The organism is [Ruminococcus] torques ATCC 27756 (assembly GCF_000153925.1).
GTDB lineage: Bacteria > Bacillota > Clostridia > Lachnospirales > Lachnospiraceae > Mediterraneibacter > Mediterraneibacter torques.
The window spans coordinates 1-57,671 of sequence record NZ_DS264347.1; the positions used below are offsets into that span (position 1 = coordinate 1).

Here is a 57,671-nt window from a genome sequence, read left to right on the forward strand (position 1 = left end):
TGGAACGTGGTTCCGTAGTATTAGATGTGACCTATAAAATCCGTGTAAACGTAGAAAAATTCAATCACCATTGAAAAGACAGTTTTGTGTAGTCCGGTCGTAAAACCCAAAATGAGAATACACTACATGCAGATTTGTTTCTGGCAGGAATTTCTCAATTAATAACTGTCATGGTTGCTGATAAAATTCACCAGCATCAATACATACGAAGTTTAAATCCGATCATAGCATAGGACTTACCAATTTCATAAGCCCATGAGGTTTATTTGTTATGCCAAGAAATGAACGATTTTCACTTCCTATCCCAAGAATCGTGCATGACAGGAGCCTTCGCCTGTTTTTAGTCAGGATTGCGGAATATTTCGCATTTACCTATACATACATAACAAAGTGAGCTAACATACCTCAACGCCCTCCTTCCCTTACTCATAAAGGGCTTGGCCTTTGCGCGCCGCAGAGCGGCAGACTTCCTCGATGCGGCATACACATCCTCCCGGAGGGTTTTATGCTGTAAGAAATTAAAATTTGCTACAGCATAAAAAAAAGTGCAAATGAAAATCTTGTCATTCACACTGCAGATGTATATATTTTACCATGAAATAATTTGCTTGTCAAAGAGCAAAACAGTTGACATCATTCCACGTGGGTGTTATGATTTTTTTATATTAGATGAAGCGTTTTGTATAACTCATTTCAGGTTCGCAAAACAATTTTTTTCATATAATAACTAATAAAGGAACGAGATAGAGGTCGCATTTTTCATAAGTACGATGACGGATGTATTCAAGAGCAGAAGAACTCATCAGAAAGGGGAAGATGCCGAAAGGATATGGAGACTTGAACCCTTTTCCTTGGGCATGTCGTCAACAGCGCCATGACTGTCATCGCAAGATGGAGAGCTATCGAAGTATACCGTAAAGTATATTTTGAGACGGCGCATCCTGCCGTTTCTTTTATTTACGCAAAGCACTATCAAACGAACGCAAACATTTAAGGAGGATTTAATTATGTCAATTTTCAAAGGCGCAGGCGTAGCGATCGTTACTCCTATGAAATCAGATCTTGAAGTCAATTACGATAAACTTGCGGAACTACTCGAAGAACAGATTGCAGGAAAAACAGATGCGATCATCATCTGCGGAACGACCGGAGAATCTGCAACAATGTCCGAAGAGGAACACAGCAAAGTGATCCGTTTTGCCATTGAACGTGTAAACCACCGTATCCCGGTGATCGCAGGCACAGGATCCAACTCTACACGCACAGCGATCCAGCTTTCTCAGGAAGCAGCCAAAGACGGTGCAGACGGACTTCTTCTTGTCACACCGTACTACAACAAAGCGACGCAAAACGGTTTGATCGCACACTATACACAGATTTGTAACTCCGTCGATATCCCGGCGATCCTTTATAATGTGCCGAGCCGTACAGGATGTGCGATCCAGCCTACAACTGTAGCTCATCTTGTAAAAAATGTAGATAACATCGTCGGCATCAAAGAAGCTTCCGGCGATATTTCGGTCGGTGCAAAGATCATGCATCTGTGCGACGGAAACATCGACCTTTACTCAGGGAACGATGATCAGGTAGTACCTCTTCTTTCCCTTGGCGGAATCGGTGTTATCTCCGTACTTTCCAACGTAGCTCCGACTTACGTTCACGACATGGTAACAAAATATCTTTCAGGCGATACGGCAGGAAGCTGCAAAATGCAGTTAGACGCGCTTCCGATCTGCGACGCTCTTTTCTGCGAAGTCAATCCGATCCCTGTAAAAGCCGCTATGAACATGATGGGCAAAGAAGTCGGTTCTCTTAGAGCTCCTCTTACAGAATTAGAAGAGCCTCACAAAGAACTGCTGAAAAAAGCAATGACTGAATTCGGTCTGCTGTAAAATTTTCTGTTTTGAATCTTTTTACTGCATATATTCTGCTATAATTAATCATTAAAGAGGTCTGCTCCACTTAGTGGAACGGACCTCTTGCTTTTTCATTGTTTCGATTTTCTTCTGTTCGATTTTCTTTTATTCTATTTTCATCTATTCTATTTTCTTCTGTTCTTTCTGTTCCCTGCCGATAAGATTGCGATCATCCCGCCTGTCAAAATGACAAAGAAAATATAAACTGCCGGATCTGTTTTGTCACCGGTTTTCACAGAAGCCGTTTTGTCTGATTCTTTCCGCGGCTCTTCTGTTTTGCCTGCTGCTTTTATCACCGCCGTTTCTTTATGACCACATACAGTACAGCTCCGCTCTTTTCTTCCGTCCTTTTTCTCTGTCGCTTTCTCTGTCACTTTCCATTCTCCGAATGTATGCTCTGCCACATCAGTTTTATTTTTACAGATCGTACATTCGTGCCAGTGAACCTTTCCGTCCGAACTCCATTTTTCTTCATATTCATGCGGCGTCACCGTACATTTAACAGGATCGCTCTTCGCGCCTAAAGAAGTTAACGTTGTTCCGTCTTTTTCCAGAACCGCAAATACTTCAACAGCGTAGTTTCCGCTTTCTGTAACTTCCAATTCCGCAGAAACAGCTCCATTTAACAACGCTCCGTCTTTGTACCACCGATAAAGATAATTCACCTGCTTTGTATCGTGTTCTGCCGAAGCTTTCAGCCGGATCTTTTTGCCGATGTGTACAGTCTTGCAGTCTGCCGTAACGGTTACATTTTTCGGTGCTGAAAGTTCTTCTGCATTAACAAGTTCATATGTTTTAGATCCGTCTTCATGAACAGTTTCTTTTACGATCATTCCGTCAATTCCGGATGTCACTTCCAAAACGACTCCGGGAGCAACTGTCAATATTACGTTTTCTCCTTCCAAAGCTTCCTGTTTTACAGAAGAGTTTTCGTTAATATATATGTGAATATTTCCGTCTTCCGTATTCGATCCAAGCGCTTCTTCTACTGTATTATAATATGTTGTCTTTCCGTCTCTGTCCGTTGCCGCAGCAGCTACATCCTTTGCAACTTTTACGGTAGTATTGGATTTCATTGTGTCAAGAGTCTTTTTATCCGGATCAAAACGGGTCGTATTATCTCCGCTTGTAATTACTTTGACCGCACCTTTTCCTGCTGCCGGCTGCAAAGATCCGCCTGTCACAGAAATATCTGCTCTCACATCTGATTTTTCTTCTGTATTATAGATCGTGACCGCATTACCGTTTACGCTTTTAAGCGTTCCACCGAGAATATTAACGACAAGAGAAGAATCATTGATGCAGCCGTCGTACATCTGCGCCGATCCAAGAAACGCTGAACCTTCAGGATTTGCCCCACCGTTTTGCGGCTTTTCTTCTTTCCATTCGCCGCTTCCTGTGATGACCGCATTATCCTTGATCGTAATTGTTCCCATTTTTGCTTCGATCCCGGTTCCTCCTTCGATCACCGCATTGCCGCCGATCGTAAGTTGTCCTTCCATCGGCCAGTAAATAGCTGTTCCGCCCGATATATTTTTCAGGCTTCCGCCTGTGATCGCAACTTCCGCTCCTGCCGACTCCTGATTGTTTCCCGAAACCGGAAAATCTTTTGTCTCGATCCTACCGCCTGTAATCTCTACTTGCGCCGATACAGTACCTTCTTCGTTTCTGTTGCTGTTAAACACATCGATCCCGCCGTTTCCTGACAGCACCGCATCCCCCGAAAGAGTCATCTTTGCTCCGATCAACTGAACCGCAGATTTCCCTTCTCCTGCTGCCATAAGATGGGCCGATGCGCCTATATGCACTTCGCCGAACTGTGAAAGAACCGTATTTCTTGCTGATGCCGTCAACGTACCGCCTGTGATGTTCACGATTCCGCCTACATTCTGCACAACTCCCTGACCGGTGATCTCACTGCTTTGGATATTTAAAACCGCGCCGCCGGTATTATTGATCATGATCAGCGGGTACGTTCCCACACTGCCATCAATCTTTCCGCTTCCGACAATATTGAATGTTCCCCGATTCGTAAACATAAAATTGCCTTTGAATCCTGCTGCCGCCGATACAGTAAATCCATTTGTATCTAACGTCACATTCTTTGTCAGCAAGATCGGTTGTGAAACTTCTGCATTTTCTAAAAGCCGCAGTACGTCCCCGTCTTTTGCCGCTGCAAATGCTTCGGTAAGAGTCGGATATATCTGCTCTCCGATCTGAACTTCCCCTGCCGTCCTTTCCTCCGCCTGTACATCGACTGCATCTGAAGCTTCTTCGGCTTTTTCTGTATTCTGCCGTACCGCTTCCAAAACACCCTGTTTTGCCTGATTTTGTCCTTCTGCCTGCACATCCGATTTTTCTTCATTCTGTGTTTCTGCCGTCATATCCGGCATTTCTGCTGATATTTCTTCCTTTTGTGTTTCTGCTGTCACATTCGGCGTTTCTGCTGATATTCCCGCTGTCGGCGCGATATTTTCGCCTTCTTCCACTGTTTCTGCATTTGCCGGAATTCCAGCCGGGATCATCATAGCCGCCACAGTTAAAATAACCAGCCATTTCCTAATAAATTTGTTTTTCATCTTACTCTCCTTTCCCACCATACATAATCGTCATGCATTAAGTGTTTTTTCTTTAATAATACGATGCTTTTTCTGCTTCTTCAATATATTTTCAGTAAATTCCGACTTTATTTACAACAATTAACCATTCTATCTCAAAACGCCTGTTTCATGACCTCTCCTGAAATCCATTTAAGTTATGTTCCGTTTTTATCGAAACTTTTCAAATTTTTTCAAAAAATAACTATATTTTTCTTGACAAATCCGATATGAATAGGTATTATATACAAGTGACTTGCGATAAGAAGTCAAACATACATAGGGGATTGGTCAAATGGTATGATAGGGGTCTCCAAAACCTTTGGTGGGAGTTCGATTCTCTCATCCCCTGTTGACCGAAGAGTCAGAAACCTTGAATTTTCAAGGCTTCTGGCTTTTTCATTTCCCGGGTAATTCCAATGTAGTTAAGTATGTAGTCAAACAGGAATCATTCCTAAAATGAGATAGCATTTTCAATCTGTTTTTCTTTGTTTTTCGTTGTTTTATTGCTGAAATAATATAATTTTTTTGTTGTACTGATATCACTGTGTCCCATTTGTTCTGTAATAAATCCCTCATCTACATCACTATCTATTAAGGTTGTTCCGTAAGTCTTTCGTATCTTGTGCATGGTACGATGTGGGATATGTAATTCATTACATATTCTGGACAGTCTTTTATTAAAAGTATTTCCTCTGATACGTTTTCCGTTATGCTCGAATAAATATGTTCCTGATGTATTCAGTTCCAATATTTGATTCAACGTATCCAGTGCGGTAGAGGATATGATTAAATCCCGATTACCAGCGTCTGTTTTAGCGTGTTCTTTTACAGCTACAATCCATTTATTGTTTTCGTCTCGGTATTTATCTTCGGTACGTCTGATTTTAATAATACGTCCGTGTAAGTCTTCTTTCTTTAGAGTGCTTAGTTCACCGACACGTAAACCTGTCTGAAATGTAAGCAGAATACCAAGATTATAAATATCCGGCTTTGCTTTCAGACGTTGAATAACTACGGGAATTTCATCTTCCATAAACACTTCTTTCTGCTTGTCTATAATCTTCCGTTTAAAAAGATTATTCGGCAATTCCAAATCTCCAAAAAATTCAGTGATACTGATTGCAGTATACTTTTTCTTCTTACCGTATTTGAAGATACCACGAATCAATGTCCGTAATCCGGCATATGCCTTTCTGGTAAGTGTAAGGTCACGAATGGTGCATTTGATAAATACTTCCAAATCATCTTCTGTGACATTTTTAAATTTCTTTTTGGTAATTGAAACAGAAGTGTAGTGGAAAAATCTTTTGTAATCGTTCACGTATCTGTCATAAGACGCTTTCTGTATCTCGCTGAAATCCAGTTTGCGGTTTATCCATTCATAGAAAACATCATCAATATAAATTTCTTCCTGTAGAGCCTTGTAAAACTCTACAATGACATTTTCCAGTTCTTCACGGGTATTTCTGCGTCTGTAAAGTCGTTTTCCGTCTTGTTGTGGAAGATACGTGGAATAAATTTCTTTTCCCGATTTGTCTGTTGTTACTGTAATTGCGTAAACATGCTGTGCAAGTATTTCCTTTCTTTCCATATCTGCTATATCATTCAGCATGGTATCTAAAGAGATTATACCTGTTTGGATTGCGTAATTCAATAAATCTGTATCGTCATAAGCGTTGGGTTCAGTCATAAATTACATCAATATGATAAGGGTATTGTCTCAAAATATCTTTTTTCTCTTTAATTTTTTCTATGTATAGTTAATGCCCTGTATTTTTTAATTTTAAATTTATATTGTCATTTATCTGGTATTATGGGCGAATCATTCAGATATTTCGCTTACTCATTATCAGAATAACTCCTTTCTGTTATTGGTAGTTTGGAAGATTTTTTGTAATCTTCATAAATTTTTATCTGGGTATCATTCATCTTTGCCTGTTCGATTAATACCTGTATATAATCGCAGTTATCCAGTTCTCCGATTTTTGAAAATAATTTTAAAGACGGAGCAACGGAACTTTCTAACCAGTTCCAGATACTATCAAGTGTCTTTTTCTGCGGTTGAATTGTCAGATTTATTTTCTCTATATCTTGCATAAATAATTCCCAAGGGGGATAAGTAGGATAAAGTCTTTTCCGTGAAGTGGATTTGTTTTCCGGCTGTTCAAGAAAACGGATTTTACCATTTAGTACAGACATTGCAATTTCTGCAACATCACGTCTGGCGATTAATTCTTGCACAACTATATTTGCCCGTTCCTGTCGGAATCGCAGTTCATATCTGTTCCAGTTCGGGTCTAATTCTTTGCCAAATTTTTCTGCCTGTTCGTACCCTTTTTCATAGAAAATGATTCGGAAATCACTGTTGCTACTCCCAAGATAAAGCGTGTTTCCTTTATGAACAGGTATTGATTCACTTAATTCACCAGAAGCATTTTCAGAATAATTACGTAACTGACTAGATATTAAGCCTTGCTTTGTTAAACGTATCAGTTCCGGAATGTTAAGATATGGTTTATGGTCATCTATTGCTAAATCAATTCGTGGAAAATTCACATGATACTGACATACCCTTGCGAAGAAATCAAACCATGTTTCTTTGTTTATCACAAGGAAGTTTTCATAATTTCTACAGCCAGAGCCACTCATTAATATCTGAAATCCATTATACTGCATTTTGCCAGTTGGTTTTAGGATCTTGATATTATCAAATCCGGCAACCAGTTCATGTCCGGCAATTCCTTTCCCTTTATTCTGAAGTTCCATAAGTGAAAGAGGAATTTTTAGGATATCCGTTATGACAGTGAATAAATCTACATCTTTCACTGTAATCTGACACCAGTCAATTAAGGCTGTCAGACTGTTTTTTTGTCGTGTTACCCTCCTGTTAGTATAGGAGGGTTTTGAAAGACCTGATTTACTTCTTTCTTCCAAATAATAATCCTCCTTTGCCGATAGTGGCAGAGCCACTATCCCCTGTCTCTTGCTGTCCGTTTGGTACGGACAGCAAGAGACAGGAAGTTCATAGGTTACTATGCATTTTTCTGAGAAATACAACGAATCCCTTTACAAGTTACACGCTCTACCAGTGTAGGATAATTTCCTCTCTGAACATATGGAGCATAGACAGGTGTATCCAGTTCCACTACAGAATATGGTCCGATAGTTGGGATTTCTGTCATTTCCAGTCGAATATCAACACTGTTACCAAGTTTCATACTTCCAAGATGAAGTTTGACCGCTTCGATATCTTCGGTTTTCTTTCTGGTATCTTTGTCATAGCGGTAGCAATAATCAGCTCCCATATAACGAAGTTCCCCGAATACCTCTTTGACCTGTTCTTTTGTTAATGTAATCTGCATAAGCATTATCCTTTCTCCCCGTATCACCGATAGGACAGTTGTCTTAATAAGTAATGAAATCCATGGACATTTAAAGTTTAGTTATTTCTAAACTGCTTAAATCATAGCATTGAGCAAAATGAAAATCAATACAAAGTTTAGAAATTTATAAACTTTTTATTTTCTTTGAAGAGTATTTATGATATAGTGAGTACAGAAATGACAAATTAGCCACACAGAGAAAGTAGAGGATATCGGAATGAATACGATAGCAGAACGAATCAAATTTGCGATGAATGTAAGAAATGTAAAGCAAGTGGAAATGGTACAGAGAACAGGAATTACAAAGGGAGCGTTTAGTTCTTATCTTTCTGGAAATTACAATCCTAAAAAGGATAAACTGGAACTGATTGCTGACGCACTGGATATCAATATTAACTGGTTGATGGGTGAAAATGTGCCAATGGAAAATAGCAATGCTACAGATAATCAGACTACGGGATATGTGTTTTACAAAGAAATGGAATATTTATTGAACGATAAGGATACTGCATATATCGGATTTCAGACACAGTATGGGGCATTAATTCCAAGATATCGGATATATGTAGATGTCAGTTTAAATGAAATGCATATCGTACCTATTTTTTTACGGGAAGATTCAAAAGAATGTTATCAATATCCAAAAGAACTTACTCAACCAGAATCATATGAGATATTTACAAGAGATTTTGCCAGTATTCATATGACACTTGCCACTTCTCAGATATATTATTATGGAATCAATGAAAAGATATTAGAAATGGAAATCTCTTCGTTTGCCTATTCGTCCGAAAAAAATTGTTATGTAACGAGTGATTGTCAGCCTGTCTTGTGTGATGAATTTGTCCGTGAAATAGAAAAGGAAGTGCTTTATCTCCGGAAAGTTTCCAGATAACAGACAAGAGGACTTGCAAGGTTCGTGACCTTTCAAGTCCTCTATATAGCATGGTGGTATTGGATACCGTCCGTTCTGTCAAGGACTGCCCTGACGGCGTATCGGCTTCGCCTTGTTCCTTGACATCACTAGGTAGAAAAAGATAGTATCATAACAAGGATTTTTCCTTTAAACGTTCTCTAATATGTATTTCGGTTAATGGTTCATCAAAATCAACAGTTAATAAAGTTACCCCCTTTTCCCGACATATTCTTGCTTTTCTGAAATCGTGTTCTTTTTGCTTTTTCAACTGTTTTTCACCGCCCCAATGTTTGATTGGATTGTAATGTTGCTGTCCTTGATATTCTATTCCAAGTTTAATTGAATCAATATAAATATCTAATTCTAATCCCTCTAACCATTTAGGACGATAATGTGTTTTAACTTCATAGTCGGGATAAATAGTTTTAATAATATTAGCCAAAGTTGTTTCACTGACCCAAGATTCACCTACATTTTTAAAACCAAATTCTTTTCTTACAGTGTTTTCGATACTTTTTTCAAATTCTCTTCTTGCTTCTTTAGCTTGTGTATACAAAATATCAGAGTTTGGATTAGCTTCACTTTGTTCACTGGCTAATATAAACTTATCCCAATATTTTAATATACTTTGAGGACATTTATCTCTGAGTATTAATTGCTTTTGTATATTAACATGTCCTTCTAACATATAGTCTATACCATATTCTAAATACCGTTGTCGAATATACCAACCATATTGTCGTCTAAATGCAGTTCCATACATTGTTGAACAATATTCTTCTTGTGGTAATTTCCCATTGCATTTGTGACATATTTTACTTTTAAATTTGAATAAAGAAAGTGGATTCCCAGAATTTTTTGATGTTATTTCTTCTATAAGTTCTGGAAATTCGTCCGTTCTTAATACGATTTTTTCGTCTTGATGTCCGAAAATTTCTTGCCTTTTCTTTTCTAGCGCTATATAGTTTTGTATGGCTTGCTTTTCGCAATCACAAAAATAAATATCTTTAGATTCTCTAGATTTTTTAAAAGCGAAGAATCCTCCATATAAATCGGGGTATAAAACATAAGGAAATGGTAAATCTTCTAATGGTTCTTTAGGAATATACTCATAAAATGCATTAGGATTGATTAATTCACTATATTCACCTGCATTTGCTTCCAAAACTTTCTTAAAATGCCACATATCCGTTTTTGTTTCAAATTTTTTCCCATTTAATAGTATGGTGACATTTTTCCATTTCCGAATTTTGGAGATTATGTATTCAATAAAAATAGTATTATCAATATATTCTTTGATGGTATTTATAGTAAAAGAATGGGATTCATTATTTTCCGTATAATTTGGCAATGTTTTAGCTTTGCCAATTATATCATCGTAATATTTCGATTTAGTTTTTTTAAATTCAACATAAACGATATTATTGTTTGATAAATTTTCAGTGTTCCAAAATTTATCCGAAATACAATCTGGTATTTGAGTGTGTTCGTTATATCCCTCTATTGATAATTCCAAAAAATTCATAATATGTTGGTCTCCTTGCTTTATTTTATAGGGCTATTGTAACATTGAACGATAGCAACTGCATACCATCATAAACTATTCAACACAATTTTTTGTTTCCAATTTTCCATCGTCTGATGTATACATGATTTGAAATGTCATACAATTGTGTTGATAATGCCATTCAGTATTATATACTGATATAATAATTTCGTTCGGATAGCCTGTAATATCATAAGAAAAGCGAACATTTCTATACTTATTCCCAACTGCCTTTTCAATGAGTACTTCTGCATATTTTTCTTTGTCCAAGATAAACAGCTTATTAGCAATAACATCGAACTCCTGTTTATAAAAAGTATCAGAAGTACTGACCATAGTGTTGACAGCTTGTTCTTCGCGTCCGTATTGTAAATATCCCAGAAGAGCAACAATACATATCAATATTACCATAATAATATAGCGTTTTTTCATACGACACCTCTCAATTCAGTGTTCGTATACGAACACTATTATAAACGCTATTTTACGCTAATAATAATTACATAGCAAGGAATTATGAAAGAAAGCGGAAAATTCGTGAGATGATTAAATACGATAAATTATGGGAGACAATGAAAGCCAAAGGCATTTCACAATATGATTTGTATACGCATTATCATATGAACCGTTCTCAATTGAACAGGTTAAGACATAATCAGAATGTTGAAGTGAATACCATTGATAAGCTGTGTAATATATTGGATTGTAATGTGGAAGATATTATGACACATTATCCAGACGATAATGTATTTTAGAGGGGATATGAAGTGACGTATGAAAAAGATGACACCATGCTGAACGATTTCTCCTTTCTTGTTTTTTACCACCCATGTAGTCAAAAGGTAGTCAAATGTAGTCAAAACTCAATCGAAGAAATGCTTATTTTACGGGGATTGTGAGGATTTCCCACAGGGTTCGATTCTCTCATCCCCTGCTTTCAGAAACGCCGGAAGCCTTGATTTTTTCAAGGTATCCGGCATTTTTCATTTTCCGGAAAATTCCTATAAGGAATGAAATAAAAAGAAAAATCAAACTATTTATTGACACAGTGCTTAGATTCAATGCAATGATATTAAATCATTCGTTTTCGATAAATCAAATCTAATTTAAAGCAAAGACAAACAATAGATAAAAAAACAGCGAACAGCGCTTAGCAAGGAGGAACATGGGATGGGAGAGATAATAAAATTTCTTATATATGCTATTTCTATGTGCGCCATAGAGCTCGTGATCAATTCTTTATATAACCGAAAAAGTATCACTGACAATGCCGGCCGGAATGAATTCCATTATGTGCTTAAAATCCCCGGAGCATTAAAATATACATGCATGGCTTTCTTCATTTTAGGATTATGCATGTTTTGCATCTTTTTTGTATTTAAACTACAGAATAATCCAACTGTAACAAACGGACACCTATGGATGTGTTTGGGGGTAATGGCAATCGGTCTTCTTGGCATAATCCGGGCAAGCAAATGGAAGATCGCGGTAAACGGAAATCAGATGGAGATACAACGTTTATTTCGGAAAAGTATAGTTTTACAGATAAGTGAAATTGAACGTGTGGAAATCGGGAAAAAGAACCAACTACTTTTATACGCCAGCGGTAAAAAACTGATAACGATTGATTTTCTTACCGAGAATTATGAATACCTGGAAGAGACATTAAAAAGAAACGGGAAGTATTGACCGGCTCTGCGTATTTCCTCGCAAGCCGATCCAACTTCCCGCCTTAACATTTCAAAAGTGTAACCTTTCAGGGATTACAGCTTTTACAGGGGCTGTACCCATCCTCAAGCAGCTTAGATCTTTTTCCTTTATATGGTTTCTTGTTTTTCTCTTTCATATCTTTCACCCCCGCACAATCCGGCCTGTGGAATTTATGTGTACTCGTATTTAAAATATACTCGCTCTCTACAGACACTTTTCCGGCGCCGGATGTCCCCGCCGCCTCTTTTTCATCGTCATCTTCTGCTCTGTTATCTCCTGTTTTATAGTCAATGATAATATCCGGCTGTATATTGTACACATAAACATTAAACTTGATTCCCTTTCCGCCATCTTCTACAGATTCCGCTTCCATCTGTACTCCTGAAGCAACAAGATTTTCATTTTCAAATATAGGCGTTACACGATACATCACATGATTATCTGTTTCATGCACATATTCTGCCACAAGATTTTCAAAAGGGAGCATTCCCTCTGTATTCATATACCGTGTTCCGGTAATCAGATTTTCTTCATTTGCATTTTCTCCGGACAACTGATACGCGATCAAATGGCAGCGATTATACAGCGATCCTCCCTCCACATTTTCATACCGAACAGACTGCCATCCCGTCGGCTTTACACTGCTGATATCACCGCGCTTTTCATCAGGCATCAGTTCTTCTCCCACGCACGCTTCTGCCGTCTGACATCTCCCGTAGCTGTCCAAAGGACTGTACTGCTCATAAACTGTCGTCGTCATCTCGTCCTCTGTAAACGCCGGCTCGTTTCCGTCCAATATCACGTATGGTTCTCCTTCATATTCCGGCACTTCAACAGCAGAATCATAACTTTCTTCACTATATGCAGAATCAAAAATTTCTTTCTGAAGATTCTGCCATCCCTGCTGCCTGCCAACCCCGTTACCGCCTGTACCGCCGCCAAGCGCCAGTTCGGCAATGACTGCCGCTCCTGCTAACAGCGCACATGTACTCGTAATAATAATCCCTTTTTTCTCTTTGCCATCTTTGATACTCCCATTTTTCCCGATCAGATATATTTTTTGCAATACCTGTTTTATCTGCCGGCTGTTCTTCTTCGTTTATACGAAATCTTATTTATGAAAAATCATTGTATCACAGAAGATTCTTTTCTGCAAAATCAGATCATGACAATACTGCATCTTGCAAATTTTTCATACACTCGTTATTATTGAAGTACATAAAATTTACGGAAAGCAGGAATACACTATGGCAAATCAATGTTTTGACCAAAAACAAGAATCACTCGAACCGGAACAAGAACCTTCCGACAAAAACGAACTCTTCCACTGGATACTGACACTCGCAATCGCAGTTATCATTGCCCTTTGCGTCAACCGTTTTGTCCTTGTAAATGCGGAAATTCCTTCCGGTTCTATGGAGAATACGATCATGACCGGAGACCGTGTTTTCGGAAACCGGCTTGCTTATATATTCGGCGAACCGAAACGGTTCGATATCATTATCTTCCGATACCCGGATGACGAAAAGCAGCTTTTTATTAAACGCATCATCGGACTTCCCGGTGAAACAGTGGAAATCCATGACGGACAGATCTTCATCGACGGCTCGAAAACCCCTCTTAAAGATGTAACGACAAAAGAATTTATGCAAGGTTCTTTCGGTCCTTATACTGTACCTGACAACTGTTATTTCGTCATGGGGGATAACCGAAACAACTCAAAAGACTCCCGCTACTGGGAACATACTTTTGTTACGGATGATGAAATCGTCGGAAAAGCTTTCCTACGGTACTGGCCTCTCAACAAAATCAAATTCCTCTGATCAAATCCCGCTTAAGCAGATCTCACTCAATCGGATGGACTTCTTCAATCAAAAGTCCATCCAGTTTTTTCATGTCTTTCTGACGGATTCCGTAATTCCCGCGCCCTTCTTTTTCTATATGCAGTACAACATCTTCCGCTCTTCCATAAAGCATTCCCACCTCTGCCTGTTCTTTTAGCACCTCATAATAAATCTGATAAATCTTTTCCTGCATTTCTTCATCCGTAGGCATCTGCGCGCCTTTCGTCACATGATCTGTAACTTCTTTCGCATACTGCTCTGCACGACTCAAAAACAGATCATATGTATCAGTAAAAAGTGTGATCGGTTTTACTTTCACCGAAACGATATATGTTCCGTCTTTTTCCTTTTGCGCCTCCCCTACTGTATAATTTACTTTTTTTGCAATTTCACCGAAGAGTTCTCTGTATTTTCCTTTTAACGAATCCGGCATATCAGATGCATCAAACCCCTGCATCGTCGCATCCAGATTCTTTTCAAATACTGCTTTTGCCTCCTTTTCAGACACATCTGCCACTTCCTGATACAAGGTTGTCTTATTTTTATAAGACACATCAAGCACAGCCTGCACATACTTTGATGCATCAAACCTGTTCACATACAGATAAACGCCAACTACAGAGGCCAGAATCATAACCCCCACAGAAACACCTATCAATATTTTCTTTAAGTTACAACCCTTTTTATTCATACTTTTCCCTCCTGTCATTTCGCCACAGTATAACATCTTCCAAATAAAAAAAAAGAAGAACTCTGTCATATAGACAAAAATTCTTCTTTCTATTATCCATCACTTTATTATTTCAATATACACTTCACTCTCACATAAGAAGCCGTCTCCTCATCTGTCACTACCGCCTCTGCGTTTTGGGTGTGATCTGTCGGATAGAGAATCTGCTGCACATCAAATGCTTTCGGGATCAGCTTTTCTTTCCATTGATCTACTTCCTCAGGTTCTTCATAAAAATGCACATAACTTCCGCCGCTTACATTCGGCAAAACCGCAGAAGTTTTCTTTATTTCTACAGATTCAACAGGATAGTCTTTTATCTGTTTTTCCGGATCAATCCCCCGGCTTTCAAGGAAATCGCATGTTTTTTCAAAAAACGGATATACGATAAGCTCGGTTTCTTCTCCGTCTGCCGGAGACGAGATTTCAAGAATTCCGCATGGACAGGCTTTCGTAAGCTGCTCCATCTGAAATCGGAACACGTCTTCTTTGTACCGCTTTAAAAGCTCCTCTTTTTCCTCAGCTTCTATTTTCATAGTCTGCGAGAAAACGCCGTCTTTCCAACTAAACTTATCTTGTCCCACTTCCTCAAGCGAAACTCCTTCATAAGCAAGCGTCTTATACTCTTTTGTTTCATAAACGGAGGAAAACTTGCGCAGACTTTCTTCTGTCACCGGATAAGTCCGATAATGTCTGCTCCCGCCTTCTGTTTCATAACAAACAGTCGCTTTCGTCACCGATTTTTGTTCTTCCGCATCTCTGCCGTTCACAGCAACCGCCAAATCTTTTGCCCATTGAAGCGTCATTTTTTTACCTTCTCCCGTCATACGGAAGCGATATAAATACTTTTCTGTCACCGTATTTTCCTGTCCGTCGAGCATTTCATATTCATCGCGGCTCATTCCCACTCCCTCGATCACAACGCTTACCGCTTCCGCTTCTTTCGGAAAATATCCGTCATAAAAACGTGCGCCAAACATCATAGCAGGGCCTATACAGGCGGCGGCAATACTTACTGCCGCAAACTGCCCCTTCCTCCGCAGAAGACTAACCCCCTGCTTCTTCACAGCCAGTTCTATCAGGTACTGTACAAAAAAAGCTGCCGCCGCCCCACACAGCGCTTCCACAAACCCGAAAAGTAAACTGTCTGTTTTCGTCAATTCCGCTGCAAATGCCGCAAACCACGCTCCTGCCAAAACGGAAAGCAATATTTCTGTCAGTCTTTGCACATTGCGAAACATAAACGGTGTTCCTACATATTCCGGTTTTCTTTTCTTCTGAGCAGCAGAAAACAAAACGAACAGAACAGCCGCCCATACAACAGCAGCGATTATGTAAGGCGCCGGAAGCGGATACTGCAGAGCTATCCTCTTCTCATATATTCCAAGTCCCGCCAGCCGTTTTGCCAATCCAAACGGAGATAGTATATTATTTAGTTTTTCAAGCAATTCAATTTTGTAATAAGTAACAAAATAATGTTTTGCAAACACTTTGATGACATTTTCAATAAATAAAGAAGAATACGCAATGATCGAAACACAGAGTGAGACTGCACATATAAAATTGCCGCATACCGAAACACATAAAATCCCTATATGATAGAAGATTAAAAAAGCAAATCCAAACGCAAGAATACTTTTCGCGGTATAACTTCCGACAAAAGGAGCAAATTCCGGATCGACCATCGCCTGCCATATTCCACATACGGAAATCATGAGCAAAAACGGAAGAAAGAAATGGATCACCCCATGCGTATATCTAGACCAAAAGATCATTCCTTTTTTCACCGGAAGACTGTAATAAAAATCCTGTTTCTTCTGCTGCAGCAAATAAAAGAACTCCAGAAAAGAAAACAGGACGCCCAGTCCCATACTCAGCCAAAGCAGAACTGTATTTCCAATCCCGAAAAACGTATAGGAAGTATCAAGACTTAAACGCATTACAAGAAGGACAGTATATATAAAAAATGTTGTCCATCCAAACAACGCGGTAAGGTGTCCTCTTCCGGCTTCTTTCAGCCAACTACCGAAGCACTTTACGGATGTCATACTCTTTTCCCTCCATTTCGGCAATAAAAATCTCTTCTAACGTCATCGGCACTTCTTTCATAAACACAGGCGAAAAACTGTTCAGCCGGGCCATTGTTTCCGGCTGCATACGAACGATAAGCGTCACAAAATATCCATCCGCATGAAAACGAATAAGATCGACCGCCTTTTTTACTTCTTCAAGATCGGTCTGTTCCGAAAATACACACTGATATTTGCATATATTTCCGGCCTGATGCCTCATATCTTTCGAGGTCAGGACTCCTCCTTTATGAAGGATCGCGATACTGTGGCATATATCCTCAAGTTCCCGAAGTTTATGAGATGCCACTACCACCGTAAACTTCCGTTCTTTCATTTCCTGACGAAACAGGTTTTTCATCACTTCCGTCACGATCGGATCAAGACCGTCGAACACTTCATCACAGAGAAGGTATTTTGTTCCGGCACAAAGGGCAAGGATAAGAAATGCCTGACGTTTCATACCTTTTGAAAATGTACGAAGTGGGCGCTTCGTTTCCAGATTCAATTTCCCCGCCATATAAGCCGCCGCCTCAGCATCCATGCGAGGATAATATTTCTTATAAAACAAAATCATTTCTTCCATAGAGGCGTTCGGAAAAAAATAAGGATCATCCGGCAAATAAAAAATCTCTTCAGATACGTCTCCGGATGTGATATTTGCACCGTCAACGACAATGCTGCCGTCATCGGCTTCCAGCACTCCCGCAATCATACGAAGGAGCGTTGTCTTCCCCGCTCCGTTCGTTCCGAGCAGGCCGAGCATCTCTCCTTCCGGAATATTTAAAGTAATATTATTGACCGCACATACATCATCAAAATTTTTCACAAGTTCTTTCACGCAGATCATCTGAATCCCCTTTTCTTAAACAACCTCCCACGGGTCTTTCTTTCCGGCTTCACGGAGAATACAGCTTTCTATCGAATGTTTTACCATATCGCTCACAGCCTGATCGGTATAAAACGCCATATGCGGCGTGACGATCACATTCGGGAAACCACGCAGAACATACAGATCTCTTTTGGACAATATATCTGATTTCCTGTTGTAATAATACATTCCAAGTTCATCTTCGATCACATCCAGACCGGCTGCGCCGACTTTCCCGGATTCCAAAGCTTCGATCAATGCCTTTGTGTCGATCAGACTTCCCCTCGCTGTATTGATAATAACGACACCGTCTTTCATATTTTTCATCGCAGACGCATCGATAATATGGAAATTATCTTCCGAAAGCGGCATATGCAAAGTAATCAGATCACACTTTTCATAAATCACCGAAAGATCCGCATACTCCGCGAACTGTTTTACCGCTTCATTCTCATATTTATCGTACGCATAAATCTTACACCCGAAACCGTGCAGATCCCGGATCACCGCTTGTCCGATCCTCCCCGTACCGAGAACTCCTATTGTAAAATTAGGAAGCTCACGTCCTTGAATCCCCGGCAATGAAAAATCATTGATCTCCGCCCTCTGCATGATCCGTTTCATTTTTCGGATCGACATCAAAATAAGCATCATCGTATAATCCGCCACACATTCCGGCGAATAGGATACGTTGCTCACGCGTATTCCGAGCTGCCGCGCCGCCTCCAGGTCAATGTGATCGTATCCGACTGTCCTTGTCGATATCATCTTCACCCCGAACTCACGGAACTTTTCCAAAAGAGGTCGGTCGATCTTCGTTGTGATAATGCTTACATATTCATACCCTTTTACAAGATATGCATTTTCAAGCGATGGCGCCTCTTTGCAGATACCAAGCTCCACATGATACTCTTTTGAAAATTTTTCAAAATATTCCGCCTCGTCAAACTCTCTGTAATTATATACAAAAATTTTCATTCTCATCACCTCGCACAATAATATTTGCCTTATTTTACTCCCCTTTTCTCGAAATGTCTACCTCTGTTTTGTTCATACTTTTCCCTGCCTTTTCATATAAATATGACAAAACTTAAGAGGTTTATCTACTATGTTTTCAAACATATCTAAAAAAACTTTTTTCTTACTTCCCGCTCTTTTTCTCTCATCCTATGTGATCGGAGCCGGAGCCGGAAGCCTCACCTCTGCCGCTGCCGAAGGAAACTGGGGATTAAGTTTTCATGAAGAAAACACACCGCCGACAGCTAATGCTTCCACAGATGAACTTGCACAGTATGACGCTTATTATATGCAAGATACAGATGAAAAAATACTCTATCTTACATTTGATGCAGGATACGAAAACGGAAACACAGAAAAATTTTAGACGTATTAAAAAAGCATGACGTATCCGCTGCTTTTTTCGTTGTCGGAACATATATCGAGTCAAATCCCGAACTCGTCAAGAGGATGTGCAAGGACGGACACATCGTAGGAAACCATACATGGCATCATCCTGATATGTCGCAAATGTCAACTCTTGAATCATTTCAAAAAGAATTAACGGATGTAGAGAAAATATATAAAGAAACCACCGGAAAAGATATGGTTCGTTTCTATCGTCCTCCGCAAGGAAAATACAGCAAAGAAAACTTAAAAATGGCTCAAGATCTCGGATACAAAACTTTTTTCTGGAGTCTTGCCTATGTCGACTGGTACGATACAGATCAGCCTACAAAAGCAGAAGCGTTTGATAAACTGCTCAAACGCATCCACCCAGGCGCGATCGTCCTGCTCCACAGCACATCAAAAACAAACGCCGACATCTTAGATGAATTACTGACAAAATGGAAAGAAATGGGTTATCAGATCAAGCCTTTAACCCAACTTCCTTAAGTTTTCGCTTATCCAAGCGCCACATCAAGTATCATCATCAGAACAAAGCCTGCCGCCACTCCGATCGTTCCGATATTGGAATGTTCTCCGGCCTGAGATTCGGGAATGAGTTCTTCTACAACGACATAGATCATGGCTCCTGCCGCAAAAGACAAAAGATAAGGAAGGAGAGGCACGGCGATTCCGGTCAGAAAAATGGTGATCACCGCCGCAATCGGTTCTACAATGCCGGACATTGCCCCGTATAAAAATGCCTTTCCTTTTGACAATCCATGACTTTGCAGAGGCATGGATATAATTGCCCCTTCCGGAAAGTTTTGAATTGCAATCCCAATCGAAAGCGCCAGCGCGCCGGCAAGAGAGATTACCGAATTTTCTGTCATTACTCCCGCAAACGTCACTCCGACCGCCATCCCTTCCGGAATGTTATGAAGCGTTACCGCAAGGACAAGCATCGTCGTTTTTTTTAACTGAGACGGAACTCCTTCCGGCTTCTCTTCCGTAAAGTGGAGGTGTGGGATCAATGTATCCAAAACAAGAAGAAAACCCATTCCAAATAAAAAGCCGACTGCCGGAGGCATCCATGAAATTCCTCCCGCCTGCTCTGACATGTCAATGGCCGGAATAAGAAGCGACCAGACCGACGCCGCGATCATTACTCCCGACGCAAATCCGAGAAGCATTTTCTGCAGGCGGACATTCATTTCCTTTTTCATAAAAAATACCATTGCCGAACCAAGTGTCGTTCCGATAAACGGAATCATTATTCCTAATAAAATATTACTGTTCATCTCTATTCCTCCGATTTTTATACTGCCGCGGACAATCTTCTTCACCATATCCACCGCCGACTGTAATATAGAATTACACCGATACTTTATCCTATGCATATGCCCAAAACTCTGACACATATATTCATAATTCATATATCGGATCATATCATACGTTTCTGCATATTGCAATTATTTTGATATCTATTCTCATTTCGTCTTTTTCAACGCTCTTCTTTATAGTAATATTGTTTAATTTTTTTTATTTTTTTATCCTTTTTTTAGTTGTTTCACACATAGAATTAGTGTATAATAAGTTTAACACATTTGAGAGGTGATATTCTCAAACAATACTTACATAAAGGAGAGATTCGCCATGGTATATTTAGTAACAGGCCCGAGAGGCAGCGGAAAAACTCAGCAGATGATCGATCTTGCTAACGAAAAAGTAAAAACATCTAACGGTAATGTAGTATTTATCAAAAAAAGCCATAAAGATACTTACACGGTTGACTTCAATATCCGTGTAATCCGCATGGCTGATTATCCGGACGTTCTAACGCTCGAAGAATTCGTAGGTTTCCTTTACGGTATGGCAGCCGGAAACCATGATATCGAAGCAGTCTTTATTGACAGTGTTTTAAAACAGGCTAACATCACTCTTGAAAGTCTTGCCGCTTTCCTTCACAAATTAAACAAGATTTCAACAGAAAACAATATTGATTTTTATCTCAGCATCAGCGCGGATAAAAAAGATATTCCCGGAATCGATTCATCTGATTGTACAGTTGTCAGCTAACTGCTACATCTATATTTTATCGACAGTCACCTGTACAGCAAAACGGTTCACAGCGCTATTGACTGTGAACCGTTTTTTAATTCTTTTATTGTATTGTTTTCACTTCGGTAAGCGACAGAACCGTATTGCTCTTTTCGCCTTCTTTATATTCTATCGTCACCTGATCTCCCACGTTATAGCGGATAATGTCAATAAAATCAACAACCGACACATCAAATATATCGTCAGATCCTTCCACCATAATATAGTAATGTGAGTTTCCTTCCACTACTCCCTGAGCAATTTTCGTAATCGGAGCCGTAATCGTCTGTACTTCCCTTACGTCTTCCTCTTCTTCTTTAATACCGTTTTCATACATTAAATCTGTATAAACGCTTTCACACTCGCTTACAGTATCGCCGATCGCAACGATCTGATATTTCTGAACATTTACCATCGCATACTTTTTCACAAGTCCCGCATCATCTTTAAGTGCAATAAAATATGTCGGTTCTCCTGAAATATTTAACAGTAAAGGAAACGTCGCAACATATTTCAAGTTCTGTACCTGTCCTTCTGCAGAAGACATCGCAGACGCCTCTGTCGCACCTTCAACTTCGTAAAATTTAGTTTCCATCGTACGCTGATTCATCAGAACAAACCCGACATTCGACTGATCGCCTGTGATCGAAGTAACTCCTGTATAAACCCATACATCATCGTTGATCGCCAGATAATTATATCCGTCCGTTGTGGCAAGACAGTCTTTCTGTCCGAGCACGCTGTTAAAATATCCATGCTTCAATGTTCCGTAATAATCGTATAATTGAACAAGAAGATCTGCCGAATATACGCGATCTACCCACTGCGGAACGTCTTTGACTTTATAATCTACCGTTTCTCCGGTAACTGCGTTGCAAAGCACAACCCGATCCACTGTCACACCGCCGAAAAGACCGATATTATATTTTTTCACAGGGCAAACCCAATACGGCGTACCTTCTTCGTCTACTTCAAAGCTTAAATCATTAAAAATATATGTCGGATACTTAAATCTCAAATGACGATAAATATTTCTGTTAAAATGATCGCTTGTCGTATATTTCATCCCTTTTTCAAGTTTCACAAGCTCCGTATTCTGTGTTGCCATATCAATCTTGATATACGCCGGTATTCCATCTGACTGATTCGTAAACCATTTGATGACGCTTGCGTATTTCAGCGGAGAAACACGTACAGGACGATCCTGGTAATTGATCTGTGAATAGAGCTCATCCACTTCAAACTGAGAAACCATATCAACCATACTTCCCATCTTTCTGTTACCCAGAAGCGTCGCAGAATCACGGTCAAGAAGCGGAATCTGATCAAAAGAAAGTTCCTCTATATCCTTTGTAAACTCTCCGGTCTCCACTTTCATAAGCTTTTGATATTTCTTTGCGTTCACTATCGGAGAGGAAAGAAGAGATCCCAACAGATATACCGCTACGATCACTACAAGAACCGTAAGAATCGCTTTTAATCCTTTCGATTCCTTCATCTCGTATCTGTTTAACTTTTTCTTCCTGACATAGATCAGCGCTGCCAAAACAACAAGAATCACAAGGAAGATCCAAAATTCTGTCGCATGAATGTTAACTGCAGGAAGAGCTACGTAATAGTAAACACCAAGCAACGCGATCACCGCCAGTACAACCGCTATCTTTCCACCTATTTTTTTCATATACTTTTCTTACCTTTCTGGAATCCCATTTTAAAGCTTCTCTCTAAAACCTCTTTCGCCAAAGATCAGGTGACAGTATCAGAAGATAAGGGAATATTTCCAATCTTCCGAATAGCATATCAAAACTAAACACAATCTTCGACAGCGCAGAAAACGCATGGAAATTATCGGTAGGGCCTACTTGTGAAATTCCCGGTCCTACGTTGTTTATTGTTGTCAAAACTCCGCTGAATGATGTGGCAAAATCAAAATTATCAAGCGAAACAAGCAGCACTGACACAATAATGATAAATACATATGCCGAAAAATAAATATTAATGCTGCGCATCGTATCTGCGCCTACTTTCTTTCCGTTCATCCTAACCATCGTCACCGCATTCGGATGAAGCATCTTATGAATTTCCTGACGGATCGATTTGCAAAGGATCATAAAACGACTTACTTTAATACCGCCTCCCGTTGATCCCCCGCATGCTCCGATCACCATAAGCATCATCAGTATCGTTTTAGATAACTCGGGCCACTGTTCAAAATCGGCCGTATAAAATCCCGTTGTCGTAATGATCGCCCCTACCTGGAACGAGGCATAGCGAAACGCGTGCGCCACTGTTTCATACATACTCAATATATTGATCGTAATCGTTACGATCGCCGCGGCAACTACTCCGAGATACACTCTAAGCTCTTCATTTTTCAACACGCTCTTCCAGTCTTTAAGCAACAGCAGAAAGTAGAGATTAAAGTTGATTCCGAACAAGATCATAAACACGGTGATCACGCCGTCAATATATGCGCTGTCATAAAATGCAACGCTCGCATTTCTGTTGGAGAATCCTCCTGTTCCCGCCGTACTGAACGAATGAACGACAGCATCATACAAATTCATTCCGCCAAACATAAGGAAGATCACTTCCGCGATCGTCAGAACAAAATACATCTGATACAACAGTTTTGCCGTATGACGAACTTTCGGAACGAGTTTATCCATCTCCGGTCCCGGCACTTCGGCCCGCATAAGCGACATAGAATTATCCGTATCAAGAGAAGTGATCATCATCACAAAAACGAGCACTCCCATTCCGCCGATCCAATGTGTAAAGCACCGCCAGAAATTCATTCCTTTCGGAAGAGCCTCTATATTCTGCAAAATAGTAGATCCGGTCGTCGTAAAACCGGAAACCGTTTCAAAAACCGCATCAATATAATTCGGAATACAATCCGACAAAAAGAACGGAAGCGCTCCGAACAACGACCATAAAATCCACGCAAGTCCGACGATCACAAAGCCTTCCTTCCCGTAGATCTGTTTGTTCTCCGGCTTTTTCCTTCCCAATCCAAGATAAAGAGCAAATAATACCGCCGCCACTACAAGAAAATAAACTCCCGTTTTTTCTTTGTAAAGGAGAGACACCACCGCCGGTATAAGAAGCAAAAGCCCTTCCGTACCAAGCATTTTCCCCAGTATATACACTATCATCTTTTTATTCATCTTACTGTACCTGCGCTATAATATCCGAAAGATCTTCCAGATGTTTTTCCATCGTAACAACAATCACGCTGTCTCCTGCCTCTATGCTGTCATTTCCATTCGGTATGATAATCTGACGCTTTCTTACGATACATGCGATCAGATTATTCGGTTTCACTTTCAAATCTTTCAACGTTATACCTGTATAATTCGTTTCATTTTTCACAATGAACTCCAATGCTTCTACTTTTTCGTCCACAAGTTGGTACATCGTCTCTACATTTGCGCTCTTTTGGGAGTTCTTTCTCGCTCTGACGTAACTTAAAATCGCATCTGCCGTTGCCGTTTTCGCCGAAACGATACTGTCGATACCGAAATCCGCTACCATTCTCGCCCTTCTGTCTTCATTCACTTTGGCAATAATCTTTCCCGCGCCCTGGCTTTTCGCATAAAGCGAAAGAATAATGTTTTCTTCATCGATTCCTGTCAGCGCAACAAATGCATCTACATTCTCCACGCCTTCTTCACTTAAAAGATCATGATCTGTCGCATCTCCGTGGATCACTGTTACTTTCGGAAGACAATCGCATAATTCTTCACACCGATTTTCGTCTTTTTCGATGATCTTTACATGCATTCCGATCTTACAAAGTCTCGCCGCCAGATAATAGGCCACCCGGCCTCCTCCGCAAATAAGAACTTTCTTGATCTTTGTCTGAAGCTGACGTTTTCCATGCATTTTGAAAAACGCTTCCATCGCCTCATGCGCACCGGTAATATGAAGTTTATCCCCTGCCTGAAGTACATATTCCCCATCCGGTATAAATACTTTTCCCTCATGTTCTACCGCGCAAACAAGGATTTTGATCTGAAACTTTTTATAGATTGCCGCAAGAGACATTCCTACAAGACGATTGTCCTCCGAAACAGTAAACTCTATCAATTCAACTCTTCCTTTTACAAACGTCTCAATCTTACTCGCAACCGGAAACAGAAGCAGACGACTGATATCATTCGCCACAATCAATTCCGGATTCACCGCCATACTAAGATGAAGCTCTTCTTTTAAAAGACCGATCTGTTTAAAATAAATCGGATTACGCACGCGGGCGATCGTATGACGAGCTCCGAGCTTTCTTGCAATAAGACAGCTCAACATATTACATTCATCTGCCGATGTACATGCGATCACCAGATCTGCATGCGGCACATCCGCCGCTTTTTGCACGTCGGCATCCACCCCGTTTCCGTGGACGCAGAAAATATCAAGTCTGTCGATAGCAAACCGAAGTTTTCTCTCGTTACTGTCGATCATCACAATGTCATAATCATCCGCCGAAAGCTGACGGGCCAGTTTATATCCGACTTTCCCATCACCTATAATCACAATCTTCATTCTCTTTCCCTCTAACTGATTCTCTTAAATATCATTTTATAATTTTAAATTTTATGTCTGTATTTCTTGACAGTAGAGCAATTATAGCACCTTTACACATAAAGTACAATGATCTTTGCAAATTCTTAACGAACCGCCGTCATAAGAAAAGCAGAATACCGCACACCATAAAAGATGCGCGGTATTTGATCCTTTTTATAACAGAAATACCTGCCGGTCCGCAAACTGAGCATACCGTTCTTTTCTGTTCTTTTTTTCTGTTTTACTCTTCCGCTCTTGCTGCGATCTCTTTCTCCTGTACATCAGACGGAGCCTGCTCATATCTTGCAAATTCATATGCGTATGTTCCTCTTCCGCCTGTCATGGAGCGAAGCACCGTACAATACCCGAACAATCCTGTCATCGGAACGTCCGCTTCGATCACTTGCTTTCCACCTGCGATCGGAGTCATGCCAAGCACTCGTCCGCGTCTCTTATTCAGATCTCCCATCACATCTCCCGTATAATCGTCCGGAACAGTCACTTTCAAAGAAGCGATCGGCTCAAGAAGTACCGGAGATGCCTCAAGAAATCCTTTCTTAAATGCCTGGGTTGTAGCTGTTTTGAACGCCATTTCCGAAGAATCTACCGGATGATAAGATCCGTCATACAAAGTCGCTTTTACACCGACCACCGGATATCCGGCAAGAGGCCCTTTAAGAACCGATTCCTGCAATCCTTTTTCTACAGCCGGGAAATAGTTTTTCGGAACTGCTCCGCCGACTACGCACTCTTCAAATACATACGGTGTATCAAGATCGTGAGACGGTTCAAATTTCATCTTAACGTGTCCGTACTGTCCGTGGCCGCCGGTCTGTTTCTTATATTTCATATCTACATCCGAATTTTTGCGGATCGTTTCGCGGAATGCAACTTTCGGTGTCTCAAGCGTGATCTCCACTTTATATCTCGCCGCAAGTTTGCTTGCTGCGATCTCGAGATGCTGATCTCCCATTCCATAGAGAAGCGTCTGACGGTTCTCACTGTCATTTACCGACTTCAGAGTAACATCCTCTGCCGTCATTTTTGCAAGCGCCTGTGAAACCTTATCTTCATCGCCCTTTGTTTTCACCGTATACTTCATATATGTGTAAGGAACAGAATAATCTGTTTTCGCATAAGATACCGGATTTGCCTTTGTAGAAAGCGTATCGCCCGTGCGTGTACTGCCGAGTTTTGCGATAGCCCCGATATCTCCTGCAAACAGTTCGGAAACTTCCGCCGGTTTATTTCCGCACATTGTGTAAATCTTTCCGGGTTTCTCTTCTGCGTCTGCGTCTGCATTATATAAAATATCATCGCCTTTCAACACTCCGGAGCATACTTTTACGAATGAATATTTTCCAATGAACGGATCGACCATCGTCTTAAATACATATGCGGTCTTTGCTTTTGAGAATTCATAATTGCCTTCAAAAATCTCGTTTGTTCTGCGATTAATACCTGCGCATTTTCTTTTATCCGGACTCGGGAAGAATCTTACAATGTCAGAAAGCAGATTCGTAACGCCTTGCGCCTGCACGTTTGATCCCATAGCGACAGGAACGATATCTCCGTCCATCACTTCCGTACGCATTGCAGAGCGTATCTCTTCTACCGAAAATTCTTCGCCGTTGAAATAACGCTCCATAAACTCTTCACTTGTCTCTGCGACAGCTTCCATAAGAGAGTCTCTCAAAATCTCAAGATTCGGTTTACAGTAATCAGGAATCTCGCACTCTTCTCTTTGCCCGATCTCCGTATATCTTCTTCCTGCATTTTTAATAACATTGATATATCCGACAAGTTTTTCGTTCTCGCGGATCGGCTGGAAATGTGGCGCGATCTTTTTGCCGTAACGGGTAGTCAGATCTTCTACTACCTGACGGAAACTTGCATCGTCAACGTCCATCTCTGTCACATAGATCATTCGCGGAAGGTTATACTTATCACACAGCTCCCAGGCTTTCTCCGTGCCTACCTGAACTCCCGCTTTGCCGGAAACAACGATGACCGCTGCGTCCGCCGCGCTTACCGCTTCTTCCACTTCTCCCACAAAATCAAAATATCCCGGTGTATCAAGAATGTTGATCTTCGCCTTTTCCCATTCGATCGGAACAAGACTTGTGCTGATCGAAAAACCACGTTTCTGTTCTTCTTTATCAAAATCACTGACCGTGTTAGATTCTGTCACTTTCCCCATTCGGTTCGTAACGCCTGATACATACAGCATCGCTTCAACAAGACTCGTCTTTCCGCTTCCGCCGTGTCCGAGCAATACCACATTTCTAATTTCGTCTGTTCTGTAAACTTTCATGCTGCTGCCTCCTTGATATGTAGTTATTTTGCATGTATTTCTTTCCTCTCGCCATGCACATCATAGGTATATTGTACTAAAATTTTTATAAATTACAACTATTTTATATATTTTTCACATATTTCTTGTGCAGTTCAACATTGCAGTTTTCTTCCTGTTTCTGAGGAAAACAGTGTCGTCATACACGATAAGCATACAGTGCGGTTTTACGAACCGGATTGGCTTAACTATTACCATTACTTTGTTTACTTTTACAAGTCAGCGTGTTAAAATACCTCTATATTATAATAAGGAAAGGATTTTACTTTTATGTTTTCAGACATCACTCCTGCAAAAATCGGCTTTATCGGGCTCGGACTTATCGGCGGTTCTGTCGCAAAGGCGATCCGCACATACTTCCCCGATTATGAGCTGATTGCATTCGATAAAAATAAAGAAACTCTCGCTCTCGCAGTCCAGGAAAACATCATCGACACTTCCTGTTCTGCGATCGATGACAATTTTAAAGGCTGCAGCTATATTTTCTTATGCGCCCCCGTTTCATACAACACCGCCTGCCTTACCCAGCTAAAATCTCTGATCGATCCAGACTGTATTTTAACAGATGTAGGAAGCGTTAAAACTTCAATCCACGAAGAAATAATCTCGCTTGGTATGGAAGAAAATTTTATAGGCGGTCATCCGATGGCAGGTTCGGAGAAAAACGGATTCGCCAATTCAAAAGCGCATTTGATCGAGAACGCTTACTATATTCTCACCCCTTCAGCTAAAGTATCCGAAGAAAAAATCAACGCTTACCGGAACTTTGTTTCTTCTTTAAAAGCGCTGCCTATTGTCCTCGACTACAGGCAGCACGACTGCATAACCGGAACGATCAGCCATCTGCCTCACATCATTGCTTCTACACTTGTAAACTTCGTCCGGGATACCGATACGAAAGAAGAACTGATGAAAGCGCTTGCCGCCGGCGGTTTCAAAGACATTACGAGGATCGCATCCTCGTCCCCGGTTATGTGGCAGCAAATCTGTCTGAAAAACGGAAAAAATATCTCGCATATTTTAGGACAGTATATCGAAGCACTCATACAAGCTAAACTTTCTATAGATACGGAAGATGAAAATGCGCTTTATACTTTATTTGAATCTTCCCGCGATTATCGTAATTCTATGCCTAACACCTCGGCAGGGCCGATCAAAAAACAGTTTGCCGTATACTGTGATATTATTGATGAAACCGGAGGAATCGCGACGATCGCAACTATATTGGCAAGCAATAATATCAGTATTAAAAATATCGGCATTATCCACAACCGCGAATTTGAAGAAGGCGTACTCCGAATCGAATTTTATGATGAATCCTCCTCTTCCAAAGCTTCTGCGCTGCTGAAAAAATACCGATATATCGTATACGAAGTCTAAGAAAGAAACAATAATTTAAACAGGAGGAAAAAGCAATGGAATTAGCCGGTATTCAAGGATTAAAGGGAACAGTTTCCGTTCCCGGAGATAAATCAATTTCCCACCGATGCATCATGTTCGGATCGATTGCAAACGGAACGACGGAAATCCACAATTTTCTGAAAGGCGCGGACTGTCTTGCCACGATCCGCTGCTTTCAGTCTATGGGCATTAATATAGAAGAAACAGATCATACGATCACGGTCCACGGGAAAGGATTACACGGACTATCCGCTCCCTTAAATATCCTCGACGTCGGAAACAGCGGCACTACAACCCGCCTTTTGTCTGGCATTCTCGCGGGACAGAAGTTTGAATCAAAACTTTCGGGAGACGAGTCTTTAAACTCCCGCCCTATGAAACGGATCATCGAACCGCTTACAATGATGGGCGCAAATATTTCAAGTATTCTCAGAAACGGATGCGCTCCGCTGTACATCGCTCCGGGAAATCTGCACGGAATCCACTACGATTCCCCCGTCTCTTCCGCACAGGTGAAATCATGTATCCTGCTTGCCGGATTGTACGCAGAAGGAGAAACTTCGGTTACAGAACCGTCGCTTTCCAGGAACCACACTGAACTGATGCTGAAAGAATTCGGCGCTGACATACGGACTCTTCACTCGCTGTCAGGAACAGAAGCAACCGCATATATTAAACCGTACCCAAAACTATACGGTCAAAAAATCGTTGTTCCGGGAGATATTTCTTCTGCGGCATATTTTATCGCAGCAGGACTGATCGTTCCCGATTCGGAAATATTGATCGAACATGTGGGGATCAACCCGACCAGATCCGGTATTTTGAAAGTATGCGAAGATATGGGCGGCGATATCACACTTCTTAACGAACGATGTGAGGCCGGCGAAAAAATTGCCGACATCCTCGTCCGCACGAGCAGTCTGCACGGAATTACGATCGAAGGCGATATTATCCCGACATTGATCGACGAAATTCCGATCATCGCAGTCATGGCTGCCGTCGCAGACGGAACAACTGTCATCAAAGACGCCGCTGAACTGAAAGTAAAAGAAACTGACCGCATCGAAACTGTGACAGATAATTTAAAAGCGATGGGATGTAACGTCACCCCCACAGAAGACGGAATGATCATCACAGGCGGAACACTTCACGGCGCTTCGATCCACACCCTTCTCGATCACAGGATTGCAATGGCGTTCAGCATCGCGGCTCTTGTCGCTGACGGAACAACGAAAATCCTTGACAGTAAATGTGTGGACGTATCGTATCCTACTTTTTATGATACATTTGAACAATTATTATAATCGTATCCGAATTCATATAACTTCAAAAAAGTTATTTAACTTCCTTATTTTCAATGGTAAAAATCACGTTTTTGCTATATTGGAATTGAATAATATCAGTTTCTTAATAGAAAAAGGAGGGTACAATTTATGATTAAAAAGCTAATAAAAAAAGAAAAGAAGCAGCTTATCGCCCTATTCATATCACTTATATCTCTTATTATATTTTCTTTGCTGGACAATAAAATAGATAAAATTTTTCTATTTTTCTTTATCGGGGATTTAATTATTATATTTGTCGACGTTTGTTTGGAACTTAAAAAATATTGGAAAAATAAAAAAGATAAAAAATAGCATTTTAAAAGAGACATTCATCGATCGCACTGTTTTCATTCGATCAGAAACAGTAAGATCATCGATGTCTCTTTTTTGTGACGGCAATAAACTAAGGTCCGGGCAACCCCGGACCTCAGCGACTGTTTACAATCGCGAAATGTGCCTTTTGGCACTTCAGACGATTGCTTTTTACAGCATCTCTTTTCTTAATTCTTCTCCGCTTTTTGCGCTTAAATATGCCGGAGCGATATCGAACACTGTCTTGCATCCGCTCTGACCTTCCGCAGCAAGTCTGTAAGCTGCGCGGGCATATGCAACGATCACGGACGATGTAAACTCAGGATTAGAGTCTAATTTTAAGCTGTACTCGATCAAATGGCTGTTTTCTCCGTCCCAGCCTGTCTTTCCGCTTCTAAGTACGAAACCGCCGTGCGGGATTCCGCTGTGATCGCGTTTTAATTCTTCTTCACTTATAAAATGAACCGTCGTATCATAATCGGCAAAATAGTTCGGCATCGATTTGATCTCCGCTTCTACTTTTGCCGCGTCCGCGCCCTCTTCAAGGACAACAAAACACTCTCTTGTATGTTTCTGACGTGTCGTAAGTTCCGGGTTTTCTCCGTTTCGCACTGCCTCAAGAGCTGCTTCTGACGGAATCGTGTACTGTTTTCCGTCTTTTACGCCTTCTACTCTTCTGATCGCATCTGAATGACCCTGGCTTACTCCTTTTCCCCAGAATGTATAATCTTTTCCGTCAGGAAGGATCGCGTTTGCATACAATCTGTTTAAAGAGAACATACCCGGATCCCAGCCTACGGAAATAATTCCGACTTTTCCACTCTCCTTCGCCGCAGCATCCACATTCGCAAAATGCTCCGGAATGCGGGCATGTGTGTCAAAACTGTCAATTACATTAAACAGCTTTGCAAACTCCGGCGTCTGTTTCGGAAGATCTGTCGCGCTTCCTCCGCAAAGAATCAATACGTCGATCTTATCTTTCCAGTCTGCGGCGTCATCCACACTGCATACCGGAACTCCTTCTGTCAAAATTGTCACGCCTGAAGGATCTCTTCTTGTAAATACTGCCGCAAGTTCCATATCATCATTTTGTTTTACTGCACATTCTACACCTCTGCCTAAGTTACCATATCCCAAAATACCAACTCGAATACTCATTGTCTGCACTCTCCTTTTTGAATATTTTTCGCATAGCCCTTCCCGTGACAACTCACGTTTTTCAAACTATCACTTTGCTATTATACAATCGTCAAGATAAGTTTTCAATGCCATTTTTTTGAATATTTTGTGAGTATTTCTGATCTCTTACTTTCAAAACTGTAAGTGTATAACGCGCCGTTGATTGTTATAATCTAAACAGACAGAAGCCGAAAGGAGTATTCTTATGGAACATATATTAAAACTGGAACAAGTCAAAAAATATTACGGCGGAGCTGCCGGAAATATTACGAAAGCGGTAGACGGCATTTCCATGGAAGTAAACAAAGGAGAATTTACTGCGATCATGGGTGCAAGCGGATCAGGCAAAACAACGCTTCTAAACTGTATTTCCACGATCGACACCGTAACCGCAGGACACATTACTGTCAATCATCAGGATATTACAAAAATCAAAGAAAAAGACTTTGCCTCATTCCGACGAAAGAATCTGGGATTTATCTTTCAGGACTTTAACCTTTTAGACACATTAACTATAGAAGAAAATATTTCTCTCTCGCTCATCATCAATAAAGCGAACCCGTCTTCGATCGAGCGGCGTGTCCATGCGATTGCCGACAAATTAGGTATCCGCGATATTTTATCGAAATTTCCTTACGAAGTTTCCGGCGGTCAGAAGCAGCGCTGTGCCTGCGCAAGAGCATTGATCAACGAACCGAATCTAATCTTAGCCGATGAACCTACCGGTGCTTTAGATTCCCGTTCATCGAGATTATTACTGGAAACAATGTCTGATATTAACCGGAAAATGCATACGACAATTTTAATGGTAACTCATGATCCGTTCAGCGCCTCTTTTTGCGAGCGTATCCTGTTTTTAAAAGACGGAAAATTATTCAACGAAATATTCAAAGGAGAAAAAAGCAGAAAAGAATTTTTCAATGAAATATTGGATATATTGACCTTGCTCGGAGGTGAATTGGGAAATGTTAGGTAAACTGGCTTATCGAAACGCAAAAAGAAGTATCAAAGATTATTTGATCTATCTGATTACAATAACACTTTCTTTTTCTTTAATACTTGCGTTTAATCTTGTGGCAAGTTCTGATGAGGTTGCAGCGCTGTCATCCGGAATGAGCACATTTAAAAATGTATTGATCTTCGTAAATATCGTCATCGTATTTGTAGTATGTTTTTTAATCAACTACACGACGAAATTTATGTTTGAAAAAAGAAGCAAAGAATTCGGAACATATATGCTGCTCGGTATCAAAAAAACATCAATCGCCCGTCTGCTTGTAACGGAAAATATATTAGTAGGAATCTTTGCATTTATTTTGGCAATCCCTATCGGCTTTGTATTCAGTCAGTTTATATCTGTAATCATCGTAAAACTGCTCAAAATACCGAAAACAATCTTCATCTTTGTAAACTTTGTGTCTATCGGAATGCTGGCTGTTTACTTTCTGCTGATCTACCTTTTAGTTCTTCTAAATCTGTTAAGACGAATAAGGAAAATGACTGTACACGATTTTCTTTACTTTGAAAAGCAAAATGAAACGAAAATGTTTCACGGAAACAGAAAACGAAACATTTTATTTCTATTGAGTATCATACTCGGAATTGCCGCTCTTGCCCTTTGGGCTTCCCGGTGGACACTGGAAAAAAACGGAGCACAGGAAACGCTCACTTATTTAATTATCAGTATGTCGATACTGATCGTAAGTATGTACGGCATTTGTGCCACATGCGCAGACATGTTATTGTCCTCTTTATTGAAAAGCAAAAAAATAAAATACAAAAAAGATTACCTTTTTACAGCCAGAACGTTTGCGTCAAAGGCGCGGACAATGAGTTTTACGTTCGGAACTCTTTCTATGCTGATCCTGCTTTCTTTATTATGTTTAAATTATTCAAGCATATGCAAAGGAGTCTATCATAGAAGTATTGAATTAACAGCTCCTTACGACGTTGATATTTTCGATTATGAACAGCCTTTTGACGATTTTAACGAATATCTTCGTGTGATAGATGAAGATTATACGATAAACGAATCAATCGAATTTAATATTTACAAAGATCCTGCCCATCAAATACAAAATTACTACGATGTTCAATTTTATGATTTTGATCCGGTAATGAAATTAAGCGACTATAATAAATTATTAAAAATGCGCAGCTTAACTCCGATCGAGCTAAAAAGCGACGAATATTTCCTTGTCACCGACCGCCAGTTGTTATATAAAGTGAAAGGTAACAACGAGATCCAAAATATCCGGTTCGCAGATCAAAAGCTGCATTTAAAAGGAATCGATACAAACTCCTTTTGGTATACTATGAATAATACAGGCAGATTTACGGTAATTGTTCCCGACAAATATGTCAGCGGATTAGAAATAAGCGAAAAGCATCTGATCGCAGACACGAAAGAAGATACAACATCTAAATTGGAAGAAAAAATAAAAACGGATTTAAACCATCTGCTCGTCACAAAAAATGATGACAACGAGACAATCCGCGAATATTACAGAGTCAATGTAAGAGGTACTGCTGTCGAGGAACAAAATACAATGACTGCAATGATCGCAAGCCTCTGCCTGTATATTGCTTTCATCCTGATCTCTGCAGTAGGTACAATTCTTGCGATACAATCGTTGAGCGACTCTGCAAAATATAAATACCGCTACACGACACTGCAAAGGCTCGGCGTAAACGATTCTTCTATTTTTCGGACGATCCGCAGACAATTACTTATCTTTTTCTTTGTACCTGTCATTTGTCCTGTGATTGCCGGATTTTGTATGTTAGCTTCTATGAATAATGTTTATCATATCATGCTGGAAAGCAGATATACTTACCTGCTCTATTTTATAAGCGGATTAGCGATTTTCTTTTTCATATACGGTATTTACTGGATCACGGCTTACATCGGCTTTAAACGAAATATCAATGAGGAGAGTTAGATTTTTCTGGCTCTCCCGCCGTAATTTTATTATAATAATAAATCAGGAATACTAAGCAAAAGGATCACCGCAATTACAAAAAGCAAATCAAGAGGTACGGAAAATGAAAATTGCAATTATAGAAGATGACAAAATCACCCGTCTCGAACTTTCCAAATTACTGAACTCGCACGGATATGAAACTGTTTTATTAACAGATTTCGAGAATTTATCAGAAGAATCAAAAAAATATTCTTTCGATCTGATCTTACTGGATATTAATCTTCCATACGAAAACGGATATGAAATATGCAGGAAGATGAAAAAGCTCATGTCTGTACCGATTATTTTTGTGACAAGCAGGGACACAAGCGCCGACGAACTGCTAAGTATTCAGGCAGGAGGGATCGATTTTATCACGAAACCATATGACACACTTATTCTCCTGGAGAAAATCAAACGGGCACTTCAATTATCAAATCCGAATAATTTCCGGGAACTTACAAAAAAAGACTGCACTCTCGATCTTCATTTGTCCGTATTAAAATACGAAGGAAAAAGTATCGAGCTGACAAGGAACGAATTTCGCATTTTATATTATTTTTTCATGAACGAAGATAAGATCATCAGTAAAGAAGAGCTATTAGAAAAACTATGGAACGATAAATATTATTTAGATGAAAACGTACTGCTTGTTAATATGACCCGGTTAAAAAAGAAAATGAAAGAAATCGGAATTATTCATCTATTAGAAAATATAAGAGGAAAGGGGTGGAAGTTGTGAGCTTTTTGACATTTTTAGAAGGGAAAATATCCGAATTATTATTTCAAATTTTCTTTCTTTCAGGCATTGTATTTCTCTTGATTTTCTACGATGTAGATTCATCATTTATTATTTTATCGGCAGTCCTTTTTCTTTCGGCGCAAATCTCTTTTCTATGGTTTTCATTTCAAAAGAAACAAAAAGATTCACAACGCATTATTAATCTTGCAGATGAGCTTCAAGAGAGCTATTATATCTCAGATATTTTGCCAAAGCCGGGCGACCTTCAGAACAAAGCCTACTATTATGCGTTAAAAAAAGCGTGCAAAGCTATGAATGACAAAATCTCACAAATCGAAAAAGAAAAACAAGAATACGAAGAATATGTAGAAAGCTTCGCGCATGAGATCAAAATTCCGATCGGCGCGTTATCTTTGACTTTTGACAACACAAAAAACTATGCGCTGAAAAAAGAAACCGACAAACTCTATCGCCTTACAGAACAGATGCTTTATTATGCGCGAAGCGAAAGTACAGAAAAAGATTATTTTGTAAAAAAACTGAACTTAGAAGAAGTCATACACAACGTCATTTTAAAGTTCCGCCATGATCTGATCGATCACAAAGTCATAATAGAAACTCATGCGATTGACCAGATCGTCTACACAGATGAGAAATGGCTGACTTTCATACTGTCACAGATCATACAAAATTCGATCAAATACTTTGACAAACAAGAAAATAAACTTACGATAACCGGTCAGGATAACGACACAAATATTATCCTTTCGATCAAGGACAACGGCTGCGGCATCTCCTCTTCCGACCTGTCAAGAGTATTTGAAAAAGGGTTTACCGGATCTGACCGGAGCAAATCGAACTCAACAGGCGTAGGGTTATATCTCGCCCGAAAACTTTCCTTTCGTCTGGGACTAAAATTAGATATTGCATCCGAAGAAAAAGAATATACCATATTACAGATCACTTTTCCGAAAGGAACGGTTCACCGGATCTGAAAATCTATCCTCTGTTTGCCAGGTAGCTTTCCGTCAGCGCAACCGCATCTAAAATGCATTGGTCGCAGCTTACTCTTTGCTTTCCGTCCACAACGCTTTTGAGTTCACGGCAGTAATATGTTCCGTTTTTCTCTTTAAACCGATTGGCGTATTCTTTTACTTTCTTATATGTATCTGCTTTTGTAAGTTTTCCGTTGTCAGGATTTCCAACGCTATTATCCAGTCCCATCACCATAAACATACCAGTAACCGCACCGCATATGTCCATCATGCCCATACCGAAACCAAAACCTTCAGCAATACGAAACATCGTTTCTTCATCCACTCCAAACTCCTCACAAAAAGAACATGCCACTGCTTGCGAGCAATTATATCCTTTCTTATGATATTCCAAAGCTTTCTTTGCTCTTTCATTCATTTCTTGCATTTCATTGATTTCCATACTCATCCTTTTCTCCTTTTTTATCTTATCTTGTTCTTTTCAAACTCATTTCCAACTTTGTTTATCGCCATAGCCTGCGTCATCCTCCCAATAAAATATCAGATCAAAACGGCGTTTTGCCAGATGGCTTCCGCGTAAAAGTATAACAGGTGAAGAAAAGATATGCAACCATTCCCGTATCTTCACCTGCACAGCCCTCACTACACGTCTCTTACGCTTCTTCCGCCGCTCGCTGCATATCGTTCCTACATCTTTTCTTTCTCACCGATCTGTTCTTCGATCCGTAAGAGTCTGTTGTATTTTGCCACTCTCTCAGACCGGCATGGCGCTCCTGTTTTGATCTGCCCGGTATTAAACGCCACGGCGATATCAGCGATGATCGTATCTTCTGTTTCTCCGGAACGATGCGATACAATTACATTATAACCTGCTTCCTGAGCTGTTTTTATCGTCTCGAACGTTTCACTTAAAGTACCGATCTGATTAACTTTTATGAGTATCGCATTAGCGGCTCCAAGTTCGATTCCTTTTCTCAATCTCTGCGCATTTGTGACAAAAAGATCATCTCCTACAAGCTGGACTCTGTTTCCAATCTTTTTCGTAAGCTTTTTCCACCCGTCCCAATCTCCTTCATCAAGCGGATCTTCGATCGAAAAAATCGGAAATTCTTCAACAAGTTCCTCATAATAAGAGATCATCTCTTCTGTCGTCCGCACGACAGGTTCTCCTTTTTTCCCTTCTCCCGCAAAAATATATCCGCCTTTTTCTTCAATATACAGCTCAGACGCCGCCACATCAAGCGCGATCATAATATCCCGCCCCATACGGTATCCTGCCCTTTCTGCCGCATCCCTTATCGTCCGAAGCGCTTCTTTCGTATCTGCAAGTTCAGGCGCAAATCCGCCTTCATCCCCAACTCCTGTCTGAAGACCTTTTCCTTTCAGAACCGCTCTTAGCATATGATAGATTTCCGCACAAATACGAAGTCTCTCCCGAAAAGAAGTCTCTCTTACCGGAACGATCATAAACTCCTGTATGTCTAACGGGTTATCGGCATGTACTCCGCCATTTAAAATATTCATCATCGGAACCGGCATCTTCTTCGCCTGAACCCCTCCCAAATATCTGTATAAAGGAATATTCAGTCCTTTCGCCGCCGCTCTTGCCGCCGCCATGGACACTCCTAAAATCGCGTTTGCACCGAGGTTGCTTTTATTTTCTGTTCCGTCCGCTTTACAAAGAGCACGGTCGATCTCCTTTTGATCGAACACGTTCATTCCTATCACCGCTTTTGCCAGACAACTGTTCACATTTTCAACTGCCCGCTCCACTCCTTTTCCTCCGTAACGCTCTTCCTGATCCCGAAGCTCCACAGCCTCATATTTTCCTGTTGAAGCGCCGGATGGAACTGCGGCTCTGCCGACGATATTTTCCCCTGCGAGAACTTCAGCCTCAATCGTAGGATTTCCCCGTGAATCTAATATTTCCCTTGCAAATATATCCCGAATCAACATCTCTTTATCCATATACTGTCTCCTTATTTATTTTCTTTCTATTCTTTTATTAATACATTATCTCCTCATTTTTATACTTAATACGTTGACTTTTTATTTTTAGAAGATTACAATTCGAGTAGAGTTTTTAATTTTATACTTTGGAGAAAATAAAATGAATAAATTAAAACATTTCTTTATGCTTACATTCAGCACGCTTCTTATTGCATTCGGAACATACTTTTTTAAATTTACGAATAATTTCACTTTTGGCGGAATTACCGGTCTTGCCGTTCTTATCGCTAAAACCGGACTCATTTCGGCAGGTGACTTTAACTTTATCGCAAGCATGATTCTGCTCATCATCGGAATGTTCATCCTCGGGAAAAAATTCGCCGCAACTACCGCCTACTGCAGCATCCTTCTCTCCGTTTCGCTCTCGGTGCTGGAACGGCTCTTTCCTATGCACTCTCCTTTTACCGATGAACCGATGCTTGAATTATGTTTTGCCATAGCTCTTCCGGCGCTTGGATCGGCGATTCTTTTTAACATCGGTTCTTCCAGCGGCGGAACAGATATCATCGCAATGATCCTGAAAAAATATTCCAGCTTCGACATCGGCAAGGCATTATTGATTTCAGATGCATTGATAACGGCATCCGGATTTTTTATTTTCGATATAGAAACCGGACTGTTTTCCCTGCTCGGACTTTCTATTCGTTCTTTCATGATCGACACATTTATCGAAAGCTTTAACCTGTCGAAATATTTTAACGTCGTATGCGATAACCCTGAGCCGATCTGTGATTACATCGTACATACGCTCGGACGAAGCGCCAGCGTGTGTCTCGCCAAGGGAGCGTATTCAGGAAATGATAAATACATCATCCTCACTGCTTTAAACAGAATGCAGGCTGTGCATCTTCGCAACTTTATCCGTGAAAATGATAAAGAAGCTTTCATCCTTATCTCAAACACAAGCGAGATCATCGGAAAAGGCTTTCACAGCGTATAAATCACAAAACGCGCAAAAAAGCATTCCAAAATCATAAGCAGCTGGCAAAGCCTTAGGAAAACCCGGACTTTGTCTCGTCGCCGTTACAACAGGAGGCTGTAATTCTAACAATTAAATTCTTGTCAGAATTACAGCCTCCTTACAATACATATCATTAATTATAATTCATGATAATGTGGAATAATATCTTCATAATGTCCGTCATTCATTTCAAACCCTTTTGAAATCGTTCCTAAACGGACAAAACCAAGCTTTTCATAAAGTTTCAAAGCTCCTGCATTGCTTTTCACAACCGCATTAAACTGTAAAATGCGAAAACCGAATTTTTTTCCCATTTTCATACAATGTTTTACAAGCATTTCCCCGATATGAAGTCCCCACATATCTTTTCGGACAGCATAACTTGCATTACATATGTGACCGCATCTTCCGATATTATTCGGATGCAAAATGTACATTCCGACAATTTCTTTTTTCTCTTCGTCATAAGCGATCCCCGTAAATGTCTGCTCTTTAAAAAACAGATCTCCTGTCGACTCTGTAAGAGTCTCTTTCTGTGGAAATGCGATCCCTTCTTTTACAACTTCGTTCCAGATGGCAATCGTTTCTTTTACATCCTCTTCCGCATACTGTCTGATCTTAATATCCACACTATTTCCTTCTTTCGTATCTATGATTTAATGAAAAAAATGATCCCCGATCTGGATTCCCCAGTTTCCGTTTCCAAAGGAAAGGCAATCGCCAATCGGATTACTTCCCGCAAGAGCGTCTGCCGCTGCCTGCATCGCTGTCTCTGTATAGCCTCCCGACGAAAGAACCGAATCAAGCCACCCTGTCATCGCCGGTCCGAACTGCCCAGACTGATAGATCACTTCACTGATCGTATTCGGATAAGAACCGCTTCTCACACGATTCATTACAACTGCTCCGACTGCAACCTGACCTTCATATGGCTGATTTCCCGCTTCGCAATAGATAAGAGCGGCAAGAAGTTCCTGCTCCCCTGCCATAACATTCGCCGCTTCCAACTGTGTCGCTTCCAAAGCCGCTGCCTGTGCTGCTTGTTCTTCGGCAATTCTTGCTTCTTCTGCGGCTCTTTCTTCCTCTGCCCGAATCATTTCTTCAATACGGACAGCCTCTGTTTTCCATACGTCTCCTGCCGTTTGAACGCTTTGCGAAACCTGTTTCGTTCCTTTGATCATACTGATCGTACCGTCCGCAACTGAATCCCCGATCTGAGCGGCTATCTCACCTCCCGCATAACGGAGATCTCCGGCGGTATTCATCTTTGTCCCGGGACTTGTAAATCCCGAAAGCAACATAACACTTGACACTGTAAGATGCAGCGCCACAATCATTCTTTTTTTATTATAATTCATATACTCCTCCTCGTAAACATTTGCAATATCTTCACAATATATTTTTAATAATCCCCTTTTAAAATATATGTGTTGTTTTCATATTTATTACAGATATTACAAAAATGTTACGACTGGGATTGTACTACAAAGAAAAGAAGTTGTCAACTTTTTTCTTTCTCATTTTTTGCTGCATCTTTTTCTGCCGCAAAAAAACAGTCCTATCCGCATCTTTTCAAAACAAAGATACAGATAAGACTTTCATCTACTTGATCATTTACGCAAAAACATTGCGATCCGCTTATACAAAAGAAATGTAACCGCCCCGTTTATTCCCGCTTTTATCACATTGAAGCCGATAATAAACGGCATTAATTTCCATACGACATCTTTTGATACTCCCATAAACATCGGAGTAATCAATAAATTTGCCCCGACCATAACAACTGCCATTGCAGCCATTCCCGCCGTCAATCCAAAAACAGCCGTTGCCTTTGTCTTTTTTCTGTTGTAGATCATTCCAGATACGAGGACAAGAACACCCGTAGCGATCATATGCATCAATATCCCATACAGTCCGCTCCCCGCACTCACTGTCAGTCCCTGAACAACCGCCGTCACAACTGTCAAAACAAGCCCAGCCTCCGGTCCGAAGGCAAATGTTCCGATCAGAATAGAAATATCCGCCGGATCATACTCTAAAAACGGCACTGCCGGAAAAATCGGAAAATGAACAAGATATACCATCGCTACCGATATGGCTACCATCACTCCCATTTTTACCATTTTCACTGTTTTCTTCTTACTCATCACCATTTTTACCGTTCCTGTTTCCTTTTCCATTTTTTCTTCTCCTTTTTTTCGTTTCTGCAATTTTATAAAAAAATCCCGAACATATATCATGTTCGGGATAAACTGCACCTGTGTAACTTACCGCCCTTTCCTGAGCAATAAGCGGCACTATCTTCTCTCATCCAGACTATACTGTCGGTATCGGAATTCTTTCTGTTTAAGAAAGTCACCGATTCCACCGCATCGCTGCGGGTCGCGGACTATACCGCCGGTTGGGACTTGCACCCTACCCCGAAGATCGTATTCCATTTACTCTATTCATTATAAATCTATAGTTCTCTATTTTCAAGGACTTTGTTTTCTTTTTAACCTCTATTTTCACATTTTCACAAGCACAAATCCTCCAAAAAAACAAATTTTCTTATGGGTAGTCACTTTTTTAATTTACTTTATCATCTTTTTATTTCTTTTATCACTTTTTCATGTATATAAATATTGTAATAATATCATTTTTCTTTCTGATGCCTTGATTTCTCCGTCAAAGATTCCTCTTTATCCGTTTTTTTCATATTTGGTTCAAATTTTTTCATATTTGGTTCAAAAGTTCCTCACATTTTTACACATTTTCTGTGTATACTAAAAGTGTTCTCAGATGAGAACACTTTTTCATAAACTTTTTCCCCCATGAGCCGCAGAAATGTGGCTCATCCTTTTTATATCGTTCTTTATGACATCACTCTTCCGCGCATCTTTCCCCAAAGGCGAACCTGAACATAATCATATGCCTTATCATAGATAAGTATTCCTATCTGTCCGGCTATCATAACACCGACAAGAATCGGGGTCGATACTGCTTTTGCAAATAACATTTCTCTGAAAATAACAACGATCGGGATATATACAAGATTAAAGATTCCGTATTTAAAAAGAAGAAACGCCGTCCTGCTCTTTTCTTCCCGCACATGCCGCACGATCCATCTCCATGCAGCTTCTCTCCCCCATATGTATAATCCCATCGCCGCAAATGTAAACACATAAAACTTATTCGGCGCTGTAATAAATCCAAGTATCACTCCTGCCGCATAAAATGCCGCTCCTATCCTAAGTCCGAACTCCCGGATAATGATCCCGACAAAAAAAGATGCCGCCGCCAGCAGAAATAATGTGCTCGTCTCGATCACACTGCCCAACACCATAAAGATCACAGTCAGCGCAAGAAGAAGTCCGCTAAACGCCATTGTTTTTGCCTTTACATGCATGAACACAAGTCGCCTCCCATACATTCGCACAACGAATCCGCAACAAACAGATCACAACACATATTGCCTGTACCGCACGGTGTAGTACCGCTGCTGTATCCATTGCCATAAGAGCTGTTCTGATAACGGCTGCTCGCATAATTCAACTGATTCAAAAGCTGTCTGTACTGCATATTGTTCGGCTCCATATTCACAGCCTGAGCCGCATGGTCTCTTGCCAGAACATTATTGCCAAGTCCCGCATTCGCACAGCTGCTTAAATAATACCAGATTGCAGATCGTTCGTTAATCTGATCAAGCGTGTTGAGCGCTTCGCGAAATCTTCTGCTGTTAATATAATTCACAGCCGCCTGAAGCCTCGGATCCTGCTGTGCGTTCTGATAATTACCGCCCGCACCATAAGAAGAACTGCCCGAGGACGACCCGTAACCATAAGAATATCCGCCGCCCGAAGCTCTCTCTTTCATGATCATATCATAAGCTTCCTGTACTTCTTTAAACTTTTCTTCTGCAAGATCTGCAAGAGGATTATCAACATTCGCATCCGGATGATACTTTCTTGTAAGATCACGATATGCTTTTTTTATCTCATCATCTGACGCGCTTGGAGAAACGCCGAGCACTTCATACGGGTTATTTATCATTTTTTCTGTTCCTCACTTTTCTTTCTCTGTATCTTATTATAACAATTCCACACTCCATCATACAATATATTCCGCAAAATGTCTATATCCGAAAGGCATGGAAGCTTCTCAAATTCTGCCGTACTCTCTGCTATCATCATGCATAAGATCTGTTTGATCCGCTCTTCATATCCTTCTTCTTCGGCAATCTTCTTCAACGGGTTATAGCATCCTTTTTCCAGATCATTCGGCAGATCTTCATATGCGTCCATAAGATAAATAAACTTTCCCATAAAAAATCCCATCTTCCGAAGAGTTTCTTCCCACCGGTCTTTTTTATATAAAAACAGCTCTTCCATCAGTTTCCCGAAACATCCTGCCGTTTTATCCAAATCTGTACTTCCTTCTCTTTCGCAAACAGACAATTCATTCAGAGCCGATTCGATTGCCCTGCTCTGCCTCGGATATTGTTCCATGATTTTTTTTACTTTACCTCGAAGCATCGTTTTTACAGTCAGGCTTGAAACTTTCCTTTCATCCTGCCAATCATCTTCCATATGATAATATGCCATCAACACGTTCATGGCCGCACCATATGACGTAATCTCGTTTGTCAACATTATCTGCTTTTTTACCGGATGCACTTTGCAGCAATGCATATCTGCTCTCGTGTCACTTTCATATAGCGAAGATAACAAAATAATTGCAAATGTCATATCATATGTAAGTGTCATCTGACCTATAAACCCATACTCTTCTTTTAATACATGACACAAACCGCAATAATATGCCTTATATTTTTTTAAATCTTTCACCTTTAATTCCGGTTCACATACCGTCACATACCCAAACATCACTCTTCTCCTCAAACACTTCTTCATTTTCTACATTGTCTTGCTTTGACATGCTTTCATTGTAAAACAATATTTTCCGTCACATTCTTATCGCATTATAACACGCATTCGGCCTGCTGTTTATAAAAATACGGTGAATTATAACTGTGTACTGTTACACAGCTTGCTGATATTAACTATAAATAGCCTTTACAATGTTTTATAAAGTATTTTCAACGTCAGATTCTAATTGTAAACCTGTTTTTATTTTAGGTTGACTTTTGTTTCTTTTTCTATTATACTACGCTCGGATACACCAATAAAACCGTGTTCTTTTTCATAACAGTTTTTATGTGCTTTCGTTCTTTTTTATCAAACCATACATTTTACGTAAAGGAGTAATCTTATGAACCAGCGCCTCACTGCCTCACAGGCAGAAAAAACAAAAAAAATCACAATGATCGGACTTATGACAGCTGTAACATGCATTCTCGGACCTCTTTCCCTCCCGCTTCCATTTAGTCCTGTGCCGATCACTCTGACAAACTTTGCGGTTTTTCTTTCTATTTATATACTCGGAATGAAATACGGAACGATCAGTCTGCTCATTTACCTTGCTCTCGGTACAATCGGACTTCCTGTCTTTTCGTCGTTCAGCGGCGGTCTTGGGAAGCTAGCCGGACCGACCGGGGGATATTTGTTCGGTTTCATCTTCCTTGCACTCATCCATGGATTTTTTATGCTGAGATTTCATAAAAAAACGTTTGCTTCAATCATCGGCATGACTCTCGGCATGATTGCCTGTTATCTATTCGGAACGATATGGCTTGCACTACATATGAGCCTTACTTTCAAAGCTGCCCTTATGATCGGAGTCATCCCTTATCTTCCCGGAGATGCTGTCAAGATCGCTCTCGCAGCAATCATCGGACCGAAACTATCAAGCGCAATACAAAAGACACAGAAATGATTATATACTTTCTTAATTCCCTGTTTATAATTTTTCGTATTCTTTTATAGTTTAAACATACTTTTGACATATTTGTTCTTTATAATCTGAGTTAGATAGTTGATAAGCAACTATCTTCCCCTCATAAAGTTGAAGTGTCAAAAGCACTCTACTTTAACTCTCATTCCTTTAGATAACTATAAAACAACGAAACCCGTTAGCCGGAAGGTTAGCGGGTTTTCGCTGTTTATCGTATTCTATGCATCATTTAAAACTATCAAAACAAACTGTCCTATACAAAAAGATCCCGCTTAACGCAGGATCTTTTTCTCACATATAAGAAGCACTTTCACATAACATAACCGTTCTGCTTCTGTTTTTCTTTTTATTCTGCATGAAGGATTTTATAAACTCCGCCCTGAACAATTACAACTGTCGGATCTTTTGTCGGTTCTCCGTCTTCACTCCATGTAATTGATTTTCCTGTCATTCTGTCAACTTTGATCTCTGTCATCGCTTTTTTCAAAGCATCACTCATATCGGAAACGCTCATATCAGGTGTAAGTTCAGCCTTTTCTGCTGCCTCTTTGATCACATATACGCAGTCATAAGCATCCGCTGCAAACTGATTCGGAGTTCCCTTGAAAGCAGCTTCAAAATCGGATACAAATTTCTGTGTCGCTTCATCTTCCGCATCTGCCGTAAACGGTGTAAGGAACATTAAATTCTCAGCCAACGCTGCATCAAATCCGTCTAATGCAAGCAGTCCGTCCATTCCGTCACATCCGAACCACTTCGGTGCAAATCCCATTTTGTTTGCCTGAGCAAGAATCAAAGATGCCTCCTGATAATAAATCGGCAGGAAAACAAGTTCTGCGCCTGCGTCTTTCGCTTTCTGAAGCTGAACGGAAAAGTCTGTCTTACTGTCTGCCGTAAACGCTTCTGCCGCTACAATATCAAGTCCGAGTGTTTTCGCCCGCTCTGCGAATTTCTGATAAACTCCCGATGAATATGTGTCGGAACTGTTGTAAATAACCGCTATCTTTTTCGCCAGATTATTCTCTGAGATATAATCAGCCGATGCTTTTCCCTGATCCGGATCTGAGAAGCACATACGGAATGCATTGTCATACTGAATACTTTCTACAGCCGTTGCCGACGGTGTGAGCTGGAACATATTATCTGCATGTGTCTCTTCTACAACTGCCGTACACGGTGTTGATGTCGTCGTTCCGACTAACATCTGCATTCCCCAGTCTTTCAGCGTATTGTACGCATTAACCGACTTTTCGGAATCAGACTGGTCATCCTCAAATTTAAATTCGATCTGATATCCGTTGATACCGCCAGCTTCATTGATCTCGTCAATCGCAAGCTGGATACCGTTTTGTACTGCCGTACCATAAATCGCCGCATCTCCTGTTGTAGGTCCGATACCTCCGATCTTAAATGTATCCGCGTCTGCCGAACCCTTGTCACTTCCGCCGCCGTTTCCGCAAGCCGCCATTGATACTGTCAGAGCTGATACAAGCGCGATACTTGCTGCTTTCTTCCACATTTTCATAACTAAAACTCCTCCTTGCTAACTTACTGTGTTACTATGGTAACTTGCAGAAGCAGTTTTGTCAAGAGAAAAAACAGATTGTACTCTGTTTTTTCCCTCAAGCTTTTTCACCGATAAAATCAAACCGCTGATTTAAAACTCTTTTTTTTCTAAAATCCGCTGACTCCAAAACCACGAAGCAATCGTAACAATAACTGCCGCCACTATGACAATCGCTGCAATCCCATATTCTCCTATATTGAAAGCAGCCAGAAGAAACTTCTCTTTTAAAGTTTCCGACAGCATTCCTGCTAATTTTGCAGCAATCAGGGCAATCACCATTGCTCCTCCGAATACAATAGGAATAACCAAGCGGCCCTTCTCGCTTTCAAATCTTAATTTCAAAGGAATCATAATATCGTTTAAAATCAATACGGTGATTGTATAAACTCCGTACATCAAGATAAGTTCAGTCAAGCTTTCTTTCGGAGTAAGTAAGAAAAACTGTACAACGACTGAGACTATGCCGACCAAAAACGAAATCGCTGTCATGATCAAAACAAACACGTACTTTTCATTTACATACTGTCTTCTTGTAATCGGCAGAGTAAACAAAAACGGATAACCGTTATCATATTCATCATAACTGATCGTACTTACCATAAACAAAGTAAAAATAAAAGTGACATATCCAACTGCCGCATAAAGTTCTTTCGTCATGATCCCCATCATCGTTCCGATGATCAAAAAGACCAGCAGCAGATTTTTCCCATTATTTTTCATTAATTTCAAATCTTTGATCAAAAGTCCTTTCACAGTTCGTTCCCTCCTATCATCATCGCAATCAATTCGTCTACAGTGCCTTTTTCCACTACAATATCCGGATAATTTTCGATATAATATTGTTTCTCTTTTGTCAGACAGGCATATCCATAATGTTCTTTCCTTTTTTTCAGCAAATACCTCTTGTCAAGTTCCTCAAACTGCTTTTCATCTACTTTCAGCAATCCGTATTGATTCAGAAGTACATCCGTATCTTCATGAAAGATAATCCTTCCTTCATGAATCATATAAATATCGTCGCACAAACCTTCCAGATCAGAAGAAATATGGGAACTGATCAAAATTGTTCTCTCCCCGTCTTCCTCCATATATTCTCTGAACAGATTCAAAATACTTTCTCTCGCCATCACATCCAGACCTGCTGTCGGTTCATCAAGAAGCAGAAACTTCGCTTTATGCGTCAGCGCGCAAAGCACTTTCAACTTTGCTTTCATTCCGGTTGAAAACTCTTTAATCGATTTATTAAGAGGAATATCCAACTTATTACACAAATCCAGAAAACGCGACTTCTCAAATTCGGTATATAGCGACTCCATCACCGGTATGATATCTTTTACTTTTAAATATCCGCTGAATCCCGAATCTGTCAAAACAATTCCCATCTTCGCTCTGTCTTTCGCTGTTAGCTCCAAAGGTTTTTTCCCGAAGATAGTGATTTCTCCTCCATCCGGCTTTATAAGGCCGAGAAGCGCTTTAAATGTTGTACTTTTTCCTGCTCCGTTTTCACCTACGAGCGCCGTAATATACCCTTTTTCCACCTTCATCGAACAATTCAGCTCGAAATTTTCATATTTTTTTTGCAATTTATTTATTTCCAACATCTTTTAGTCCTCCATGATCAACTCTAACATTTCCCTAATCTGACTGTCATCCAGACCACATCCTCTTGCCTTTTGAACTACTTTTTCCAGATCGCTTTCTATCTCTCTTTTCAATTCCTCTAATATCCGCTCTTTATTTGAAGCCGCGACATAAGTTCCCTTTCCGTGAATCGTCACTGTAAATCCTTCCTGTTCAAGATTATCATACGCTTTCTTTACAGTCAGCGCACTGATCTTCAACTCTTTTGCAAGAGTTCGGACTGAAGGAAGAGCATCATTTTGCTTCAGATCTCCGCCTGTAATAAGTGATTTGATCTGATCCATAATTTGTTCATAAATCGGTACCATCGACGAACTGTTGATTATAATCTTCATATACTTCCTCCTTTCGTCAAACAGTATATAACAGTATATAACTGTTTGTCAACTGTTATATACTGTTTATTTGAAAGTTCATCATAACTTTTCCAAAATGCAAATCCATTTTCTTACATTAACCCAGAAATATCAGAAGGCACATTTCCGTTACAAAAAGCGGGATCGACTGTTTTTTTCAACAATCGATCCCGCTATACTAACCGTCCCGGCGCTTCGGACTATCGTTCCATCATACTGATAGACTCTATTCCTACGCTTCCTCCCCGGACAACTTCTATTGTTTTAAATTCTTCCTTCATTAATTTTACGACCGCGTCGTTTTTCGTAGCAGTCTGAACAAACTCCACAAGCACACTGTCTTTTCCGTAATCGATCACTTTCGCCTTAAACGTTTCCGCAATCTGAAACACTTCAACTTTATCCTCAGGTGTGCATTTAAACACTTTCACATATAAAATTTCTTTCATACGCACAAAGATATTTGTAAAATCAATCACTTTGATCACTTCTACCATTCGGTTCAGCTGTTTTTTGATCTGCTCAAAAGTTTCATCATCGCTCACTGTAGCGATCGTCATTCTTGATACTGTCGGGTCTTCCGTTGTTCCTACTGTCAGACTGTCCAGATTATATGTCTTTCCGGAAAAAAGTCCTGTAATTTTTGAAAGTACGCCGACTTGATTTTCAACATAAAGGGAAATCCATCTTTTTTTCATTTTATTTTCCATATTCACGCGCTCCCTTCTAACATTCCACAATCATTTCTTCCAGTGTTCCGCCCGGTTTTATCATCGGATAAACCATCTCTTCCGGATCAATGATAAACTCGATCAAAGTTGGCACAGTTGTATTTTTTCCGGCTTCTTCAAAAGCCTCCTTTATCTCTTCTTTCTTTGTCACGCGGATTCCCTTTGCGCCGTAACTTTCTGCCAGACGCACAAAATCCGGTGTATATTCCGGCATTTCTTCCCCATTTGTTCTTCGGAACAACGCCCCGGAACGCAGATTCGTCATCCCGTAGCGTTTTCCATAAAACAGTTTCTGCCACTGACGGACCATACCGAGATATTCATTATTAAAGACGCACAGAATCAACGGAAGTTCCTCCAAAACAGCAGTCGCAAACTCCTGTATATTCATCTGCATTCCGCCATCACCGGAAATCGCGATCACGGTTCTGTCCGGATTGCCTATCTTCGCTCCGATCGCAGCGGGGAATCCATATCCCATAGTTCCGAGTCCGCCTGATGTAACGAGCTGCTTCTTTTCCGTTATTTCTGCATACTGCGTCACAAACATCTGATGCTGTCCTACATCCGTTGTAATAATAGCATCGTCAAACTGTCTGTTCATCTCTTCGATAATATCTCTTGGTCCTATCGAACCGTGAACTTTCATTGTAAGCGGATGTTCTGCATTCCACTGCGCGATACGTTCTAACCACTCTTTTGTCTCACATGGTTCCACATATTCTCTCATCTTCGCCACAGCTTCTTTCGCATCGGCAACAATAGGCACATGCACATGAATATTTCTTGATATCGACGCTGTATCAATATCTATATGTACAATCTGTGCATTCGGTGCAAATTCATGAAGTTTCCCTGTAATCCGATCATTAAAACGAGTACCGATAGAAAACAACAGATCGCATTCGCTCACTGCCATGTTCGCGGCATACGCCCCATGCATTCCCAGGTTTCCGATAAACAGCGGATGATCTGTCGGAACCGCGCCTCGTCCCATGATCGTCGTCACTACAGGAACGTTTGTTATATTGACTACTTCCGTAAACTCTTTATTCGCTCTTGCGATATTCACTCCGCCTCCTGCAAGAAACAGCGGTTTTTTCGCCTTATTGAGCATCTTAAGCGCGCGTTTAAGCTGCCCCATATGAACGCTCGTATTCGGCTTATATCCACGAAGATTTACCGTTTCCGGATATTCCGGGCTTCCAAGCTCACTCATCACATCTTTCGGAAGGTCGATCAGCACTGGTCCCGGTCTCCCTGTCCGCGCAATATAAAACGCCTCTTTAATGATCCTTCCAAGATCTTCTCTTTTACTCACGGTCACACCGTACTTTGTAATACTTCGTGTGATTCCTACGATATCCACTTCCTGAAACGCATCGTTTCCGATCAGATGGCGGGCCACCTGACCTGTAAAACAAACTAACGGCACACTGTCATAATTCGCCGTTGCCAACCCGGTAACAAGATTCGTCGCTCCCGGACCGCTTGTCACAAGGCACACGCCGACTTTCCCCGTTGTCCGCGCATATGCATCTGCCGCATGTACAAGCGCCTGTTCATGTCTTGGCAAGATCACTTTGATCTCATCTTGTCTGTATAACTCATCGCTAATATCAATCGTACACGCTCCCGGATATCCGAAAATCGTATCGACTCCTTCTTCTTTTAACGCTCTTACGAGCAGCTTATTTCCCGTAATCTGTCTCAAAATCTTACCTCCTCAAACTAAGGGTCTGTCTCTCATACTCTCATTGCCTGAAAAAACAACAACTCCGAATCCAAATTTTCTCTTCCGGCATCTTAAGCAATATGATACTTTGTATCCGGTATCTTGTCAATTTCCTATCCTTGATCTTTTTTATCTATGGCAGCAGTTCAGCCATACAGACGTCCGCCCGTTCATGAGTAAAACAGCAGCACCGGCCACAAGAAGCACCCGTGCGGTTTTACGAATGACGCAGTCGGAACTGTTACTTTCTGCATCGTATCATTCCGACAATAGAATACACCGCTAGAGCCGCAGCATTTACGATGACAACACTTGCTCCTGCGGGAGTTGCCCATACATAAGAAATCGCAATCCCGATCACAAGACATAAAACAGATATTACGGCGGAATTTATAATGACAGACCGAAATGTTCTGCATACACGCATCGACGTCAGCGCCGGAAAGATGATCAGACTGGAGATCAAAAGAGCTCCCATCATCCGCATCCCAAGCACGATTGTCACGGCTGTCAGCACAGCGATCAGCGTATTGTACAGATTGGCTTTTACTCCCGTTGCCTGCGCAAATGTTTCATCGAATGTGACCGCAAATATTTTATTATAAAAAAGAAGATACAAAACGAGAACGATTCCCGCCAAAATAACACTCAGCCGAACATCTTCGGCGCTCATAGCCAAAATACTGCCGAACATATAATTGTACACATCTGTATTCATTCCTGTCGTCATGGAAATCACCATGACTCCAAGGGCAAGAGAGGTTGTCGAAATAAGCGCGATTGCCGCATCACCTTTGATCTTGCCGTTTCCCTTTATCCTTAAAATCAAAACAGCAGCAAGTACAACAACCGGGATCGCAACAGAAAGCGGAGCTGCCTGAAACGCAGTTGCCACCGCAAGAGCGCCAAAACCAACATGAGACAAGCCGTCTCCTATCATCGAATATTGTTTCAGCACAAGACTGACGCCAAGCAGCGCGGCGCAAAGGGCAACTAATGAACCTACCGCAAACGCCCGTACCATAAACGGATAAGAAAACATTTCCACAATCGTATCAATCATGCTCTTCACCTCCGAGGAATTTCTTTCCGATCCGGCTTTTACGATAGTCTTCTGCCGTTCCGAAAAATCGGACCGTCTCCTGCAAATGAAGAATATGACTTGCATTTTCCACTGCAGTTTCTATATCATGAGAGACCATCACAACCGCGATATTTGATTCCTGATTGATCTTTCGGATCAGATCATAAAATTCTCCTGTTACGATCGGATCAAGTCCCGTCACAGGTTCATCAAGTAAAAGTAGGCTTTTCGTCGCACAAAGCGCCCTTGCAAGAAGCGCTCTTTGCTGCTGTCCGCCCGAAAGATCCCGAAAGCATTGGCGCGCCAAATCTGTGATTCCTAACATTTCCATCTTTTCTGCCGCAGCTTCTTTATCTTCTTTCCTATAAAACGGCTTCCACCCACGGCCGTTTAATCTTCCCGACAAAACGACTTCATAAACGCTGGCAGGAAATCCTTTTTGCTCTTCATTTTTCTGCGGCAGATATCCGATCTCATTTTTCTTCAGTCCGTCTCCGTATATGATTTTCCCCCGGTCTGCGCCTTTTAGTCCGAGCAGGCTTTTGACAAGGGTGCTTTTACCTGATCCATTCTCTCCGACAATGCAGAGGTAATCTCCCCTTTCAATAGAAAAATTCAATTCTTTTACAACCGTTTGTCCTTCGTAACCGATGGAAACATTTTCACACGTTATCAGCGCCATCAGTTCAAAACCTCCTTTAACGTATCTGCGTTCTTTTGCATCATCGTAAGATATGTCTCGCCTTTTTCAAAATCTTCTGCCGAAAGGTTATGGCAGCTATAAAATATTCTCACTTCCGTACCGGAAGCTTCGGCTACCGCATTTGCAATGTCTGCATTGCTTAACTCCATTTTAAGCACTGCCGGAACGTTCTCGTCTTTTGCCTTTTCAATCAAAAATACCATTGTCGCCGCGCTCGGCTCTGTATCACCTGCGCATCCCGGAAATGCCGCATAATATTCCAATCCATACTCTTTTGCAAAATAAAGAAACGGAAAACGATCTCCGAATATTAATAAATTTCTTTTTGACTGTCTCACAACTTCTCGAAACCGCTTATCCAATTGTGCAAGCTCTGTCTGATATCTATCTGCGTTTTCCTCATACGCCGCTTTATTTTCAGAGTCTTTTTGAATGAGAACTTCTTTGATCTTCTCCACGATCACAGATGCATTGACAGGAGACGTCCATACATGTTCGTCAATTTCATGGACAGATCCCTCATGTTCCTCTTCACCGTGCATTTCATGGTGAGAGTCTCCTGCCGGTTCTTTCATTCCTTCTACATGTTCTTCTTCCTCCGTTTCAACACAATCGAGAAGTCTTATCGAAACCCGGTCTTTATCCGGCATGGAACTTAAAATATCTTCAACCCACACATCATTTTCCCCGCCGACATAAATGAACACGTCACTGTTTTCAATAGCGATCATATCTTGCGGCGTCGGCTCATAAGAATGACTTTCCTCCCCGGGTTTTAAAAGCATTTTTAAGTCTACGCAGTCTCCGGCGATCTCCCTTACAAAATCATACGGAGGAAAAATTGTCGTCACAACACTCAGCCGCCCATTTTCATTTGTTTTGTTTTGTTCTCTATGCCCCCCGTCTTTATCAGCCGGGTAACCTGCACATCCCTGCACAATAACAGCAAGGCACAGAACGAGAACCGCCGGTCCCCGTCTGCGCCATATTTTTTTCTTAACATCTTTCATATGTTGTAAAACAAAATTCCAGATCAAAACAAGTCTGCTCCTCACTTTCCTGCGTCATCTTCCACTCGCTCATCTCATCCAAATTCGGGAAATAAGTGTCTGCCTGAAATGCACGATCCACTTTTGTCACATAAATTTTATCACAATACGAAAGCATCATCTTGTAGACGCTCTCTCCTCCGATAATGTAGATTTGTTCCGTATCATACTTTCCGAGTTCATTCATCAATTCTTCTTCATCGTGAACGATCACCGCACCTTTTGCTTCATAGTTTCTGTCTCTTGTAAGCACAATATTGATCCTGTTTTTAAGCGGCATCCCATTCGGGAAACTTTCCAGTGTCTTTCGACCCATTACGATAACTTTACCTGTCGTTGTTTCTCTAAAAAACTTCATATCAGACGGAATACTCACAAGAAGCCTGTTCTTGTATCCGATTCCCCAGTTTTTATCGGCACATACGATTGCTCTCATACTCCGCACACTCCTTTCTCTACTCAAACAGCAATCGGAATATTTTTAATCTGCGGATGCGTCTCATAGCGATCCAGTCTGACGTCATCCGGTGTAAAATCATAAAAGTCTGTAATCTCAGGATTCAGCCAGAACGTCGGCGCCGGAAGCGGTTCTCTGGAAATCAGTTCCTCGATCATCGGAACATGCCTGTCATAAATGTGCGCATCTGCGATCACATGCACAAACTCTCCTGCTTTCATTCCGCATACTTGTGCAAGCATATGAACGAGAACCGCATACTGACACACATTCCAGTTATTTGCCGCAAGAACGTCCTGAGATCTTTGATTTAAAATAGCATTCAGCGTCAATTTCTCACTGTCTTTTTCTTTTGTCACATTGAACGTCATACTATATGCACACGGATAAAGATGCATCTCATGCAGGTCATTATGAACATAAATGTTCGTCATGATACGTCTGCTGTACGGATTATTTTTCAGATCAAATATGACACGGTCCGTCTGATCCATCCGGCCTTCTTTATACTGATGCTTCACTCCCATTTGATAGCCGTAGGCTTTTCCGATCGACCCTGTCTCATCCGCCCAACTGTCCCAAATGTGGCTTTTTAATTCATTTACATTATTTGATTTTTTCTGCCAGATCCAAAGCAGCTCGTCCACACAGCTTTTTATCGCTGTACGGCGCAGTGTCAACGCCGGAAATTCTTTCGATAAATCATATCGGTTCACAACGCCGAATCGTTTGATCGTATATGCAGACGTTCCGTCTTCCCAGACCGGACGCACTTTTTCTCCTTCTGTGCTCGTACCGTTGTCAATAATATCACGGCACATATCGATAAACACTTTATCTGCGTAACTCATATATCTTCTCCTTTTATCAATTCCTTTTCCGCTCTTCCGGCTCATTTACTTCCGCCTGTTCTCACGGATCTGCAATATTATTCAATATCTTATCCAAATTCTTTCTAAGAGCTTCTGTTTCCCTCTTTGTCATCCCTCTCGTCAGTTCTCTGTCCAGCTTGCGCCTGTCAGCTTCCATTTTTCTTCTAATATCATAAGCTTTTTCCGTAAGATAAATTATCTTTTTTCTTCTGTCGTTTGCATTCGGTACACAGAAAATATATCCTTTTTCATCTAAGCGCTTCAGTATTCCGGTCACAGTCGGATTTTTCAGATTCAGATTTTTCTCCACATCTCTCTGACTCACTTCATCTTTACTCGTATGAAACAAATAATCGAGCACCGCGCACTGGGATGATGTGATTCCTATTTTTTTCAATCGTTCATTAAGATCTTTTTCATATACATTATTGACCTGTTTTATGATAAAACCGATCGGCAAACTCCGATTTTCCATCTGCACTCCTTATTCGGACTTTTTGAAAATTCAACTGCTCCCGCCCGGCATCTAAAATCCGGCGGCAGTTTCTATCAATACTCTCTGATCATGCTGCTCACTTCAAAAATACTTTTCATTTCCTTCAACTCACAAAGCGCGCTTCCCATATGTTTTTCTTTCACTTTCTCCGTTACGATCACAAGCTCCGCTCTGTCCGTCTTGGCGTTTTTCTGTACGACTCTTGCAATACTCACCTTATGTTCCCCGAACACCTTCGCGATCTGCGCCAGAACACCCGGGCAGTTTTCAACCTGCATCCTAAGGAAGAATTTATTTTTCACATCTCCGAAATCTTTTACGGCAAGCTGCTGATAACATGTACAGCTTATCCGTCCGCTGCATCCGTATTCAATATTTCTCGCCTCGTCGATCACATCCCCTACAACCGCGCTTGCCGTCGGCATCTCTCCTGCGCCTCTTCCGTAGAACATCGCATCGTCCACTGCATCTCCGTGAATAAATACAGCGTTAAAAGAATCTCTTACAGATGCCAGCGGATGATCTCTCGCGATCATGACCGGGTAAACTCCGACCTCGATTCCTTCCGGCGTATTTCTCGCCACACCAAGCAGCTTGATCACGCTGTCAAACTCTTTGGCATAGGCGATATCTGCCGCCGTAATTTTTGTAATTCCTTCCGTATACACATCCGCAAACACGACTCTTGAATGAAATGCAATAGAAGCCATGATCGCCATCTTCCTTCCGGCGTCAAGACCTTCTACGTCCGCCGTCGGATCTGCTTCCGCATAGCCGAGTTCCTGCGCTTTTTTCAAAGCATCCGAAAATTCCATTCCATCCTCAAACATCTTCGTTAAAATATAGTTCGTCGTACCGTTCACGATTCCGAGTATGTCTGTCAGGTCGTTGCCCGCAAGACACTGTTTCAGTGGTCGGATGATCGGAATACCACCTGCCACTGCCGCCTCAAACAGAAAATCTTTTCCCGCTGCCTGTGCCGTGTCAAAAATCTCTTTTCCTTCTTCCGCAATCAGATCTTTATTTGCAGACACAACGTTTTTCCCTGCTTTTAAAGCCTCCAGTATCATCGTTTTCGCCGGTTCGATACCGCCGATTACCTCAATTACGATCTGAATCTCATCATCTTCTATAATTTCTTTCCAATCATCTGTAAGAAGCGTCTCATCGACTCCTTCTCTTTTCTTATTCTTATTATGGACAAGAATCTTTTTAATCTCAAGCTGCGCACCGATCGTCTTATCCATCGTCTCCGCCCTCTTACGAAGAAGCT

Annotated in this window: 53 protein-coding genes, 1 tRNA gene, 2 pseudogenes and 2 riboswitches (1 of these 58 running past the window's edge); of the genes and pseudogenes, 18 read left to right on the forward strand and 38 right to left on the reverse strand. The window is 40.9% G+C overall.

The window, feature by feature from the left end:
* Together RUMTOR_RS13890 and dapA are read left to right on the forward strand one after the other, a co-directional pair.
* Positions 1-233 (forward strand): annotated as a pseudogene (locus tag RUMTOR_RS13890) (ISNCY family transposase); the annotation flags it as partial.
* Positions 234-736: 503 nt separating this feature from the next.
* Positions 737-910, forward strand: a riboswitch (Lysine riboswitch).
* 97 nt (positions 911-1,007) lie between these two features.
* Complete coding sequence (dapA, locus tag RUMTOR_RS05080) at positions 1,008-1,892, forward strand: 4-hydroxy-tetrahydrodipicolinate synthase (RefSeq protein WP_004846066.1); 885 nt, start codon at positions 1,008-1,010, stop codon at positions 1,890-1,892.
* A gap of 149 nt (positions 1,893-2,041) precedes the next feature.
* On the opposite strand, the gene RUMTOR_RS05085 is transcribed toward dapA, so the two are convergent.
* The gene (locus tag RUMTOR_RS05085) at positions 2,042-4,495 is read right to left on the reverse strand and encodes a hypothetical protein (protein ID WP_009243442.1); all 2,454 of its coding nucleotides are present in this window, start codon (positions 4,493-4,495) and stop codon (positions 2,042-2,044) included.
* Positions 4,496-4,794: 299 nt separating this feature from the next.
* On the opposite strand from RUMTOR_RS05085, the gene RUMTOR_RS05090 reads away from it, so the two are divergent.
* Positions 4,795-4,865 (forward strand) — tRNA-Trp (locus tag RUMTOR_RS05090).
* A gap of 102 nt (positions 4,866-4,967) precedes the next feature.
* On the opposite strand, the gene RUMTOR_RS05095 is transcribed toward RUMTOR_RS05090, so the two are convergent.
* The 3 genes from RUMTOR_RS05095 to RUMTOR_RS05105 form a co-directional block, all read right to left on the reverse strand.
* On the reverse strand, positions 4,968-6,206 hold the full coding sequence (locus tag RUMTOR_RS05095; RefSeq protein ID WP_004846068.1) for a tyrosine-type recombinase/integrase: 1,239 nt from the start codon (positions 6,204-6,206) through the stop codon (positions 4,968-4,970).
* A 149-nt stretch (positions 6,207-6,355) separates the two neighbouring features.
* A complete protein-coding gene (locus RUMTOR_RS05100) occupies positions 6,356-7,450 on the reverse strand; it encodes a replication initiation factor domain-containing protein (protein ID WP_044998000.1) in 1,095 nt (364 codons plus the stop codon).
* A 98-nt stretch (positions 7,451-7,548) separates the two neighbouring features.
* A complete protein-coding gene (locus RUMTOR_RS05105) occupies positions 7,549-7,878 on the reverse strand; it encodes a hypothetical protein (RefSeq protein WP_044998011.1) in 330 nt (109 codons plus the stop codon).
* A 238-nt stretch (positions 7,879-8,116) separates the two neighbouring features.
* Between RUMTOR_RS05105 and RUMTOR_RS05110 the strand changes: the two genes are divergently transcribed.
* On the forward strand, positions 8,117-8,794 hold the full coding sequence (locus tag RUMTOR_RS05110; RefSeq protein ID WP_004846071.1) for a transcriptional regulator: 678 nt from the start codon (positions 8,117-8,119) through the stop codon (positions 8,792-8,794).
* Positions 8,795-8,942: 148 nt separating this feature from the next.
* Here the strand turns inward: RUMTOR_RS05110 and RUMTOR_RS05115 are convergent, their stop codons facing one another.
* Entirely contained in the window at positions 8,943-10,340 is a 1,398-nt protein-coding gene (locus RUMTOR_RS05115; RefSeq protein WP_004846072.1) for a PDDEXK family nuclease, read from the reverse strand.
* Between the two features lie 75 nt (positions 10,341-10,415).
* Entirely contained in the window at positions 10,416-10,793 is a 378-nt protein-coding gene (locus RUMTOR_RS05120; protein ID WP_004846073.1) for a hypothetical protein, read from the reverse strand.
* A gap of 110 nt (positions 10,794-10,903) precedes the next feature.
* Here RUMTOR_RS05120 and RUMTOR_RS05125 point away from each other — a divergent pair, with 110 nt between their 5' ends.
* Together RUMTOR_RS05125 and RUMTOR_RS13720 are read left to right on the forward strand one after the other, a co-directional pair.
* A complete protein-coding gene (locus RUMTOR_RS05125) occupies positions 10,904-11,116 on the forward strand; it encodes a helix-turn-helix domain-containing protein (protein WP_004846074.1) in 213 nt (70 codons plus the stop codon).
* Between the two features lie 454 nt (positions 11,117-11,570).
* A complete protein-coding gene (locus tag RUMTOR_RS13720) occupies positions 11,571-12,050 on the forward strand; it encodes a DUF6560 family protein (protein WP_416983973.1) in 480 nt (159 codons plus the stop codon).
* A gap of 67 nt (positions 12,051-12,117) precedes the next feature.
* Here RUMTOR_RS13720 and RUMTOR_RS05135 read toward each other — a convergent pair whose 3' ends face one another.
* A complete protein-coding gene (locus RUMTOR_RS05135; RefSeq protein ID WP_416983975.1) occupies positions 12,118-13,128 on the reverse strand; it encodes a DNA/RNA non-specific endonuclease in 1,011 nt (336 codons plus the stop codon).
* 190 nt (positions 13,129-13,318) lie between these two features.
* Here RUMTOR_RS05135 and lepB point away from each other — a divergent pair, with 190 nt between their 5' ends.
* A complete protein-coding gene (gene lepB, locus RUMTOR_RS05140) occupies positions 13,319-13,894 on the forward strand; it encodes a signal peptidase I (RefSeq protein WP_004846080.1) in 576 nt (191 codons plus the stop codon).
* A gap of 22 nt (positions 13,895-13,916) precedes the next feature.
* On the opposite strand, the gene RUMTOR_RS05145 is transcribed toward lepB, so the two are convergent.
* From RUMTOR_RS05145 to RUMTOR_RS05160, 4 genes are all read right to left on the reverse strand, one after another.
* On the reverse strand, positions 13,917-14,606 hold the full coding sequence (locus tag RUMTOR_RS05145; protein WP_009243444.1) for a hypothetical protein: 690 nt from the start codon (positions 14,604-14,606) through the stop codon (positions 13,917-13,919).
* A 107-nt stretch (positions 14,607-14,713) separates the two neighbouring features.
* Positions 14,714-16,693 carry a DUF6449 domain-containing protein gene (locus RUMTOR_RS05150; protein ID WP_004846083.1) on the reverse strand — a complete coding sequence of 660 codons (1,980 nt, stop codon included), beginning with the start codon at positions 16,691-16,693 and terminating at the stop codon, positions 14,714-14,716.
* On the reverse strand, positions 16,668-17,564 hold the full coding sequence (locus RUMTOR_RS05155; protein WP_004846084.1) for an ABC transporter ATP-binding protein: 897 nt from the start codon (positions 17,562-17,564) through the stop codon (positions 16,668-16,670). Before RUMTOR_RS05155 ends, RUMTOR_RS05150 begins: the two co-directional genes overlap by 26 nt.
* Before the next feature lie 15 nt (positions 17,565-17,579).
* Positions 17,580-18,563: a D-isomer specific 2-hydroxyacid dehydrogenase family protein gene (locus RUMTOR_RS05160; RefSeq protein WP_009243446.1), complete on the reverse strand. Its 984-nt coding sequence runs from the start codon at positions 18,561-18,563 to the stop codon at positions 17,580-17,582.
* 130 nt (positions 18,564-18,693) lie between these two features.
* On the opposite strand from RUMTOR_RS05160, the pseudogene pdaA reads away from it, so the two are divergent.
* Positions 18,694-19,478 (forward strand): annotated as a pseudogene (gene pdaA / locus RUMTOR_RS05165) (delta-lactam-biosynthetic de-N-acetylase).
* An 8-nt stretch (positions 19,479-19,486) separates the two neighbouring features.
* On the opposite strand, the gene RUMTOR_RS05170 reads toward pdaA, so the two are convergent.
* Positions 19,487-20,269 carry a ZIP family metal transporter gene (locus tag RUMTOR_RS05170; protein ID WP_009320980.1) on the reverse strand — a complete coding sequence of 261 codons (783 nt, stop codon included), beginning with the start codon at positions 20,267-20,269 and terminating at the stop codon, positions 19,487-19,489.
* 355 nt (positions 20,270-20,624) lie between these two features.
* On the opposite strand from RUMTOR_RS05170, the gene RUMTOR_RS05175 reads away from it, so the two are divergent.
* Positions 20,625-21,047 (forward strand): PLC family EF-hand domain-containing protein, encoded by a 423-nt coding sequence (locus tag RUMTOR_RS05175; protein WP_004846089.1) that lies wholly within the window; start codon positions 20,625-20,627, stop codon positions 21,045-21,047.
* Positions 21,048-21,132: 85 nt separating this feature from the next.
* On the opposite strand, the gene RUMTOR_RS05180 is transcribed toward RUMTOR_RS05175, so the two are convergent.
* The 4 genes from RUMTOR_RS05180 to RUMTOR_RS05195 all read right to left on the reverse strand — a co-directional run bounded on the left by RUMTOR_RS05180 (position 21,133) and on the right by RUMTOR_RS05195 (position 27,948).
* Positions 21,133-22,749 carry a hypothetical protein gene (locus tag RUMTOR_RS05180; RefSeq protein ID WP_004846090.1) on the reverse strand — a complete coding sequence of 539 codons (1,617 nt, stop codon included), beginning with the start codon at positions 22,747-22,749 and terminating at the stop codon, positions 21,133-21,135.
* Positions 22,750-22,792: 43 nt separating this feature from the next.
* Entirely contained in the window at positions 22,793-24,238 is a 1,446-nt protein-coding gene (locus RUMTOR_RS05185; RefSeq protein WP_004846091.1) for a TrkH family potassium uptake protein, read from the reverse strand.
* Between the two features lies 1 nt (position 24,239).
* Positions 24,240-25,613 carry a Trk system potassium transporter TrkA gene (gene trkA, locus RUMTOR_RS05190; protein ID WP_004846092.1) on the reverse strand — a complete coding sequence of 458 codons (1,374 nt, stop codon included), beginning with the start codon at positions 25,611-25,613 and terminating at the stop codon, positions 24,240-24,242.
* A 262-nt stretch (positions 25,614-25,875) separates the two neighbouring features.
* Entirely contained in the window at positions 25,876-27,948 is a 2,073-nt protein-coding gene (locus tag RUMTOR_RS05195; RefSeq protein WP_004846093.1) for an elongation factor G, read from the reverse strand.
* A 309-nt stretch (positions 27,949-28,257) separates the two neighbouring features.
* Between RUMTOR_RS05195 and RUMTOR_RS05200 the strand changes: the two genes are divergently transcribed.
* The 3 genes from RUMTOR_RS05200 (at position 28,258) to RUMTOR_RS05210 (ending at position 31,025) form a co-directional block, all read left to right on the forward strand.
* Positions 28,258-29,367 (forward strand): prephenate dehydrogenase, encoded by a 1,110-nt coding sequence (locus tag RUMTOR_RS05200; RefSeq protein WP_004846094.1) that lies wholly within the window; start codon positions 28,258-28,260, stop codon positions 29,365-29,367.
* Positions 29,368-29,402: 35 nt separating this feature from the next.
* The gene (gene aroA / locus RUMTOR_RS05205; protein ID WP_004846096.1) at positions 29,403-30,692 is read left to right on the forward strand and encodes a 3-phosphoshikimate 1-carboxyvinyltransferase; all 1,290 of its coding nucleotides are present in this window, start codon (positions 29,403-29,405) and stop codon (positions 30,690-30,692) included.
* A gap of 129 nt (positions 30,693-30,821) precedes the next feature.
* On the forward strand, positions 30,822-31,025 hold the full coding sequence (locus tag RUMTOR_RS05210) for a hypothetical protein (RefSeq protein ID WP_004846097.1): 204 nt from the start codon (positions 30,822-30,824) through the stop codon (positions 31,023-31,025).
* A gap of 171 nt (positions 31,026-31,196) precedes the next feature.
* On the opposite strand, the gene RUMTOR_RS05215 is transcribed toward RUMTOR_RS05210, so the two are convergent.
* The gene (locus tag RUMTOR_RS05215) at positions 31,197-32,183 is read right to left on the reverse strand and encodes a diaminopimelate dehydrogenase (protein ID WP_004846098.1); all 987 of its coding nucleotides are present in this window, start codon (positions 32,181-32,183) and stop codon (positions 31,197-31,199) included.
* Between the two features lie 226 nt (positions 32,184-32,409).
* Between RUMTOR_RS05215 and RUMTOR_RS05220 the strand changes: the two genes are divergently transcribed.
* The 4 genes from RUMTOR_RS05220 (at position 32,410) to RUMTOR_RS05235 (ending at position 36,904) form a co-directional block, all read left to right on the forward strand.
* Complete coding sequence (locus RUMTOR_RS05220) at positions 32,410-33,180, forward strand: ABC transporter ATP-binding protein (protein WP_004846099.1); 771 nt, start codon at positions 32,410-32,412, stop codon at positions 33,178-33,180.
* Positions 33,170-35,146 carry an FtsX-like permease family protein gene (locus RUMTOR_RS05225; RefSeq protein WP_004846100.1) on the forward strand — a complete coding sequence of 659 codons (1,977 nt, stop codon included), beginning with the start codon at positions 33,170-33,172 and terminating at the stop codon, positions 35,144-35,146. The genes RUMTOR_RS05220 and RUMTOR_RS05225 overlap by 11 nt, the downstream gene beginning before the upstream one ends.
* 103 nt (positions 35,147-35,249) lie before the next feature.
* Positions 35,250-35,909, forward strand: a complete 660-nt coding sequence (locus RUMTOR_RS05230) for a response regulator transcription factor (RefSeq protein ID WP_004846101.1) — start codon at positions 35,250-35,252, stop codon at positions 35,907-35,909.
* A gap of 311 nt (positions 35,910-36,220) precedes the next feature.
* On the forward strand, positions 36,221-36,904 hold the full coding sequence (locus RUMTOR_RS05235) for an ATP-binding protein (RefSeq protein WP_004846102.1): 684 nt from the start codon (positions 36,221-36,223) through the stop codon (positions 36,902-36,904).
* A gap of 4 nt (positions 36,905-36,908) precedes the next feature.
* On the opposite strand, the gene RUMTOR_RS05240 is transcribed toward RUMTOR_RS05235, so the two are convergent.
* Positions 36,909-37,352: a C-GCAxxG-C-C family protein gene (locus RUMTOR_RS05240; RefSeq protein WP_004846103.1), complete on the reverse strand. Its 444-nt coding sequence runs from the start codon at positions 37,350-37,352 to the stop codon at positions 36,909-36,911.
* A gap of 239 nt (positions 37,353-37,591) precedes the next feature.
* Positions 37,592-38,872 carry a phosphopyruvate hydratase gene (gene eno / locus RUMTOR_RS05245; protein ID WP_004846107.1) on the reverse strand — a complete coding sequence of 427 codons (1,281 nt, stop codon included), beginning with the start codon at positions 38,870-38,872 and terminating at the stop codon, positions 37,592-37,594.
* Positions 38,873-39,014: 142 nt separating this feature from the next.
* On the opposite strand from eno, the gene RUMTOR_RS05250 reads away from it, so the two are divergent.
* The gene (locus tag RUMTOR_RS05250) at positions 39,015-39,854 is read left to right on the forward strand and encodes a YitT family protein (protein ID WP_004846108.1); all 840 of its coding nucleotides are present in this window, start codon (positions 39,015-39,017) and stop codon (positions 39,852-39,854) included.
* 158 nt (positions 39,855-40,012) lie between these two features.
* Here the strand turns inward: RUMTOR_RS05250 and RUMTOR_RS05255 are convergent, their stop codons facing one another.
* The 6 genes from RUMTOR_RS05255 to RUMTOR_RS05280 all read right to left on the reverse strand — a co-directional run bounded on the left by RUMTOR_RS05255 (position 40,013) and on the right by RUMTOR_RS05280 (position 44,740).
* Entirely contained in the window at positions 40,013-40,504 is a 492-nt protein-coding gene (locus RUMTOR_RS05255) for a GNAT family N-acetyltransferase (RefSeq protein WP_044998004.1), read from the reverse strand.
* A 27-nt stretch (positions 40,505-40,531) separates the two neighbouring features.
* Complete coding sequence (locus tag RUMTOR_RS05260) at positions 40,532-41,233, reverse strand: cell wall hydrolase (RefSeq protein ID WP_004846112.1); 702 nt, start codon at positions 41,231-41,233, stop codon at positions 40,532-40,534.
* 252 nt (positions 41,234-41,485) lie between these two features.
* A complete protein-coding gene (locus RUMTOR_RS05265) occupies positions 41,486-42,055 on the reverse strand; it encodes an ECF transporter S component (protein WP_044998005.1) in 570 nt (189 codons plus the stop codon).
* Between the two features lie 115 nt (positions 42,056-42,170).
* A riboswitch (FMN riboswitch) is annotated at positions 42,171-42,307 on the reverse strand.
* Between the two features lie 422 nt (positions 42,308-42,729).
* The gene (locus RUMTOR_RS05270; RefSeq protein ID WP_004846117.1) at positions 42,730-43,263 is read right to left on the reverse strand and encodes a hypothetical protein; all 534 of its coding nucleotides are present in this window, start codon (positions 43,261-43,263) and stop codon (positions 42,730-42,732) included.
* Positions 43,254-43,907 carry a J domain-containing protein gene (locus RUMTOR_RS05275; protein ID WP_004846118.1) on the reverse strand — a complete coding sequence of 218 codons (654 nt, stop codon included), beginning with the start codon at positions 43,905-43,907 and terminating at the stop codon, positions 43,254-43,256. Before RUMTOR_RS05275 ends, RUMTOR_RS05270 begins: the two co-directional genes overlap by 10 nt.
* Positions 43,904-44,740: a DUF5685 family protein gene (locus tag RUMTOR_RS05280; RefSeq protein ID WP_004846119.1), complete on the reverse strand. Its 837-nt coding sequence runs from the start codon at positions 44,738-44,740 to the stop codon at positions 43,904-43,906. Before RUMTOR_RS05280 ends, RUMTOR_RS05275 begins: the two co-directional genes overlap by 4 nt.
* A 385-nt stretch (positions 44,741-45,125) precedes the next feature.
* Here RUMTOR_RS05280 and RUMTOR_RS05285 point away from each other — a divergent pair, with 385 nt between their 5' ends.
* On the forward strand, positions 45,126-45,689 hold the full coding sequence (locus tag RUMTOR_RS05285) for a biotin transporter BioY (RefSeq protein ID WP_004846121.1): 564 nt from the start codon (positions 45,126-45,128) through the stop codon (positions 45,687-45,689).
* A 364-nt stretch (positions 45,690-46,053) separates the two neighbouring features.
* Here RUMTOR_RS05285 and RUMTOR_RS05290 read toward each other — a convergent pair whose 3' ends face one another.
* From RUMTOR_RS05290 to RUMTOR_RS05350, 13 genes are all read right to left on the reverse strand, one after another.
* Entirely contained in the window at positions 46,054-47,232 is a 1,179-nt protein-coding gene (locus tag RUMTOR_RS05290) for an ABC transporter substrate-binding protein (protein WP_004846122.1), read from the reverse strand.
* A gap of 132 nt (positions 47,233-47,364) precedes the next feature.
* Positions 47,365-48,027 (reverse strand): ABC-2 transporter permease, encoded by a 663-nt coding sequence (locus RUMTOR_RS05295; RefSeq protein WP_044998007.1) that lies wholly within the window; start codon positions 48,025-48,027, stop codon positions 47,365-47,367.
* A complete protein-coding gene (locus tag RUMTOR_RS05300; protein WP_004846125.1) occupies positions 48,024-48,875 on the reverse strand; it encodes an ABC transporter ATP-binding protein in 852 nt (283 codons plus the stop codon). Before RUMTOR_RS05300 ends, RUMTOR_RS05295 begins: the two co-directional genes overlap by 4 nt.
* A 3-nt stretch (positions 48,876-48,878) precedes the next feature.
* A complete protein-coding gene (locus RUMTOR_RS05305) occupies positions 48,879-49,250 on the reverse strand; it encodes a GntR family transcriptional regulator (RefSeq protein WP_004846126.1) in 372 nt (123 codons plus the stop codon).
* Between the two features lie 221 nt (positions 49,251-49,471).
* Positions 49,472-49,981, reverse strand: coding sequence for an acetolactate synthase small subunit (gene ilvN / locus RUMTOR_RS05310; RefSeq protein ID WP_004846127.1), 510 nt, complete (start codon positions 49,979-49,981; stop codon positions 49,472-49,474).
* 16 nt (positions 49,982-49,997) lie between these two features.
* The gene (ilvB, locus tag RUMTOR_RS05315) at positions 49,998-51,716 is read right to left on the reverse strand and encodes a biosynthetic-type acetolactate synthase large subunit (RefSeq protein WP_009243466.1); all 1,719 of its coding nucleotides are present in this window, start codon (positions 51,714-51,716) and stop codon (positions 49,998-50,000) included.
* A 262-nt stretch (positions 51,717-51,978) separates the two neighbouring features.
* A complete protein-coding gene (locus tag RUMTOR_RS05320) occupies positions 51,979-52,800 on the reverse strand; it encodes a metal ABC transporter permease (protein ID WP_004846129.1) in 822 nt (273 codons plus the stop codon).
* Positions 52,793-53,503, reverse strand: a complete 711-nt coding sequence (locus RUMTOR_RS05325) for a metal ABC transporter ATP-binding protein (RefSeq protein WP_004846130.1) — start codon at positions 53,501-53,503, stop codon at positions 52,793-52,795. The genes RUMTOR_RS05320 and RUMTOR_RS05325 overlap by 8 nt, the downstream gene beginning before the upstream one ends.
* Positions 53,503-54,534 (reverse strand): metal ABC transporter substrate-binding protein, encoded by a 1,032-nt coding sequence (locus tag RUMTOR_RS05330; protein ID WP_004846131.1) that lies wholly within the window; start codon positions 54,532-54,534, stop codon positions 53,503-53,505. The genes RUMTOR_RS05325 and RUMTOR_RS05330 overlap by 1 nt, the downstream gene beginning before the upstream one ends.
* Positions 54,521-55,009, reverse strand: a complete 489-nt coding sequence (locus tag RUMTOR_RS05335) for a dihydrofolate reductase (RefSeq protein WP_004846132.1) — start codon at positions 55,007-55,009, stop codon at positions 54,521-54,523. The genes RUMTOR_RS05330 and RUMTOR_RS05335 overlap by 14 nt, the downstream gene beginning before the upstream one ends.
* Before the next feature lie 23 nt (positions 55,010-55,032).
* Positions 55,033-55,881 carry a thymidylate synthase gene (gene thyA, locus RUMTOR_RS05340; protein ID WP_009320992.1) on the reverse strand — a complete coding sequence of 283 codons (849 nt, stop codon included), beginning with the start codon at positions 55,879-55,881 and terminating at the stop codon, positions 55,033-55,035.
* A 61-nt stretch (positions 55,882-55,942) separates the two neighbouring features.
* On the reverse strand, positions 55,943-56,377 hold the full coding sequence (locus RUMTOR_RS05345; protein ID WP_004846134.1) for a MarR family winged helix-turn-helix transcriptional regulator: 435 nt from the start codon (positions 56,375-56,377) through the stop codon (positions 55,943-55,945).
* Positions 56,378-56,451: 74 nt separating this feature from the next.
* Positions 56,452-57,671, reverse strand: partial view of a homoserine dehydrogenase gene (locus RUMTOR_RS05350; protein WP_004846135.1) — the 3' portion only. Its footprint extends 58 nt past the window's final position; the window shows 1,220 of its 1,278 coding nt (coding positions 59-1,278); the start codon falls outside the window, past its right edge; the stop codon is at positions 56,452-56,454.

Bases quoted from the DNA above. Each gene is read 5' to 3' on its own strand.
- RUMTOR_RS05180 (WP_004846090.1), bottom strand. From the start codon at position 22,749: ATGAAAAAAATAGGTGGAAAGATAGCGGTTGTACTGGCGGTGATCGCG.
- trkA (WP_004846092.1), bottom strand. From the start codon at position 25,613: ATGAAGATTGTGATTATAGGTGATGGGAAAGTCGGATATAAACTGGCC.
- RUMTOR_RS05250 (WP_004846108.1), top strand. From the start codon at position 39,015: ATGAATAAATTAAAACATTTCTTTATGCTTACATTCAGCACGCTTCTT.
- RUMTOR_RS05195 (WP_004846093.1), bottom strand. From the start codon at position 27,948: ATGAAAGTTTACAGAACAGACGAAATTAGAAATGTGGTATTGCTCGGA.
- RUMTOR_RS05290 (WP_004846122.1), bottom strand. From the start codon at position 47,232: ATGAAAATGTGGAAGAAAGCAGCAAGTATCGCGCTTGTATCAGCTCTG.
- RUMTOR_RS05235 (WP_004846102.1), top strand. From the start codon at position 36,221: ATGAATGACAAAATCTCACAAATCGAAAAAGAAAAACAAGAATACGAA.
- RUMTOR_RS05275 (WP_004846118.1), bottom strand. From the start codon at position 43,907: ATGATAAATAACCCGTATGAAGTGCTCGGCGTTTCTCCAAGCGCGTCA.
- RUMTOR_RS05170 (WP_009320980.1), bottom strand. From the start codon at position 20,269: ATGAACAGTAATATTTTATTAGGAATAATGATTCCGTTTATCGGAACG.
- RUMTOR_RS05125 (WP_004846074.1), top strand. From the start codon at position 10,904: ATGATTAAATACGATAAATTATGGGAGACAATGAAAGCCAAAGGCATT.
- RUMTOR_RS05325 (WP_004846130.1), bottom strand. From the start codon at position 53,503: ATGGCGCTGATAACGTGTGAAAATGTTTCCATCGGTTACGAAGGACAA.
- RUMTOR_RS05120 (WP_004846073.1), bottom strand. From the start codon at position 10,793: ATGAAAAAACGCTATATTATTATGGTAATATTGATATGTATTGTTGCT.
- RUMTOR_RS05175 (WP_004846089.1), top strand. From the start codon at position 20,625: ATGGTATATTTAGTAACAGGCCCGAGAGGCAGCGGAAAAACTCAGCAG.
- aroA (WP_004846096.1), top strand. From the start codon at position 29,403: ATGGAATTAGCCGGTATTCAAGGATTAAAGGGAACAGTTTCCGTTCCC.
- RUMTOR_RS05345 (WP_004846134.1), bottom strand. From the start codon at position 56,377: ATGGAAAATCGGAGTTTGCCGATCGGTTTTATCATAAAACAGGTCAAT.
- RUMTOR_RS05280 (WP_004846119.1), bottom strand. From the start codon at position 44,740: ATGTTTGGGTATGTGACGGTATGTGAACCGGAATTAAAGGTGAAAGAT.
- RUMTOR_RS05105 (WP_044998011.1), bottom strand. From the start codon at position 7,878: ATGCAGATTACATTAACAAAAGAACAGGTCAAAGAGGTATTCGGGGAA.
- RUMTOR_RS05160 (WP_009243446.1), bottom strand. From the start codon at position 18,563: ATGAAAATTTTTGTATATAATTACAGAGAGTTTGACGAGGCGGAATAT.
- RUMTOR_RS05320 (WP_004846129.1), bottom strand. From the start codon at position 52,800: ATGATTGATACGATTGTGGAAATGTTTTCTTATCCGTTTATGGTACGG.
- RUMTOR_RS05155 (WP_004846084.1), bottom strand. From the start codon at position 17,564: ATGATCTGCGTGAAAGAACTTGTGAAAAATTTTGATGATGTATGTGCG.
- dapA (WP_004846066.1), top strand. From the start codon at position 1,008: ATGTCAATTTTCAAAGGCGCAGGCGTAGCGATCGTTACTCCTATGAAA.
- RUMTOR_RS05215 (WP_004846098.1), bottom strand. From the start codon at position 32,183: ATGAGTATTCGAGTTGGTATTTTGGGATATGGTAACTTAGGCAGAGGT.
- RUMTOR_RS05145 (WP_009243444.1), bottom strand. From the start codon at position 14,606: ATGAATAAAAAGGGTTGTAACTTAAAGAAAATATTGATAGGTGTTTCT.
- RUMTOR_RS05150 (WP_004846083.1), bottom strand. From the start codon at position 16,693: ATGACATCCGTAAAGTGCTTCGGTAGTTGGCTGAAAGAAGCCGGAAGA.
- RUMTOR_RS05300 (WP_004846125.1), bottom strand. From the start codon at position 48,875: ATGTTGGAAATAAATAAATTGCAAAAAAAATATGAAAATTTCGAGCTG.
- RUMTOR_RS05305 (WP_004846126.1), bottom strand. From the start codon at position 49,250: ATGAAGATTATAATCAACAGTTCGTCGATGGTACCGATTTATGAACAA.
- ilvN (WP_004846127.1), bottom strand. From the start codon at position 49,981: ATGGAAAATAAAATGAAAAAAAGATGGATTTCCCTTTATGTTGAAAAT.
- RUMTOR_RS05220 (WP_004846099.1), top strand. From the start codon at position 32,410: ATGGAACATATATTAAAACTGGAACAAGTCAAAAAATATTACGGCGGA.
- thyA (WP_009320992.1), bottom strand. From the start codon at position 55,881: ATGAGTTACGCAGATAAAGTGTTTATCGATATGTGCCGTGATATTATT.
- RUMTOR_RS05335 (WP_004846132.1), bottom strand. From the start codon at position 55,009: ATGAGAGCAATCGTATGTGCCGATAAAAACTGGGGAATCGGATACAAG.
- RUMTOR_RS05225 (WP_004846100.1), top strand. From the start codon at position 33,170: ATGTTAGGTAAACTGGCTTATCGAAACGCAAAAAGAAGTATCAAAGAT.
- RUMTOR_RS05095 (WP_004846068.1), bottom strand. From the start codon at position 6,206: ATGACTGAACCCAACGCTTATGACGATACAGATTTATTGAATTACGCA.
- eno (WP_004846107.1), bottom strand. From the start codon at position 38,872: ATGGATAAAGAGATGTTGATTCGGGATATATTTGCAAGGGAAATATTA.
- RUMTOR_RS05270 (WP_004846117.1), bottom strand. From the start codon at position 43,263: ATGCATGTAAAGGCAAAAACAATGGCGTTTAGCGGACTTCTTCTTGCG.
- RUMTOR_RS05265 (WP_044998005.1), bottom strand. From the start codon at position 42,055: ATGGAAAAGGAAACAGGAACGGTAAAAATGGTGATGAGTAAGAAGAAA.
- RUMTOR_RS05210 (WP_004846097.1), top strand. From the start codon at position 30,822: ATGATTAAAAAGCTAATAAAAAAAGAAAAGAAGCAGCTTATCGCCCTA.
- RUMTOR_RS05260 (WP_004846112.1), bottom strand. From the start codon at position 41,233: ATGAATTATAATAAAAAAAGAATGATTGTGGCGCTGCATCTTACAGTG.
- RUMTOR_RS05115 (WP_004846072.1), bottom strand. From the start codon at position 10,340: ATGAATTTTTTGGAATTATCAATAGAGGGATATAACGAACACACTCAA.
- RUMTOR_RS05240 (WP_004846103.1), bottom strand. From the start codon at position 37,352: ATGAGTATGGAAATCAATGAAATGCAAGAAATGAATGAAAGAGCAAAG.
- RUMTOR_RS05085 (WP_009243442.1), bottom strand. From the start codon at position 4,495: ATGAAAAACAAATTTATTAGGAAATGGCTGGTTATTTTAACTGTGGCG.
- RUMTOR_RS05185 (WP_004846091.1), bottom strand. From the start codon at position 24,238: ATGAATAAAAAGATGATAGTGTATATACTGGGGAAAATGCTTGGTACG.
- RUMTOR_RS05285 (WP_004846121.1), top strand. From the start codon at position 45,126: ATGAACCAGCGCCTCACTGCCTCACAGGCAGAAAAAACAAAAAAAATC.
- RUMTOR_RS13720 (WP_416983973.1), top strand. From the start codon at position 11,571: ATGTGCGCCATAGAGCTCGTGATCAATTCTTTATATAACCGAAAAAGT.
- lepB (WP_004846080.1), top strand. From the start codon at position 13,319: ATGGCAAATCAATGTTTTGACCAAAAACAAGAATCACTCGAACCGGAA.
- RUMTOR_RS05110 (WP_004846071.1), top strand. From the start codon at position 8,117: ATGAATACGATAGCAGAACGAATCAAATTTGCGATGAATGTAAGAAAT.
- RUMTOR_RS05330 (WP_004846131.1), bottom strand. From the start codon at position 54,534: ATGAAAGATGTTAAGAAAAAAATATGGCGCAGACGGGGACCGGCGGTT.
- RUMTOR_RS05200 (WP_004846094.1), top strand. From the start codon at position 28,258: ATGTTTTCAGACATCACTCCTGCAAAAATCGGCTTTATCGGGCTCGGA.
- RUMTOR_RS05230 (WP_004846101.1), top strand. From the start codon at position 35,250: ATGAAAATTGCAATTATAGAAGATGACAAAATCACCCGTCTCGAACTT.